This window comes from Pseudoalteromonas sp. CNAT2-18.1, from assembly GCF_022347865.1.
GTDB classification, from domain to species: domain Bacteria; phylum Pseudomonadota; class Gammaproteobacteria; order Enterobacterales; family Alteromonadaceae; genus Pseudoalteromonas; species Pseudoalteromonas ruthenica.
The window spans coordinates 1-56,826 of sequence record NZ_JAKRFR010000009.1 but is presented as its reverse complement, the minus strand read 5'-3'; the positions used below and the strand labels follow the sequence as shown (position 1 = coordinate 56,826).

The 56,826-nt window shown below is 47.6% G+C and carries 60 protein-coding genes and 1 rRNA gene (1 of these 61 only partly in view); 39 read left to right on the top strand and 22 right to left on the bottom strand.

The features are described from left to right. The 10 genes from MHM94_RS17545 to MHM94_RS17500 form a co-directional block, all read right to left on the bottom strand. Positions 1–931, bottom strand: the 5' portion of a protein-coding gene (locus MHM94_RS17545; protein ID WP_235420078.1) for a sensor domain-containing diguanylate cyclase. The gene continues 857 nt to the left of window position 1, outside the view; 931 of the gene's 1,788 nt are visible here — the first part of the coding sequence; it begins with the start codon at positions 929–931; its stop codon lies off the left edge, out of view. A gap of 2 nt (positions 932–933) precedes the next feature. Then, a complete protein-coding gene (locus tag MHM94_RS17540) occupies positions 934–1,707 on the bottom strand; it encodes a TatD family hydrolase (RefSeq protein WP_022943901.1) in 774 nt (257 codons plus the stop codon). Between the two features lie 9 nt (positions 1,708–1,716). Beyond that, entirely contained in the window at positions 1,717–2,268 is a 552-nt protein-coding gene (locus MHM94_RS17535; RefSeq protein ID WP_045980264.1) for a hypothetical protein, read from the bottom strand. Further along, positions 2,265–3,005 carry a twin-arginine translocase subunit TatC gene (tatC, locus tag MHM94_RS17530; RefSeq protein WP_022943903.1) on the bottom strand — a complete coding sequence of 247 codons (741 nt, stop codon included), beginning with the start codon at positions 3,003–3,005 and terminating at the stop codon, positions 2,265–2,267. The genes MHM94_RS17535 and tatC overlap by 4 nt, the downstream gene beginning before the upstream one ends. Continuing rightward, positions 2,998–3,318 carry a Sec-independent protein translocase protein TatB gene (tatB, locus tag MHM94_RS17525; RefSeq protein ID WP_022943904.1) on the bottom strand — a complete coding sequence of 107 codons (321 nt, stop codon included), beginning with the start codon at positions 3,316–3,318 and terminating at the stop codon, positions 2,998–3,000. The genes tatC and tatB overlap by 8 nt, the downstream gene beginning before the upstream one ends. Positions 3,319–3,324: 6 nt before the next feature. Then, complete coding sequence (tatA, locus tag MHM94_RS17520; RefSeq protein ID WP_138510096.1) at positions 3,325–3,567, bottom strand: Sec-independent protein translocase subunit TatA; 243 nt, start codon at positions 3,565–3,567, stop codon at positions 3,325–3,327. A gap of 70 nt (positions 3,568–3,637) precedes the next feature. After that, complete coding sequence (ubiB, locus tag MHM94_RS17515; RefSeq protein ID WP_053911687.1) at positions 3,638–5,236, bottom strand: ubiquinone biosynthesis regulatory protein kinase UbiB; 1,599 nt, start codon at positions 5,234–5,236, stop codon at positions 3,638–3,640. An 11-nt stretch (positions 5,237–5,247) separates the two neighbouring features. After that, entirely contained in the window at positions 5,248–5,871 is a 624-nt protein-coding gene (locus MHM94_RS17510) for an SCP2 sterol-binding domain-containing protein (protein ID WP_053911686.1), read from the bottom strand. Positions 5,872–5,880: 9 nt separating this feature from the next. After that, positions 5,881–6,636, bottom strand: coding sequence for a bifunctional demethylmenaquinone methyltransferase/2-methoxy-6-polyprenyl-1,4-benzoquinol methylase UbiE (gene ubiE, locus MHM94_RS17505; protein ID WP_022943908.1), 756 nt, complete (start codon positions 6,634–6,636; stop codon positions 5,881–5,883). A 90-nt stretch (positions 6,637–6,726) separates the two neighbouring features. Beyond that, positions 6,727–7,677 carry a diguanylate cyclase gene (locus MHM94_RS17500; protein ID WP_130145027.1) on the bottom strand — a complete coding sequence of 317 codons (951 nt, stop codon included), beginning with the start codon at positions 7,675–7,677 and terminating at the stop codon, positions 6,727–6,729. A gap of 232 nt (positions 7,678–7,909) precedes the next feature. Between MHM94_RS17500 and MHM94_RS17495 the strand changes: the two genes are divergently transcribed. From MHM94_RS17495 to MHM94_RS17480, 4 genes are all read left to right on the top strand, one after another. Continuing rightward, positions 7,910–9,697, top strand: a complete 1,788-nt coding sequence (locus MHM94_RS17495) for a DUF885 domain-containing protein (protein ID WP_235420077.1) — start codon at positions 7,910–7,912, stop codon at positions 9,695–9,697. A gap of 45 nt (positions 9,698–9,742) precedes the next feature. Then, positions 9,743–10,798: a potassium channel family protein gene (locus MHM94_RS17490; protein ID WP_138547900.1), complete on the top strand. Its 1,056-nt coding sequence runs from the start codon at positions 9,743–9,745 to the stop codon at positions 10,796–10,798. A 403-nt stretch (positions 10,799–11,201) separates the two neighbouring features. After that, on the top strand, positions 11,202–11,714 hold the full coding sequence (locus MHM94_RS17485; protein ID WP_138547901.1) for an RNA polymerase sigma factor: 513 nt from the start codon (positions 11,202–11,204) through the stop codon (positions 11,712–11,714). An 11-nt stretch (positions 11,715–11,725) separates the two neighbouring features. Next, positions 11,726–12,106 (top strand): DUF6768 family protein, encoded by a 381-nt coding sequence (locus MHM94_RS17480; RefSeq protein ID WP_235420076.1) that lies wholly within the window; start codon positions 11,726–11,728, stop codon positions 12,104–12,106. A gap of 79 nt (positions 12,107–12,185) precedes the next feature. Here the strand turns inward: MHM94_RS17480 and MHM94_RS17475 are convergent, their stop codons facing one another. Continuing rightward, the gene (locus MHM94_RS17475; protein ID WP_235420075.1) at positions 12,186–14,219 is read right to left on the bottom strand and encodes a glycoside hydrolase family 97 protein; all 2,034 of its coding nucleotides are present in this window, start codon (positions 14,217–14,219) and stop codon (positions 12,186–12,188) included. Positions 14,220–14,404: 185 nt separating this feature from the next. Next, positions 14,405–15,265 carry a polyamine aminopropyltransferase gene (speE, locus tag MHM94_RS17470; RefSeq protein ID WP_151172289.1) on the bottom strand — a complete coding sequence of 287 codons (861 nt, stop codon included), beginning with the start codon at positions 15,263–15,265 and terminating at the stop codon, positions 14,405–14,407. A 160-nt stretch (positions 15,266–15,425) separates the two neighbouring features. On the opposite strand from speE, the gene speA reads away from it, so the two are divergent. The 4 genes from speA to MHM94_RS17450 all read left to right on the top strand — a co-directional run bounded on the left by speA (position 15,426) and on the right by MHM94_RS17450 (position 20,409). Beyond that, entirely contained in the window at positions 15,426–17,306 is a 1,881-nt protein-coding gene (speA, locus tag MHM94_RS17465) for a biosynthetic arginine decarboxylase (protein ID WP_045980273.1), read from the top strand. Between the two features lie 96 nt (positions 17,307–17,402). Continuing rightward, positions 17,403–18,296: an acyltransferase gene (locus MHM94_RS17460; protein ID WP_268838368.1), complete on the top strand. Its 894-nt coding sequence runs from the start codon at positions 17,403–17,405 to the stop codon at positions 18,294–18,296. A gap of 2 nt (positions 18,297–18,298) precedes the next feature. Continuing rightward, entirely contained in the window at positions 18,299–19,219 is a 921-nt protein-coding gene (locus tag MHM94_RS17455) for an acyltransferase (RefSeq protein WP_235420073.1), read from the top strand. Beyond that, entirely contained in the window at positions 19,216–20,409 is a 1,194-nt protein-coding gene (locus tag MHM94_RS17450; RefSeq protein WP_022943920.1) for a mechanosensitive ion channel domain-containing protein, read from the top strand. Before MHM94_RS17455 ends, MHM94_RS17450 begins: the two co-directional genes overlap by 4 nt. Before the next feature lie 7 nt (positions 20,410–20,416). Here the strand turns inward: MHM94_RS17450 and chrA are convergent, their stop codons facing one another. After that, entirely contained in the window at positions 20,417–21,556 is a 1,140-nt protein-coding gene (gene chrA, locus MHM94_RS17445) for a chromate efflux transporter (RefSeq protein ID WP_235420072.1), read from the bottom strand. Between the two features lie 33 nt (positions 21,557–21,589). Here chrA and MHM94_RS17440 point away from each other — a divergent pair, with 33 nt between their 5' ends. Together MHM94_RS17440 and MHM94_RS17435 are read left to right on the top strand one after the other, a co-directional pair. Further along, a complete protein-coding gene (locus tag MHM94_RS17440; RefSeq protein ID WP_082342272.1) occupies positions 21,590–22,414 on the top strand; it encodes a transporter substrate-binding domain-containing protein in 825 nt (274 codons plus the stop codon). Positions 22,415–22,497: 83 nt separating this feature from the next. Next, positions 22,498–23,130 carry an OmpA family protein gene (locus tag MHM94_RS17435; protein WP_235420089.1) on the top strand — a complete coding sequence of 211 codons (633 nt, stop codon included), beginning with the start codon at positions 22,498–22,500 and terminating at the stop codon, positions 23,128–23,130. On the opposite strand, the gene MHM94_RS17430 is transcribed toward MHM94_RS17435, so the two are convergent. Then, positions 23,120–24,907 (bottom strand): ABC transporter transmembrane domain-containing protein, encoded by a 1,788-nt coding sequence (locus MHM94_RS17430; protein WP_235420071.1) that lies wholly within the window; start codon positions 24,905–24,907, stop codon positions 23,120–23,122. The genes MHM94_RS17435 and MHM94_RS17430 overlap by 11 nt on opposite strands. 139 nt (positions 24,908–25,046) lie before the next feature. Here MHM94_RS17430 and MHM94_RS17425 point away from each other — a divergent pair, with 139 nt between their 5' ends. After that, on the top strand, positions 25,047–25,451 hold the full coding sequence (locus MHM94_RS17425) for a DUF3224 domain-containing protein (RefSeq protein ID WP_235420070.1): 405 nt from the start codon (positions 25,047–25,049) through the stop codon (positions 25,449–25,451). Beyond that, complete coding sequence (locus tag MHM94_RS17420; RefSeq protein WP_022943927.1) at positions 25,444–25,989, top strand: PH domain-containing protein; 546 nt, start codon at positions 25,444–25,446, stop codon at positions 25,987–25,989. The genes MHM94_RS17425 and MHM94_RS17420 overlap by 8 nt, the downstream gene beginning before the upstream one ends. Here the strand turns inward: MHM94_RS17420 and MHM94_RS17415 are convergent. From MHM94_RS17415 to MHM94_RS17405, 3 genes are read right to left on the bottom strand one after another with little or no spacing between them, the layout of a single operon-like run. Next, positions 25,986–27,764 (bottom strand): alkaline phosphatase D family protein, encoded by a 1,779-nt coding sequence (locus MHM94_RS17415; protein WP_130145053.1) that lies wholly within the window; start codon positions 27,762–27,764, stop codon positions 25,986–25,988. The genes MHM94_RS17420 and MHM94_RS17415 overlap by 4 nt on opposite strands. A gap of 58 nt (positions 27,765–27,822) precedes the next feature. Then, positions 27,823–28,167, bottom strand: coding sequence for a rhodanese-like domain-containing protein (locus MHM94_RS17410; RefSeq protein ID WP_138510120.1), 345 nt, complete (start codon positions 28,165–28,167; stop codon positions 27,823–27,825). Between the two features lies 1 nt (position 28,168). Next, the gene (locus tag MHM94_RS17405; RefSeq protein WP_022943930.1) at positions 28,169–28,357 is read right to left on the bottom strand and encodes a DUF2892 domain-containing protein; all 189 of its coding nucleotides are present in this window, start codon (positions 28,355–28,357) and stop codon (positions 28,169–28,171) included. 136 nt (positions 28,358–28,493) lie between these two features. On the opposite strand from MHM94_RS17405, the gene MHM94_RS17400 reads away from it, so the two are divergent. The 3 genes from MHM94_RS17400 to MHM94_RS17390 are packed head-to-tail and all read left to right on the top strand — an operon-like array spanning position 28,494 to position 33,108. Further along, the gene (locus tag MHM94_RS17400; protein ID WP_022943931.1) at positions 28,494–28,790 is read left to right on the top strand and encodes a metalloregulator ArsR/SmtB family transcription factor; all 297 of its coding nucleotides are present in this window, start codon (positions 28,494–28,496) and stop codon (positions 28,788–28,790) included. A 3-nt stretch (positions 28,791–28,793) separates the two neighbouring features. Beyond that, entirely contained in the window at positions 28,794–32,063 is a 3,270-nt protein-coding gene (locus MHM94_RS17395; RefSeq protein WP_235420069.1) for an efflux RND transporter permease subunit, read from the top strand. After that, complete coding sequence (locus MHM94_RS17390; protein ID WP_235420068.1) at positions 32,053–33,108, top strand: efflux RND transporter periplasmic adaptor subunit; 1,056 nt, start codon at positions 32,053–32,055, stop codon at positions 33,106–33,108. The genes MHM94_RS17395 and MHM94_RS17390 overlap by 11 nt, the downstream gene beginning before the upstream one ends. Here MHM94_RS17390 and MHM94_RS17385 read toward each other — a convergent pair. Then, the gene (locus tag MHM94_RS17385; protein ID WP_138547912.1) at positions 33,103–33,780 is read right to left on the bottom strand and encodes a nitroreductase family protein; all 678 of its coding nucleotides are present in this window, start codon (positions 33,778–33,780) and stop codon (positions 33,103–33,105) included. The genes MHM94_RS17390 and MHM94_RS17385 overlap by 6 nt on opposite strands. Positions 33,781–33,942: 162 nt before the next feature. Here MHM94_RS17385 and MHM94_RS17380 point away from each other — a divergent pair, with 162 nt between their 5' ends. Further along, positions 33,943–34,827: an ABC transporter ATP-binding protein gene (locus tag MHM94_RS17380; protein WP_022943935.1), complete on the top strand. Its 885-nt coding sequence runs from the start codon at positions 33,943–33,945 to the stop codon at positions 34,825–34,827. Between the two features lie 8 nt (positions 34,828–34,835). Beyond that, the gene (locus tag MHM94_RS17375) at positions 34,836–38,420 is read left to right on the top strand and encodes a M1 family aminopeptidase (protein ID WP_235420067.1); all 3,585 of its coding nucleotides are present in this window, start codon (positions 34,836–34,838) and stop codon (positions 38,418–38,420) included. Here MHM94_RS17375 and MHM94_RS17370 read toward each other — a convergent pair. Beyond that, positions 38,415–39,224, bottom strand: coding sequence for an endonuclease/exonuclease/phosphatase family protein (locus MHM94_RS17370; RefSeq protein WP_235420066.1), 810 nt, complete (start codon positions 39,222–39,224; stop codon positions 38,415–38,417). The genes MHM94_RS17375 and MHM94_RS17370 overlap by 6 nt on opposite strands. A gap of 71 nt (positions 39,225–39,295) precedes the next feature. On the opposite strand from MHM94_RS17370, the gene MHM94_RS17365 reads away from it, so the two are divergent. Together MHM94_RS17365 and MHM94_RS17360 are read left to right on the top strand one after the other, a co-directional pair. Next, on the top strand, positions 39,296–40,183 hold the full coding sequence (locus tag MHM94_RS17365; protein WP_235420065.1) for an aldo/keto reductase: 888 nt from the start codon (positions 39,296–39,298) through the stop codon (positions 40,181–40,183). Then, complete coding sequence (locus MHM94_RS17360; RefSeq protein WP_235420064.1) at positions 40,131–40,895, top strand: transporter substrate-binding domain-containing protein; 765 nt, start codon at positions 40,131–40,133, stop codon at positions 40,893–40,895. The genes MHM94_RS17365 and MHM94_RS17360 overlap by 53 nt, the downstream gene beginning before the upstream one ends. Positions 40,896–40,942: 47 nt before the next feature. On the opposite strand, the gene MHM94_RS17355 is transcribed toward MHM94_RS17360, so the two are convergent. From MHM94_RS17355 to MHM94_RS17345, 3 genes are all read right to left on the bottom strand, one after another. After that, the gene (locus MHM94_RS17355; protein WP_082079365.1) at positions 40,943–41,629 is read right to left on the bottom strand and encodes a TorF family putative porin; all 687 of its coding nucleotides are present in this window, start codon (positions 41,627–41,629) and stop codon (positions 40,943–40,945) included. Positions 41,630–41,917: 288 nt separating this feature from the next. Then, on the bottom strand, positions 41,918–43,075 hold the full coding sequence (locus tag MHM94_RS17350) for a hypothetical protein (protein WP_045980287.1): 1,158 nt from the start codon (positions 43,073–43,075) through the stop codon (positions 41,918–41,920). 117 nt (positions 43,076–43,192) lie between these two features. Further along, positions 43,193–43,717, bottom strand: coding sequence for a GNAT family N-acetyltransferase (locus tag MHM94_RS17345; RefSeq protein WP_235420063.1), 525 nt, complete (start codon positions 43,715–43,717; stop codon positions 43,193–43,195). A gap of 86 nt (positions 43,718–43,803) precedes the next feature. Between MHM94_RS17345 and MHM94_RS17340 the strand changes: the two genes are divergently transcribed. The 20 genes from MHM94_RS17340 to MHM94_RS17245 form a co-directional block, all read left to right on the top strand. Next, positions 43,804–45,228: a PLP-dependent aminotransferase family protein gene (locus tag MHM94_RS17340; protein ID WP_235420062.1), complete on the top strand. Its 1,425-nt coding sequence runs from the start codon at positions 43,804–43,806 to the stop codon at positions 45,226–45,228. 68 nt (positions 45,229–45,296) lie between these two features. Next, complete coding sequence (locus MHM94_RS17335; protein WP_235420061.1) at positions 45,297–47,234, top strand: AsmA family protein; 1,938 nt, start codon at positions 45,297–45,299, stop codon at positions 47,232–47,234. Between the two features lie 318 nt (positions 47,235–47,552). Continuing rightward, complete coding sequence (rplN, locus tag MHM94_RS17330) at positions 47,553–47,921, top strand: 50S ribosomal protein L14 (protein WP_022943945.1); 369 nt, start codon at positions 47,553–47,555, stop codon at positions 47,919–47,921. 10 nt (positions 47,922–47,931) lie between these two features. Next, entirely contained in the window at positions 47,932–48,246 is a 315-nt protein-coding gene (gene rplX, locus MHM94_RS17325) for a 50S ribosomal protein L24 (RefSeq protein WP_022943946.1), read from the top strand. Between the two features lie 15 nt (positions 48,247–48,261). Then, a complete protein-coding gene (gene rplE / locus MHM94_RS17320; protein ID WP_045980290.1) occupies positions 48,262–48,801 on the top strand; it encodes a 50S ribosomal protein L5 in 540 nt (179 codons plus the stop codon). 10 nt (positions 48,802–48,811) lie between these two features. Continuing rightward, entirely contained in the window at positions 48,812–49,117 is a 306-nt protein-coding gene (rpsN, locus tag MHM94_RS17315) for a 30S ribosomal protein S14 (protein WP_022943948.1), read from the top strand. A gap of 21 nt (positions 49,118–49,138) precedes the next feature. Continuing rightward, on the top strand, positions 49,139–49,531 hold the full coding sequence (rpsH, locus tag MHM94_RS17310; protein ID WP_022943949.1) for a 30S ribosomal protein S8: 393 nt from the start codon (positions 49,139–49,141) through the stop codon (positions 49,529–49,531). Positions 49,532–49,543: 12 nt separating this feature from the next. Next, a complete protein-coding gene (gene rplF / locus MHM94_RS17305) occupies positions 49,544–50,077 on the top strand; it encodes a 50S ribosomal protein L6 (RefSeq protein WP_022943950.1) in 534 nt (177 codons plus the stop codon). 9 nt (positions 50,078–50,086) lie between these two features. Beyond that, positions 50,087–50,440, top strand: a complete 354-nt coding sequence (gene rplR, locus MHM94_RS17300; RefSeq protein WP_022943951.1) for a 50S ribosomal protein L18 — start codon at positions 50,087–50,089, stop codon at positions 50,438–50,440. A 9-nt stretch (positions 50,441–50,449) separates the two neighbouring features. Further along, a complete protein-coding gene (rpsE, locus tag MHM94_RS17295) occupies positions 50,450–50,956 on the top strand; it encodes a 30S ribosomal protein S5 (protein ID WP_022943952.1) in 507 nt (168 codons plus the stop codon). 6 nt (positions 50,957–50,962) lie between these two features. Further along, positions 50,963–51,142, top strand: a complete 180-nt coding sequence (gene rpmD, locus MHM94_RS17290; protein WP_081604373.1) for a 50S ribosomal protein L30 — start codon at positions 50,963–50,965, stop codon at positions 51,140–51,142. Positions 51,143–51,147: 5 nt separating this feature from the next. After that, complete coding sequence (rplO, locus tag MHM94_RS17285; RefSeq protein ID WP_022943953.1) at positions 51,148–51,582, top strand: 50S ribosomal protein L15; 435 nt, start codon at positions 51,148–51,150, stop codon at positions 51,580–51,582. An 11-nt stretch (positions 51,583–51,593) separates the two neighbouring features. Continuing rightward, entirely contained in the window at positions 51,594–52,922 is a 1,329-nt protein-coding gene (gene secY, locus MHM94_RS17280; RefSeq protein WP_022943954.1) for a preprotein translocase subunit SecY, read from the top strand. 22 nt (positions 52,923–52,944) lie between these two features. Further along, a complete protein-coding gene (rpmJ, locus tag MHM94_RS17275) occupies positions 52,945–53,058 on the top strand; it encodes a 50S ribosomal protein L36 (protein ID WP_002959476.1) in 114 nt (37 codons plus the stop codon). Between the two features lie 130 nt (positions 53,059–53,188). Next, a complete protein-coding gene (gene rpsM, locus MHM94_RS17270; protein ID WP_022943955.1) occupies positions 53,189–53,545 on the top strand; it encodes a 30S ribosomal protein S13 in 357 nt (118 codons plus the stop codon). Between the two features lie 13 nt (positions 53,546–53,558). After that, positions 53,559–53,945 (top strand): 30S ribosomal protein S11, encoded by a 387-nt coding sequence (rpsK, locus tag MHM94_RS17265; RefSeq protein ID WP_022943956.1) that lies wholly within the window; start codon positions 53,559–53,561, stop codon positions 53,943–53,945. Positions 53,946–53,966: 21 nt separating this feature from the next. Then, entirely contained in the window at positions 53,967–54,587 is a 621-nt protein-coding gene (gene rpsD, locus MHM94_RS17260; protein WP_022943957.1) for a 30S ribosomal protein S4, read from the top strand. A gap of 24 nt (positions 54,588–54,611) precedes the next feature. Beyond that, complete coding sequence (gene rpoA / locus MHM94_RS17255) at positions 54,612–55,598, top strand: DNA-directed RNA polymerase subunit alpha (protein ID WP_022943958.1); 987 nt, start codon at positions 54,612–54,614, stop codon at positions 55,596–55,598. A gap of 40 nt (positions 55,599–55,638) precedes the next feature. Next, on the top strand, positions 55,639–56,040 hold the full coding sequence (gene rplQ, locus MHM94_RS17250; RefSeq protein ID WP_022943959.1) for a 50S ribosomal protein L17: 402 nt from the start codon (positions 55,639–55,641) through the stop codon (positions 56,038–56,040). Positions 56,041–56,709: 669 nt separating this feature from the next. Beyond that, positions 56,710–56,826, top strand: a 16S ribosomal RNA gene (locus tag MHM94_RS17245); the annotation flags it as partial.

Below are 56,826 nucleotides of genomic sequence, written 5' to 3'. Positions count from 1 at the left end.
TACTGAGTACCCATAACTGTTGTTGTTGCTTACGATACCCCTGCCAAGCACTATAGACCGCGCCGAATAAACAAAATAAGGTACTCGCAACAACTACGATCGGGTCGGCAATAGCGGCAGGTAATAGGTTTGGAAGTAGGCCGATAACCACAGTAATGAGCATGACAGTAATCGACGTTTTACGTTTTATTGGCGCTATCAGTGTTTGATTCAAAGCAACTAAGAGGCTTGGTGCAGCTATCAGTAGTAGGGGCAGCACCGCCGTTTGTAGCCAAGGTGTATCGGGGTGCAAATAGCGATAGCCATAGCCAAATACGTAAATACCTATCAGTGCCAAAGCACTAATGTATGCCGTGGCCAATAAAAAGCGGGCTTGTCGTGACAGAATAAAAAAGAATAAGGTGGTCAATATCAGCGTTGCCGCGAGGCCCATCACCGCCCCGAATAGGCTATTGAAGCTGCTTTTGTATTCAAAGTAGCTCTTCAGAGTATGCACCTGAACCGGCATTCTAAAGCCGTCACTGGCGATCACTTCGATGTAGACCCAGTGCTCCCCAGGGCTACGGGTATCAATATAAAAGGACAGTGATTCATCTTTAAAAAGTCGATCTGCACCATCAACTTGACTACCTATAGTACGCGTATTGATTAGCTTATTATCACGTAAATGAAACGCTTTGAGGCTATCTATTAATGGGTTATCGATGGCAATAATATATACGCTGGGTGGGTGTTGGTGAGAGCTTAAATTCACCCGCAGCCAGCCATAACGCACTTTGTTGCCCAAGTTGATAAACGGCTTATTAAGGGGTTGCCAATGGGGTGAATTTTGCGCTGTTGCTAAGGAGTCTGCTTCGGTATTGATACTCATGCTTGAGGCGAGCGCTGAGCACGACCACAGCAGCATCATCGCCCAAGCAAGCACACGCATAACTAACGCAGCTCCACATTAAACAATTGGCTAAAATTATGTTTGGTCTGCGCGATGATCTCTGCCTCAGTGCATGCGTAGCGTTGAGCTAAGTGGGTGACTACGTAGCCAAGGTGATGGGGTTCACAGCGCCGTGACTTTGGTTTTGGCCGTATTGTCCGAGGCAAGAGGTAAGGAGCGTCAGTCTCAACTAGTAATCGCTCCCTAGGAATATGCGCCAAGGCTTCATTGAGCGCTTGCGAGCGACGTTCATCACATACCCAGCCTGTGATCCCTAAATACAGGCCCAACTCAAGATAGTGCTGAGCCTGTTCAGCATTGCCGGTAAAGCAGTGCAAAATTCCACGCGGTTGGTACTCTCGCAGCAGTGCTAGCATATCCGCACTAGCATCACGTTCATGTAAATACACGGGCAGCGCTAATTCATTTGCCAAAGCTAGCTGGCGAGCAAAAATCTCGCGCTGTACAGGTCGCGGTGAGAAGTCGCGGTTGTAGTCGAGGCCGCATTCACCAATAGCCAGTACTTCACTTTGACTGGCTAGCTGGGCGATAACTTGCTCGAACTCGGCGCTTGCATCTTTTGCATTGTGGGGATGAATACCGGCGGTGCAAAACAACTGATGGCGACGTGCCAGCTCAACTGCATGCTGGCTATCGCGCTCGTCACAACCAATCACTACCATATTGGTGATACCTGCGTCGCGCGCACGAGCAACCACAGCGTCAGTATCTGCTGCAAATTGGCTGCTTGTGAGATTGACTCCGATATCTATCATGGCAGCTACTTAATCAACGCGTTTAACACGGATAGACTTATTTGCACCTTGTTTTTTCAGTAGGAAAGAGTTGAACATGCCACGGCTAATAATCACTGTATCATTGCTATTCAAACGAAAATGTTCGGTGCCAATTTGGCGCCATTTTTGACCGTTGTCGAGAGTCAGGATAAGCTCGCCATAAGGGGCTTCATCAACTTGGCTCACACGCGCGCGAAGCTCGTTATTATCGTCTTTTTGTTCTTTTTCTTTTTTATGCTCTAGGCCAAAGTCTGCTTTATTGGCTTTGCTATGTTTTGCTGGCGCACCGGCAACACTTGCGGCTTGCGCTTTTTTATTACTTTGCGGTGCAGCGTTGGTGTTTTTCACTTCGCCTTTAGGCATAGCATCAATAGGTTTGCCGGCCATGATGTTGTCGTAGCACAGCAGGCGACGAAAATCATTTTCAATAAAGCTACAGGCCTTTAGCGCTTGAATATTCACGCCGTCATTGGCTATGGCTGCGGGAGAAAGTGTTCCCACCCAAGCGGTGAGCACGGCGGATACTAAATATTTTTTCATTGTTTTTCTTCCTGTGGTGATTTAGCGCTATAAAAGGCGGCCAAAATCAGGCCGAGCTCAAATAATAACAGCATCGGTAAGGCGAGCAAGGTCTGTGATAACACATCGGGGGGCGTTAGAAACATCGCGACCACAAAAGCCCCAACCACGATATAAGGGCGCTTTTGCTTTAAACTCGCGGTGGTCGTGGCCCCACTCCAACAAAGCAGCATGATGGCTACCGGAATTTCAAAGGCAATACCAAATGCGAAAAATAGCTTTAATGCAAACCCTAAATAGCTGCTGATGTCTGGCGTCAGCGTCATAACCTCAGGGCCAATACCGGTAAAGAAGCTGAGTACGATGGGTAGGACAACGAAGTAACAAAAAGCGATACCACCGTAAAAAAGTAAGACGCTTGAAAGCAAGATAGGGATCAGCATGCGCTTTTCGTGTTGATACAGTCCCGGCGCAATAAAAGACCATACTTGATGCAAGATAAAGGGGATGGCAGCAAATATGGCAACAAAAAGTGTAAGCTTAAAAGGCGTAAAAAACGGTGCGGTAACATCGGTGGCGATCATCTGGCTGTTTGCTGGCAAATGTGCAAGCAGAGGCGCTGCAACAAAGGCGTAAATGTCGTTGGCAAAATACACGAGCGCAACAAACACCAACAATACGCAAAGCAATGAGCGCATCAAGCGATTACGTAATTCGACCAAGTGGGCAATAAAGCCGCTCTGTTGGGGTTCACTCATCTTTGTTACTGCTGTCTTTTTTTGGTGCGTTGTCATAACTGCGAGTGACTGATTGCGCCGCTTTATGCAGCTCTGCCACCGAGTCTTTTACATCGTCAGGAAGGTTTTCCATATTTTGCTGCTCAGCCTTTTTAAGGTTCTGATGTAGCTCATGTACACGCAGTTCCTCGTTGACCTGTGCAGAAATATTGTTGGCCATGCCTTTGGCTGTTTTTACCCAGCGGCTTACCGTTCGAATGGCCACAGGTAAGCGTTCGGGGCCAAGGACAATAAGACCTACTACGAACACCACCAATAATTCCCACATGCCCATGGGTGGCTACACCTTATCTTTGTCTTTTTGACTAGGGTTTTCTTCAGCCTGTTGTTTCGATTCAGAAATTTTAGCGTCATCTGATTTTGCATCGGGCTTATTATCGTCATCCGATACCGCTTTTTTAAAGCCTTTTACAGCATTACCCAAATCACCGCCTATATTACGCAGCTTTTTAGTGCCAAAAAGTAGCACGATGATCGCCAATACGATCAACAACTGCCAAATACTAATACCGCCAAAACCCATAACTGTCTCCGAAATGTCCTACTAAACTGTGGCGAAGTATACCGCGCACAAAGATGATGTCATAGTGCTGTTAGCCTTTACGCCAAGCAGCAAACAGCGCTGCAAACCCGGCGACGGCACTGACTGCTGAAAATACAGGATGTTGCGCCAGCGCGACTAAACAAGCAACGATCAGTCCTGTGCAGCCAGCTAACGCTAAAATAATCGCTTTGTGATTGGTTGCTGGTGGCGCAGGAGGATGCTGTTGACGCCTCAAATTATGGTAGATCAGATCCGGTAGCTCAGGAAACTTCTCTGCCCAAAATGGTAAGTTGGCGTACATTTGTTTGGCGACCGCCCAAGGCCCTACTTGCTGTTTAACCCAGTCTTCTAAGAAGGGTTTGGCGGTTTTCCACAGATCTAGCTGAGGGTAAAGCTGTCGCCCTAGCCCTTCGACATAAAGCAGTGTTTTTTGCAGTAGTACGAGCTGTGGCTGCACTTCCATATTAAAACGTCGAGCGGTATTGAATAAATTAACCAATACATGACCAAACGAAATTTCCGCTAGCGGCTTGTTAAATATGGGCTCGCAAACAGTGCGAATAGCAAATTCAAACTCTTCAATACTGGTATCGGCAGGGACCCAGCCAGAATCCACATGCAGCTCAGCAACCTTACGATAATCACGATTGAAAAAGGCGATAAAGTTTTCCGCTAAATAGCGTTTGTCTTCTTTATTTAAGGTACCAACAATGCCACAGTCGATGCCGATATATTGCGGGTTATGAGGGTTATCAAAGGAAACAAAAATATTGCCAGGGTGCATATCCGCATGGAAGAAGCTATCGCGAAAAACTTGGGTAAAAAAGACCTCAACGCCACGTTCTGCCAATAACTTCATATTGGTACCTTGCTTTAATAAGGCATCGGTGTCGGATACGGGAATGCCATATATACGTTCCATAACCAGCACATTGGTGCGGCTAAAGTCGCTATACACAAAGGGGATATAAAGTGATTCCGAGTCTTCAAAATTACGTCGTAGCTGAATCGCATTGGCGCCTTCGCGCATCAGATCGAGTTCATCGAGAAGGGTTTTCTTATACTCCTTAACAACCTCCACCGGACGTAAACGGCGGCCTTCTTTAAGCAGTTTGGCGACAACTCGGGCGCATTGCTGCATCAGCGCTAAATCGGCATCTATTTGCTTTTTGATGTTAGGACGAATGACTTTAACGACCACATCTTGGTGGTCACCGTCGTTGTCAATGAGAGTGGCCGTATGCACCTGCGCAATTGATGCGGAAGCCAAGGGAGTCACATCAAACTCACTGAACACGTCGCTGATATCATTAACTTCCAGTGCTTGCTCGATAATGGCTTTGGCCTGATCACCTGCAAAAGGAGGAACTTGGTCTTGTAGCAGAGCCAGCTCACTAGCGATTTCCGGTGGTAGCAAGTCACGACGGGTAGAGAGCATTTGCCCAAACTTAATCCACACCGGCCCTAATGTTTGTAGCGCTAAACGTAAACGCACGCCTGCGGGTTTATCCTTATGGCGATTACGTAACCAAAAAATACTGCGTCGAGCCAATTTGGCAAACCAAGGAAGCTTCTGCTGTGGCAGCAGTTCATCGATGCCATACTGCAATAAGGTTTTAGTGATGAAATACAGTCTTGCCGCAGACAAAGGGCACCTCTTTACTGTGTTTGCTGAACGTGCGTCAACAACGCATCTATACGTTGTTCAAGATGCTGGACGTCGGATTTTAGCTGGCGACTCTGGCGCGTGAATTGTTCTAATTCTAGCGGGTGAATACTCACTTTAAGTTCATCCTGCAAGAGCGTGAGCACGATATGGTCGAGTTTAGTGAGGCTCTGTTGAGCTTGCGCTTTACCTTTACTGAGAGTTTGCCATAGCAACTGTGCTGGCGCATCACCTATATATTTAGACCAGTGCTCGGGCCAATCAATATCTAAATCGTTAAAGGCTTGGCTGTAGGCTTGGGCCAGATGAATATCGCCTTCAAGGTCGAGCTTATCTTGGCGGATAAGCTGGGTGAGCAAAGAGGGATCCTTTAGCTTCATTAATGTATCAGTATCAGCGCTAATAAAGCATTGGTGTTGCTCGGGTGCTTCATTATGGGCTTGCAGCATTAGCCCTGCATCACCATAGTGAACACTTACATACTGCTGCCAGTCACGAATGTGCAGTACCAGCACTTGAGTGTTTATCTGTTGCAGCCTTTGCTGCAACTGCGGATCAAGCAGTATCAGTCGGTTAGCCAGCTTTTCAGCGCTGGCTACAGCAAAGTGAGAGAGCATATTTGCCTCTTAAAATTTAAAGCCACGGTGGAGGGCAACAATGCCCCCGGTCATATTTTGATAACTGGTTTGCTCAAAGCCCACTTCTTTCATCATGGCTTCCAAGGTGTCTTGGTCCGGGTGCATACGGATTGATTCTGCTAGATACTTGTATGACTCACTGTCATTGAGTACCGCTTTACCGACCTGCGGTAAAATGTTGAATGAGTACATATCATACAGCTTAGTAAGCACTTCATGTTCAGGCTTGGAAAACTCAAGAATCAGCAATCGTCCACCGGGTTTTAATACGCGAAACATCGAAGCGAGGGCTTTGCTCTGATCAGTCACATTACGTAAACCAAACGCAATGGTGATCACATCTATGCTGTTATCGGGAAATGGCAGCGCTTCGGCGTTCATTTGTACATATTCAATGTTGCTGACTAGGCCTCGGTCGCGCAGTTTATCGCGACCCACTTTAAGCATTGAGTCATTGATGTCGCCGAGAATCACCTTGCCAGTCTCTCCCACTAGTTGGCTAAACTTAGCGGTTAAATCGCCTGTACCACCGGCCAAATCTAGTATGGTTTGCCCTTTGCGGGCTCCTGAACTGGCAATGGTAACCCGTTTCCACAAGCGGTGGATGCCAAAAGAGAGCAAGTCATTCATTAAATCGTATTTGGCAGCAACAGAGTGGAAAACATCCGCTACGTGGTTAACTTTGTCGCTTGTAGCAACCGTTTTATAGCCAAAGTGGGTGGTTTTTTGCTCAGCTTCTTTCATCTAATTTAAGCCCAGAGGGAGAGTTTGTCATAGTGTACTTGAGGCCCTGTAACAGCTCAAGGATTAAGCCGTTTTTAGCAAGCGCAGAAGCTAATGAGTGGATGAGACGAGGGCGCTAAAGTTAGGTTCTTGCTGGCGATGTATGGTTTGGCATTGAAACGCCACACCAGGGAGCTGTTTACCACTGCGTGAACTTACAAAGCGAAGCTTACTGATGCCGGCTTGTACTTTTTCGGCAATGAGGTCCACGGTTTGTGCCTCGACGTCGGCCATCATAATGGTAAATTGCTCATTCTGGGTGCGCCCGCAAAAACCACTTTCTTTGACATATTTGTCTATTTTGGTGGCTACTTTTTCGAGCATTAAATTACCAATGCTGTCGCCGTAGTCATGACAAAACTGTTGATAGTTTTCGACATCAATACGGATCAAAGAGATTTGATGCTGCTTCTTGGCCCAATACTGAAATTTTTTATCGAGATAATGACGGTGATAAAGGCCGGTGAGTGGGTCGAGATGGTGTTTGTCTTTAAGGCGTTTTAGTTGCGATTTAGTACTAAGGTATTGCTGCTTTATTTGTTCCAGTAGTTGCTTAAACTTTTGCATTTGCCCTTTTAACACTAGGGTATGCTCGGCTAACTTACGCAGCTGGTGTCGGCTTTTATCAACATCATGTTCATCTAAAGCGCGAGCACAACGATCAATTTCGAGGTGGTAATGGTCGATGTGTTTTTGATTGCTTTTGCTATTGCGCTCTAGATTACCTATCAATTCGCTAATACGTTCAACCATAGCGGTCTGCTTTTGATGATCCGGTGTGAGATGTTGTATATACAACTCTTCCATTAACACTGAATCAATGATGCGGCCTTCGGTTACAGCAGCTTGTAAGGCCTCACTCAGTGCACTTTCGCCTTCACTCACATGCTGGTACAGCACATGGTAATTTAAAGGTGTTGGCGGCAGCGCATGCAGTTCGAGCAAATGACAGACTTGGGTCATTTTCTCTTGCGCGTTGGCCATGGAGTCATGGAACATCATAATCACAATCACCAGGTTGAAATGGAGGTGCAGCCAATCCTAGCTTGCTTATACATCCCTTGGCGGTATTAAAAAGCAAATTGTTCTCTTTTGGAATACTCTGGTTACATAATTGCGACCAAGCGCCCACTTTATGCGCAGAACCGACATTTGGACGCTGGTCGCAAGCGGTTGGCTCGCGCGCTGTGGTAGGCTAGAGTATGGCGAAATGCACAATCAATGAGAATAAAGCATGAACCTAGGAACACATATTAAGCAACTGGCATTGGCCTGTGCGATTCCCCTTGCTTTGGGTGGCTGCGCAAGCTCAGCACACAAGACCAATACCAATAATCAGTTCACCACATTGGCTGAGCAGGTTGTCAGTTATCGAGAAAGCGTCAACCCGTATAAGCAAGAGGTTGACGGGTATTTGCTCCCCAATTTATCGCCTGAATTCTTAAAGCAGCAATACCAAGATAAAACAGCATTATTGAATAAGCTTAAAGCTATCGATAAAAGCACGCTCAGTGAAGAGAATCAGATCAATCTGCAAATTTTGACTGCGCAGGTGCAAAACAGTGTCGATGAGTATGTGTTCAATGCGCACTATATGCCCCTTACCTCCGAATACGGTTTTCACTCATCCTTGTCATTTATGGTGCAGCGTGGAGATTACAGTTCTGCTCAAGGGTTTGAAACCTACTTAGCGCGCCTGCGCCAAGTGCCTCGGTTCTTTGAGCAAAACATCTATTGGATGAAAAAAGGGCTCGAAACAGGGTTAACGCAACCTAAAGCCGTGCTTGCCGGCTATGAGGAATCGATAAGCGCGTATTTGGTCGATGATGTCACCGAGTCTACATTTTATGCCCCTTTCAAGCGTAACACCGCAGGGGTGAGTGATGAGGCCTTTGCTGAGCTGCAAGCGCAAGCTAAGCGCGTTATCGGTGAGCAGGTATTGCCAGCATACCAAGGCTATTACGATTTCTTTACGCAAACCTATCAGCCAGGTGCACGTGAATCGATAGGGATTTCTGAAGTGCCAAATGGCAAAGCGTATTATGCTAATCGAGCGCGTCATTACACCACCACGCAGATGACTGCGAAAGAAATTCATGAACTCGGTCTGCAAGAAGTGGCTCGTATTCGCGGCGAAATGCAGGCGATTATTGATGATTTAGGATTCGAAGGCAGTTTTGCTGAGTTTATTGAATTTTTACGTACCGACCCACAATTTTACGCTAAGACACCGGAAGAGCTATTGAAAGAAGCCTCATTCATCGCCAAAAAAATGGATGCGCAGCTGCCTAAACTATTCAAGCAGTTACCACGCAAACCTTACGGTGTCGCTCCGGTGCCAGCGAGTATTGCGCCAAAATACACCACAGGTCGTTATGTGGGGGCAAGCAAAGATGATGAGCCTGGTTACTACTGGGTTAATACCTATGCACTGGATAAACGGCCATTATATGTTTTAGAAGCTTTGACCCTACACGAAGCCGTACCGGGTCACCATCTACAAATTGCCCTCAATGCTGAGCTTGATTACCTACCTAGCTATCGACGCGACGCCTATTTATCGGCCTTTGGCGAAGGTTGGGGGCTGTACAGTGAGTATTTAGGCTTAGAAGCGGGCTTCTATCAAGATCCATACAGTAATTTTGGTCGTCTCACTTATGAAATGTGGCGTGCAGCGCGTTTAGTTGTTGACACAGGCATGCACATGTTCGGTTGGAGTCGTGATAAAGCGCTGAACTTTATGCGTGATAATACCGCGCTGTCGCTGCATAATGTGAAAACCGAGACTGATCGCTATATCTCATGGCCGGCCCAGGCGCTGTCATACAAAATTGGTGAGCTCACCATTAAGCGCTTGCGCGCTAAAGCGGAAAACGCTTTAGGCCATGATTTTGACGTGCGCGAGTTCCACTATCAGGTCTTGCGCCATGGCTCAATTCCTCTTAATGTACTGGAACAACAAATAGATAACTATATCGACGAGGCACTTGCTAACAACCAAAACGGTGCCAAAGCGAAGTAAGGGAAGGGCGCAACTGCGCCCATAAGTATACTAATAAGGCGAGCTATGCCGATTATTTTAAAGCGTGTGCTACTGACGATACGCAATCATATTGACCAACTTAGTTGGCAGGTTGTTGTGTTTGTCACTTTGGCACATATGGCACTCACTTGGGTGCTATTGTCAATTGCTGGGGAGCATGCGCTTACCTCTGCGAATACCTTTTTTTATTATTATGTCGTGACTACCTCAACGGTGGGTTACGGCGACTTTAGTCCGACTACAGAGATGGGCCGCTTATTGGTGGCTTTGGTTCAGATCCCCTTCGGTTTGGCCTTGTTCGGCATGTTGCTGGGTAAAGCAGGGCAGTCCATCACACATTTAATAAGGCGCGCTATGACAGGTGAAAAAGACGTGACTCATTTTGCTAATCACATCATTATTTTTGGTTGGCACCCAGTGCGCACCAGAAAAATGGTGCGCTATATTCTTGCTGATGAAAAGCGGGTAAAGCGTGAAATTGTACTCGCGGTAACCGATGATATGGAGCATCCGTTTTTCTCCGAGCCCGATGTCAGCTTTGTTAAGCTCAGTAGTTACACCGATGAAGAGCAACTTAAACGCGTAGGCATTGCCACAGCAGATAAAATAATTGTTGAGGGAGCCGATGATAACCAAAGCTTCACTACGGCGCTAAAGATTAGCAAGCTGGTAAAGGAAAGTGCCCATATTTGTGCTTATTTTGACGATGAAAGCAAGGCACAGATGCTAGGTGAGCATTGTGCTAATGTGGAGTGCAGCTCTAACCGCACAGCGGAAGTCTTAGTGCGCTCTATGGAGGACCCAGGGGCAAGTCGGGTGCAACAGGAAATTATGTCTAGCCTGCATGGGGATACCCACTTTTCTATGATGATCCCCAATGATGTCGGCCAGTTTACCTACAACGATATTTTTACGGTATTTAAACACCAATACGACGCCACTATTTTAGGGATTGCTCATAATCGCAGCGCCTTAGATATGGATTTAAATCCGCCGTTGGATTATGCCATCCAAGGTGGCGATATCATTCACTACATTGCCCCTGAACGGGTGTTGGCATCTGAGGTTAAATGGCCTTAACTATTGCTTGTACTCATAGCAGTTCTTGCTGTTGTACAAGTAAATAGCTTGCCAGTATTGGACTGCGGGCCCAGCCCCATGGGCTCGCGGTTGACGCTCTTTCCCCTAATGCGCTGAGCTGTATCGCTTGCTGTGAGAAGGGGTGTATTTTCATCGCGGTGATAAAGCTCACTGCAACTCGCACTTTCGCTAAATAAAATGACGTCTACGGAGAAGGATATTAGCCCTGCACCCCATGCTTTGTTAGCTGAGTGGGCCGACATGGCTGATGTGCGTGCTTACTATTGGCTTTTGCGCTACACGTTTATATGAGCGATAGCGGCAATCAAGCGTTATTTATTTTCAATATACGTGAACCTTTGTAAGCCATAGCGCGTCTTGCTAATAAACACCTGGAAAGGCTATGAAACAATCTTATACGGCATTGCTGGTCTTAGCGGCGCAGGGCGGTGATAAGCAGGCGTTTAACGAATTATGCGAGCTACACTATCAAGCGAGTTATCGTTTTGCTTACAAGCTGTGCCAATCTCCCCAAGATGCTGGTGATATTACTCAGGAAGTATGGAGTAAGGTAGCCAAAGATATACGTTCGTTGCTGGAGCCCGGAGCATTTAAAGCTTGGTTATTTCGTGCTATTTACCGGCGCTTTATTGATGTAATACGGCGTCAGTACAAAGAGCAGGGTATAGCCGAAGCACCGTTAGTGGCGGCGCAACCTATAAGTTTGGAGCAAAGCCTAGATATGTTGAGTCTGATAGCCAGACTGCCTTGGGGGGAGCGTCATACAGTGTATTTGTTTTACCTTGAAGAGCTAGCCATTAGCGACATTGCAGTGGTGTTGGATATTCCTCAAGGCACAGTGAAGTCACGCTTGCACAAGGCCAGAAAAAGATTAAGCCAATGGGCACAGCAATAGGAGAGAGCATTATGAGTGTAGAGCAACAAATTAAAGCGAGTTTACACAGTGAGCAAGCGCAGTTAGATCAGATTTTATCTCGTGAACAGGGCTTATTTAATCGCCTTGGGCACATCTATAGCGGCTCTATGCGCCGCTGGGTTTGGCTTTCGACGCTGCTTGCACTACTCGCGACGGCGGCTTTTATTTATGTTGGTTACCGATTCTACATGGCCACCGTTATCAACGAGCAGGTATTTTGGGGAGTGTGGTTTATCGCTGGGCTGTTGGTACAAATAGCCATCAAATTGTGGCTATTTATGGAAATGAACCGCACTTCAATATTACGAGAAATAAAGCGCAGCGAGTTAAACTTGCAGAGCGCGGGCGCGGCGTCGCGACAATCAAGCTAATCACTATGCATGCGTCGGCAGGGCATGTGTGAACGGTTTAGGTAATGCAGGCCGACTGGGCGTCGGCCTGTGAGTGCGGTTAGTCTAGTGCTTTAAAGCGAATGGCGGTGCCGCCGCTTGGCGCCAAGCGCAGGGTTAAGCTATCTTGGCTGCTCACGTTTTCGGTGTGAATGTCCATGCTGTAGGGGTTGTTGACCCACTCGGCATCTTCACCATCGGCATATATCTGCGCTTCAAAGCGCTTTCCTGGCTCAAGGAAGTCAAGTTTAATGGTGATGTCTCGAGCTTGCTCATCGGTGATAGCACCGAGGTACCAATCCTTGCCAGAGTAGTTATCCCGTTGACGCTCTTTACGAGCAAAAACCACATATTCACCCATTTCGCCAGCAATGGCTTGGCTCTTTTCCCAGTCGGTCGGTACATCTTGGATAAATTGAAATGCTGCTGGTTTGGCGAGATAGTTCCGTGGCAAATCGGCGGCCATTTGAATCGGGCTGTATAACACCACATACAGTGCTAACTGCTTTGCCAGCGTTGTTTGCGGGCGATTAGTGTCAGCCCCTAAGCCGTTGAAGCCCATATCGAAAATGCCCGGTGTAAAATCCATAGGTCCGGCGAGCATACGCGTATAAGCCAGCATCGGCGTGTGCGCGGGGGGGTTGGGCGGCGTTCCCCAGGCATTAAACTCTTGGCCTCGGGCTCCTTCGCGAGTGATCCAGTTTGGGTAGGTACGGCGCAAGCCGGTTGCTTTAATTGGCTCATGGGTATTGATACTGAGCTGATACTCGGCGGCAAGTTTAATATTGTGGAGATATTCATTGACCATAAATTGGCCGTCATGCCACTCATAGCGAGCAATGCCTTGTTCATCAAGGCGCTTGATATTGCCACCATCGGCAACATAACCGGTTTTGATCTGGCTAACACCATGGCGCTGATAGAGGGCGAAGGCGGCGTCCATTTGTTGGCGATAGTTACTGACATTGCCGGAGGTTTCATGGTGACCAATCAATTTTACGCCACGCTTTTCGCCGTATTTGGCAATGGCCTCAATGTCAAAATCATCGTAGCTCTCGGTAAAGCTGAATAAGTCACCGTTATAGAACCAATCACCATCCCAGCCTTGGTTCCAGCCCTCAACCAACACTCCGTCAAAGCCATATTCACTGGCGAAGTCCATATATTTGCGGGTGTTTTCGGTGGTAGCTCCGTGCTTGTCGCCACTGCCCCAGGTGTTTTCATTGATGTGCATACCCCACCAAATACCAACATATTTACCGGGTTTAACCCAAGATACATCACCGAGTTTATTGGGTTCATTGAGGTTTAAAATCAGGTGTGAGTTGAGTAGCCCAGTGGCTTTATCTGCAATTTGGATGGTCCGCCAAGGAGTGGTGAAACCATTTTTTGTTTTCACCGCGATACCATCAGACCAAGGAGTTAAATCGGCCTTGAACGTGCCTGGTCGACGCTGGTTTAAAGTCATGCCCGCATAGTCGACCAGTGCTGCCTCGTGAATACTGATGTGAACACCGTTTTGCATTTTTACGGTAAAGGGGGTGTGTACATGGGCGGCTTCAGCAGTGTTAGTGCGGTTGTAAACATATTCATAGCGATTCCAGCCTCGAGCTGGGATCCACAGCGCTTCATTGTCTTGGCCAGCAAGGGCAAATTCGGTGAGCTCATCGGTAATACGGTAATCGGGGCGCTCTTTACCGGTAAGCTCGTAGCGAAATCCAAGGCCGTCATTAAACACTTTTACGCGCACGGTATAAGACTGCTCAGCTGCCTCTGGGTCGCTAAAAGTAACCGCCAACTCATTATGATGATCGCGAATTAAACGTTGCTCACCCCAGGGTTGTTGCCAGGTGGTGTCGGCACTGTGGCGTTCGCTGTGGCTAATAGTTAAGTCATCACCTAGCGGGGCGGCATGGGCAAAATAAAAACCCAGTTTAGATGGGTTAATCACCGCTTTGCCAGCGTAACTCACATGATAATGTGGCGCCCCTTCGTCGCTTAATGTAAGCGTGATTTTGCCATCGGGAGAGCTAACATCGACTGTTTTTGCCAACGCCAAAGGTGAGGCCAGTAGTAAGGGAAGTAATAATCGCATCAACCTATCCTGCTTGTTATACCCGAGGCTAAAGCGATGGCTGTCACGTGTGCTGGCAAACGCAGGCCTACAGGTACTTGTATTGGAAGCATTAAGAGTAAGGGGGTTAGCGATGAAATACACGACTCTGCATACGTATTCACATATTACATAGCGAGAGTCAGGGCGAATAGTCGCCCATCTGATTAGCCTTGCTGATTGAAGGCCTTGGTCATAAAAGGTGGCTCCGCGAGCGCACCTTGGTGTACGCCCGGCGTGTAATATAAGGTGTTGAGGGCGTCAGGGTCACAGGCTCTAAAGCCGTCAAAACCCAGGCCTTTGCGTGCTAAGGTGACTGACCACAGCCCCGATGGGTAAATCGGCTGTGGAAAAGGCAAGGTTTGCAACGCGCCAAAACCAACCTGCTTGATAGCCGCTCGCATTTCCAGGAGCAATGGCATATGCATAAGCGGGCTTTCACTTTGTTGCACCAGTACACCGCCTGGACGTAATGCTGCGAGGCAACTTTGATAAAAAGCATGATTAAACAAGCCTTCGCCGGGGCCTACAGGGTCAGTGCCATCGACAATAATGACATCAATCGACTCGGCTTGCGCATCGCGCATGTATTTGATGCCATCATCAAAGAGCAAGGTGGCACGGGGGTCATCATTGGCACTGCACAACTCAGGGAAATATTTCAGCGACATCTCTGTGACAACTTGGTCAATGTCGATTTGCGTGACAGTTTCAACACTCTCATGTTTTAGCACTTCGCGCAGGGTTCCGCAGTCGCCACCGCCGATAATCACTACGTTTTTTGGGTTCGGGTGGCTAAATAGCGCTGGGTGGGCGATCATTTCATGATAAAAGAAGTTTTCTCGGCTACTGACCATAGTGCAGCCGTCGATCACCATCAGGTTACCAAAATCGGTGGTTTCATACATTGCCACGTGTTGAAACGGAGACTGTTGCTGTTCAAGCAGCTTATTAATACGCAGTGAGAATGCGCTACCGTCACGGTCGCTTACCTCGGTAAACCAGTGGTTTTTATCTAAACTTGTCATGTGCTCAATAATCGCCAGTAAAGTGGAGGGACAATTTTGCCAGTGAGCGTCATAATGCTCAATGAAATTTTAGCCCAATCCGTACGATTTTCTATTCGCTAGGAACACTTTAAGGTATTACACTAGCGGCAAATTCACAGGTCAATATTGAGAGTGCTTTATGCAATGGGGTTACCAGGCTGCTCAGGCCGTATATAACGTAAGTCACTGGAGCGACGGTTACTTTGATATTAATCCGCAGGGCGAGCTCGTGGCGTATCCCGATGGCGATCATAGTCGCCCAGGTTTGCCTTTAAATAAGCTGGTGGAAAGCTTTAAAGAGCAAGGTCTGACGTTACCGGTATTAGTGCGCTTCACCGATATTCTGCAACACCGAGCTTCACGGCTTATCGGTGCCTTTGCCAAGGCGAATGAGGCGAAGCAGTATCAAGGCGGCTATACCTGTGTTTATCCAATTAAAGTGAATCAACAGCGCTCGGTGGTGCATAAGTTATTGGCCCATGATAGCAACCAAGTCGGTTTAGAGGCGGGCTCTAAGCCAGAGTTAATGGCGATATTGGGACTGGCACAAAAAAATATCACCATAGTGTGTAATGGCTATAAAGATAGTGAGTTTTTGCGTCTCGCATTAATTGGTCAAGCCATGGGCCACAAGGTTAATATTGTTATCGAAAAGCTCTCTGAATTGGATGCCTTACTCAAAGAAATGGCGGCCATGAACCTTGAAGCAGCAATAGGTATACGTATTCGCCTCAACTCTGTGGGTAAGGGCAAGTGGCAAAATACCGGCGGCGAAAAAGGCAAGTTTGGCCTGACCGCCTCGCAGGTACTGCAAGCGGTCGAACTGCTACGCCAACAAAGCAAGTTACATTTGCTGGAGCTCGTGCATTTTCATATTGGCTCACAGGTTGCCAATATTCGCGACATTCAACGCGCGCTCAAAGAGTGTGCACGCCACTACGCGCAACTATCGCAAATGGGCGTGCCGCTACAAACCGTTGATGTTGGCGGTGGCTTAGGGGTGGACTACGAAGGTTCGGGGTCGCGCAGCAGCTGCTCTATGAACTACACCGTGGAAGAATACGCGCGCAATGTGGTGGCCGCATTTAGTGAGGTAAGCGACAGCCATGATTTAGCACATCCACATATCATTACCGAGTCAGGACGAGCGCTGACGGCTCATCATGCCGTGCTGATTACCGATGTGGTGGATGTGGAGCGCATCCCAAATAACGATGTAGCCATCGACCAGTACCAAAATTTGCCTTCTGTAGTGATAGAAATGCGGCACACTTGTGAAGCGGTGAGCAGTCGTATGGCCTTGGAGAGCTATCACGATGCCATGCACTTATTTAGTGAGGCTCATAGCCAGTATGTTCATGGCATGCTGGGCATTATGCAGTGGTCGTTAGTGGAGCAGCTCTACTTCCGCACCTTACATAAAGTACGTGATTGCTTACGGGATTCGGTGCGTGCCCATCGCGAGGTATTGGATGACCTTAACGAAAAGCTCGCTGATAAGCTATTTGTGAATTTCTCGCTGTTTCAATCCCTGCCTGACGTGTGGGGTATTGGCCAATTATTCCCGGTACTACCCATAGAAAACTTAGATAAGCCATTGGAGCAGCGTGTGATTATCCAAGACATCACTTGTGATTCCGATGGTCAAATTCGTGATTATGTTGACGGGGCGGGGATTGAAACGAGCCTGCCGATACCGCGTTATGAATTCGGCCAACAGTATCATGTCGCTATGTTTATGGTGGGTGCGTATCAAGAGATTCTTGGCGATCTCCATAACCTTTTCGGTGATACCGACTCGGTGCATGTGCACAGTGATAATGGCGAGTTTAAATTAAGTCATAAACTCAAGGGCGACAGTGTTCAGGACGTATTAAAATTTGTGCATTACGATAGCGATGACTTAGCAGCAGTCTATCACCAGCGTATCAACGCGCTTGATATCGATAGTGACATCAAAAAGGCGTATATTGAACAGCTACAACAAGGTCTGAGCGGATACACCTATTTCGAAGATTAACTTTGTTGTTAGTAACACCAACAGATCGGTTTTCTGTTGTCGATAAAAAGCGCTATTATTAGCGCTTGTTTTTTATACCTATATAGGAAAGTCGTTTTGCGCGCTGTAGTAGCTGTAGTTAGGCAAGTTTTAAGTGTTAGTTTGTACACGATTAACACCCTGTTTTGGTTTTTCCCCATTGTGCTTTGCGGGTTACTGAAATTATTGCCAATCAAGCCTTGGCAAAAGTTAATGAGTGCGGCGGCAAAAGCCATGGCAGGGTTATGGGTGGGTGGTAACTCATTGAATCAAAAATTGCTCACTCCCTATAAGATGACAGTGAGTGGCCTTGATAAGCTACGCAAAAAAGATTGGTATCTCGTGATTGCCAACCATCAAAGTTGGGTCGATATTTTGGTGATGCAGCGCATCTTTCGAGGCCGCATACCATTTTTGAATTTCTTTTTGAAAAAAGAGCTACTGTACGTGCCTTTTTTAGGCCTAGCCTGGTGGGCGTTAGATTTTCCCTTTATGAAACGCACCAGCAAGTCGCAATTAAAGAAAAACCCTAAACTGCGTGGTAAAGACATCGAAACCACACGCAAAGCCTGTGAAAAGTTTAAAGAAATGCCGGTGTCTATTGTCAACTTCGTAGAGGGAACGCGCTATACCGAGGACAAGCATCAGCGCCAACGCAGTCCGTTTAAGCATTTACTGAAGCCTAAAGCGGGTGGTGTCGCGTTTGTGCTGCAAGCGATGGGAGAACAGATCAGTAAGATAGTGAATGTGACCATTCATTACCCCGGTGGCATCCCCACATTTTTGGACTTGGCTGCAGGCAAAGTGAAAGAGGTTGCTGTGCATGTTGAGGTACTCCCGCTTGATAAAAAGTTGGTGGGTGACTACAGCAATGACAATGAATTTCGGGTATCTTTTCAGCAGCACCTTAATGATATGTGGCATGAAAAAGACCGTGTATTTGACGATTTAGCAAAGCATAACAGGAGTTAACTATGCTCAAGCGATTTCTACCCAATTGGTTAGCAGGGATTTTAGCTGGCTGTGTGTTGCTAGTGAATACACTGGTGTGGGGAGTAATCGTATTCCTCTTAGGCTTAGTGAAGTTAGTGTTGCCTCTGCATGTAGTAACCGTATTATTACATAGCGCCTACAATGGCTGGCGTGGTGGTAATCGTTTAGGGTTAAAGATCGGCTGTGAGAACTTTGATGTGTCGTTCAACGGTGAAGTGCAAAAAGGCGCTTGGTATTTACTGATATCTAATCACCTTAGCTGGCTTGATATCGTTGTACTTAGTGCGGTGAATGAGCTACCCGCACCGAAGTTCTTCCTCAAAGATGAGTTAAAATATGTGCCACTGATTGGCAGCGGTGCATGGGCTATGGGTATGCCCTTTATGAAGCGTGCGAGCAAAGAGCAAATAGCCAAGAACCCAAAGCTCAAAGGTATGGACGTAGAGCGAACCAAACGCAGTTGCCATAACTTTAAACAGTATCCATCGTGTATCGTTAATTTTGTCGAGGGTTCACGTTTCACTGCCAGTAAACATCAACGCCAAGAGAGTCCATTTCGCCATTTGCTAAAGCCCAAGGCTGGCGGTATCGCCTTTGCACTGCAAGTGCTAGGGGAGCAATTTGACGGTCTCTTAGATGCAACGTTGCACTACCAATCACAGGGCAGCCATATCTGTCGCGATTTTTTAACTGGCCGACTTACTCATATTGAACTCTCAGTAGAGGTGCGAGAAATTGCGCCACAACTAGTGGGGGATTATCAGCAAGACAAAGCCTTTCGCGTTGAGTTTCAAAAACACCTCAATGTTATGTGGCATCAGAAAGATGCGTTGATTGCTCACAATCATGCACCTGTCACTGAGGTGTGTCCTGACGTTGCGAACTCATCAGGTGAACTATGAATGAGAGCCAGTTACAAACCCTGATCGAGCCTTGGTTTGAGGGCATGGAGCAAGCCAGTTTATTCAGTGCGATTACCGCCACAGGTTTGGGGATGCTGGCTATTCTGTTGCTGTATTTTTTCCTGCGCAGCTTGATGTTGCCAGGTGTACAGTCGCTGGCCGCCAAGTTATCACCAGAGCGCATTACTATGCTGGCGCCGTTGCTACAAAAGCTGAATCGTCGCGTCGCCGGTATTATTTGCTGTGTGGTGTTTTTAGCCTTTTTCCAGAACGTTTTTCCAAGCACCGAGCTGGTTGGTGGCGTTGTACGGACCTTAGCGCAAATAGCGCTTATTGTGTATGGCGGCTTTATCGTCAGTAGTGTCGTCAGTGTTGGTGGTGCTATCTATAATCAGTTTGAGTTTGCCCGAGAAGTCCCGATTCAAGGTCTTATCCAGCTGGTAAAGCTGGTGACTTTTATAATCTGCGCCATCTTAATCTTCTCATTACTGCTGGAGAAGTCTCCCACCTATATTATCTCTGGTTTTGGTGCTATTGCAGCGGTCACTATGCTGGTGTTTAAAGACACGATCTTGGGCTTCGTTGCCAGTATTCAAATTGCCGCTAATCGCTTGGTTACTTACGGAGATTGGATTCAGGTTGATAACTACGGCGCTGACGGTGAAGTGATCGATCTTGGCCTGAACACCGTTAAAGTGCGCAATTGGGATAACACTATCACCACCATTCCAACTTATATGCTGGTGGCCGGCTCATTTAAGAATTGGCGCGGTATGCAAGAGTCTGGTGGTCGCCGGATAAAGCGCTCGCTGAATATCGATATGAACAGTATTCGCCTCGCCGACGAGGCATTGCAGCAACGTATCAGCGACAGCATTAATATTGATGATTATGTCAAAGCCAGTAACTTGCCGGAGCAGGTCACTAACCTCGGGTTATTTCGCCGCTATGCCGAAGGCTACTTGAAGCAGCATGAGCGCATCAACAATGAGCTGACCTTAATGGTGCGCGAGATGCAGCCACTAAACCACGGCCTGCCTATTGAATTTTACTGCTTTAGTGCCGATAAACGCTGGATCTCTTATGAGCACTTGCAGGCTGAGATTATGGATCATTTGCTCGCGATGCTGCCTGTGTTCGAATTACGCCCATATCAGAGTATTACTGGGCAAATGAGTAGCCCTAACTAATCGGTGATTAGGGCAACTTTGCCAGCAGTAGCCCTAGCGCTGCAAAACTGGCGATTACCATAAGTATTGGCGGCTTATACTGGCGCAACACCCACAGCCCGATAATGGCAACAAGACCATACCACCATTGGCTTACGCCTGCGGGGATGATCGGGTTGTATAAAGCGGCAGCAATAAAGCCCACCACTGCAGCATTAATGGCTTTGCTTACCCCAGCAACGAGTGGGTTGCTCAATAACGACTGCCAGTGGCGATGAAAGCCGATAACCAACAAAAAACCAGGCGTAAAAATGGCTAAGGTGGCTAAGGTAGCACCTAGCAAAGGCGCGTGCGGTGTCATGATAGCACCAAGGTACGTAGCAAAGGTAAACATCGGCCCAGGAATGGCCTGGGCGGCTGCATAGCCGGATAAAAATGCATCGCTGTCAACATCCGTTAGAATAGTGTCTAACAGCGGTAACACCACATGGCCGCCGCCAAATACCAAAGATCCCGCTTGATAAAACTGTCCAGCCAGTTGCCAATAGCCAGAAGCAGCGCTAAAGGTAAGTAAAAACAGCACTGAAAAGAGCAGTAAAGCCGGCCAGTTAAGTCGTGTAGGCGACTCGGACTCGGCGCACTCCATCGGTTTTAATAACCAAGCACCGGTTACGCCAGCTACGGCTAAAATGGCCAGTTGCGTGTAAAGGGAAGGAACAAAAATAAGTGCCAAGGCACTGAGCAATGCTAACGCTTTTGTTTGCCAGTTAGGGCAAAAGCTTTTAGTCATCGTTATCAGTGCATCAGTAACAATGACGACTGCGAAAAGTTTTAGGCCAATGATCAACCCAGACAGCCCCCAGCCTAATTGCTGCGCGCCAACAGCCAATAACACCATAATCAACATAGAGGGCAAGGTGAAGCCAACAAAAGCAACGATGCCACCAAGCACGCCCGCATGGTGTAAGCCAATTGCGAAGCCTACCTGCGAACTGCCGGGACCTGGTAATAGCTGGCTGAGCGAGATCAAGTGCCCGTACTGCTGCTGTGATAACCATTGCTTGTTTTCAACGAAGTGGCGTTGAAAGTAACCTAAATGTGCTGCTGGGCCACCAAAGCTAGTGCAGCCGAGGAGGAAAAACTGGTAAAATAACGATAAAAGTTTCATCGCTAAACTATACTTCGATTAGTTGTCATTAATATGACAGTACAGGCACAGCGGTGTTGGTTGCAAGGGGCACAGGTGGTAGTAAGAGCACGCGTCTTTTTTTTGCTGATAGTTACGTTGGTATATTCGCTTTGTGCCAGTGCTCGCACGGTTGTTAGTGTGGCCGTCGATCATGCGCCGCCGTATAGCAATACCGAATCGAGCGCACCTAAAGGGCTGATTATTGATATCCTGCGCCCGATAGCACAAGAGCTAAACTTCGATATCAACGTAATTGCATGCCCGTTTTCTCGCTGTGTTTACTTACTCACTCATAATGAAGTCGATATAATGGGCGGGCTAATACGCACCCCAGCCCGTGAACAACAACTGCAGTTTGTCACGCCAGCTTACATGGCATTGCACTCATCATTTAGCTTCTATTCGCTAAAGACACCCAGCTTTAATATCGAGCACTACAACGACTTGTATGGGAAACGTATTGCGGTGATGCGCGGAGCGGCGCACTTTGCGCGCTTTGACAATGATGAAAAGCTGATAAAAGTACCAGTGACGTCAGAGCAAATCGCTTTAGATATGTTACTTAAAGACCGCGTAGACCTGTTTATTGGCGTTGAAGCGACGGCAGAACATGCCATGGGCGTACTGCAACGTCCGGCACATCAACTTATGAAGCACCCATATAGGTACCAAGACGCCATTTATGGTCATATGGCGTTTGCATCGCGTTTTGCTGGCAGCACACTGGCTGAGAAAATTAATCAGCAGTACCAGAAAATGCTTAACAGTGGCGAGTTAAGTGCGTTGGTCAAACCTTATGCGCTACCTCCAGTGATGCCTCAAAACGGAATTAATTAGCACGGTTTTAACCTCTAGTTCATTAATCTTTGCTAGTATCACCCGCATACTCAACTATTTAGGAATTCACAATGGTTAAACGTATGACTCGTTTTTCTACAGTGGCTACAGCAGTAGCGGTAACAGTGGTGTTGTCAGGTTGCCAAGCAACCAATACGCAAAAAGGTGCAGGTATCGGTGCCGGCATTGGCGCCGTACTAGGTAAAGCGACGGGCGATCATGACGACAAGCGTATTTTTATCGGCGCCGCCATTGGCGCCTTAGCGGGTGCTGCGGTGGGTGACTACATGGATAAGCAGGAGCAGGCTTTTCGAGATGAATTAGCGGGCTCGGGCGTGGAAGTGGTACGCGAGGGCGATAACATCCGTTTAGTGATGCCTTCAAATATTACCTTTGCCACCGATCAATCTTATATCTCTAGTGGTTTCCACCGTACTTTAGACGCAATTGCCAGTGTTATGAACAAGTACGAGAAAACCTACCTGAGCGTTCAAGGTCATACCGACAGCACCGGCGCCAGTGATTATAACCAACGTTTATCTGAGCAGCGTGCTCAGAGCGTTAAAAATTACTTGGTGAACAAGCAAATTTTAGCGGCGCGTGTGAGCACTCAAGGCTTTGGCGAAAGTCGCCCTGTTGCGGATAATTCCACGTCTAACGGTCGCGCCTTGAACCGTCGTGTAGAAATCCAAATCGTGCCTAACGTTAAGAACTAGATAACTGCGAAGGCTGATTAAATTGCAACTCGCATAGGCGCTGATACAGCGCCGATTGTTGCAATAATGTCGGGTGGTCACCAACGGCCACCACTTTACCTTGGTCCATGACCACGATGCGATCCGCATGCATCACCGTACTTAAACGATGGGCAATAATTAGCGTTGTGCGGGATTGCATGAGTCGGGTCAGCGCGGCTTGCACATGAAACTCACTTTCGGCGTCTAAAGCGCTGGTCGCTTCGTCTAAAAGTAAAATATTAGGGTCTTTTAAAATCGCACGAGCAATGGCAATGCGCTGTTTTTGCCCTCCCGATAGGCGCACCCCCCGCTCCCCTAAAAAGCTACTGTAGCCATCAGGTAAGTCGTTTATAAATTCATGTGCATAGGCTTGTTTCGCGGCAGCGATAACTTGGGCTTGTGTGGCGTCTTCGCGCGCATATGCGATATTGTGGTAAACATCGGCGCTAAACAGCACAGGATGCTGGGCCACCATGGCCATTTCGTCACGAAGCGCGTGTAAAGACAAAGTGCTAAGTTCTTTGTTGTGCAACTTAATTTGGCCACTGCTCACGTCATAGAAACGCTGTAACAACTCAAACAAGGTGCTTTTCCCCGCCCCCGAAGGGCCGACAATTGCAATGGTCTCGCCAGCGTTAATGGTTAGGTTAAATCCATCAAGGGCGGGTTTATCTGGTCGCGAGGGGTAGCAAAAACTCACCTCATTAAAAGCTAAGATGGCCGTTTCGCTTTGCTTGTTGCCAAAGCGGGCCGGATTCGTTGGGTCGATTATATCGCTGCGTACTTGCAGTAGTTCTACTAGGCGCTTAGCGGCCCCTGCTGCGCGTTGCAGTTCGCCATATATTTCCGCCACTGTGCCTACCGACATCGCCACCACCACAGCATAAAAAACAAAGGCTGCCAGCTCACCGCCTGTCATAGCGCCATTGAGAACATCCACGCCGCCGCTGTAGAGCATAAAACTGATCCCCGAGAAGGTGATAAAAATCACGAGGGCTATCAGGATGGCGCGCTGAAGTATTCGTCGTTTGGCGACTGAGAAAGCTTTATCTACCTCACCATTAAAAGCGTTTTGCTCCATCGCTTGGCGGTTAAAACTGTGAACAGTTTTGATGTTTTGCATGACCTCGCCAGCATAGGTGCTGATATCAGCGATAGCGTCTTGGGAGCTACTTGCTAACGTGCGTACGCGGCGGCCGAATAACTTCATAGGTAAGAGCACCAGCGGTACACACAGTAGTACGATCAACGTCAGCTTCACATTAGTGATAAACAACATAATGATGCCGCCGACGAGCATCAACGCACTGCGCAGTGCCATGGATAAAGACGAGCCGACGATGCTTTGCAGTAAGGTGGTATCGGTGGTTAGGCGCGACATAATTTCGCCGCTGCGATTCTCTTCAAAGTAACTTGGGTGCAGGGAGACAATACGCGCGAACACCGCCTTGCGAATATCGTTACTAACGCGCTCACCTAGCCACGACATCATGTAAAAGCGGCAGAAAATTCCCACCGCCATGATCGCGATTAGGGCAATAAGCACCATCACAGATTGTCGTAGCTGAGTAATTGAACCAGCAATAAAGCCGTCATCAATCACTTGCTTGAGCCCCTGTCCCAACGAGAGGTTAATACCTGCGGTCAGTAGTAGCGCTGCGAGGGCGGCGATAACCACCCACTTATAAGGCCACACAAATTTAAAAATAGGGCAGAGGTAGCGCAAAGCGCTTTTTTCGTTACCGGCTGTGTTCATATGCGTACTTTGCTGCGGATTAAGTGCTCAGTGTATCAAACCTGTGCACTGGCGCCATGGTTGCTATGATACCAATGTTGCGTTGTTGGTGGTTTTTCTATACAACTAGAGTACAAGGACTAACCAACAGGAAGCCACCATGCAAGCAACAGGAACTTTTACCGTTAAATTAAACCCGCAACAAAGTTATGCCACTGGGGTAGACGGTATTGATTTAGGAAGAATGTCGATAGATAAAACCTTTAGTGGTGAGCTCCACGGTATTAGTCAGGGTGAAATGCTCAGTGCCCGAACGCCAGTGCAAGGCTCCGCTGGTTATGTCGCCTTAGAGCAGGTCACTGGGACACTGGCTGACAAAAAAGGCAGCTTCGTACTCCAGCACTTCGGTACCATGAACCAAGGCAAAGATACATTGTTCCTTGAGGTGGTGCCGGATTCAGGTAGCGGCGAATTGCGAGGCTTGAGCGGGAAAATGACCATCAATATGGACAATGGCGCTCACCATTACGTATTTGACTACCAGCTAGGTAGTACTAATGAGTAGTGAAACGATTTTACACAGCGCGCAATTTAACCCCAAAGTGAAACAATACTGGTTGGTCTTGTGGTTATTGGTTGCCACTGTGACCTTGTTTGGTATTGTTTTTATCCCCGTTATTGCCATTGTTGTGTGGCTCGTATCAGGGCGTATGTTGGCGGCCATGTCGGCAACCTTGAGTGAAAAAAAGCTGTTTGTTAAACGCGGTATTTTGGTGCGCACTGAAAAAACCATTCCCCTTGATAAAATTACCGATGTGGGGTTAACGCAAGGGCCATTGATGCGACTGTTTGGTATTCATCAATTGAGCTTTGAAACAGCGGGCCAGTCGGGTACCGGTGCGTTAGTGTCACTCATCGGAGTGGTGGATGCACAGCAGTTCCGTGAGGCCATTTTGGCACAAAAAGAGCGTTTAGCTGAGCACCAACAAACACAATCAGAGTCTATGTCACAACCTAGCGACCAAGCGCTGTTGGCACGCTTGGTCGAAGTTGTAGAACGGATTGATACGCGACTCAAGCATCTCGAGCAGCGTTCAGATTAACTTATCAGCTGACGACTACCGGCATTCACCGATAACTGCTTTGAACGTGTTGAAAGCACTTGGTAATTGCTGTCTTTTACCGTGTTGATGTAATGCCACTGCGCCTGTGCCTGCTCGGCGGTGAACGTCACCGTAAGATAACCCCGATCCACTAAGTTATTGTAGGTAAGGTCGTCAATCAGCAAGGTGATGACCTGCTCTATTTGTGCTACTGCCTGCGGATCCTGAGTGTTCAGGGATAAATAACTTTCAAGTCCAGGGGAAGAAACCGAAGCGGTGGCAAATTCAACGCCAGCCGCTTGGTTAGCAGCAATGGGATTAGTGGCGTCGGTTCGCAATTGACCTGCCCAACCATTATGGGTATCGCCAGCAAGTACAACTAAATCCTTTTGCGCAGCTACGGCGCTGGCGAGCAACATCTCGCGCTCATAAGCGTAACCGTCCCAGGCATCAAGGTTGTAGGGTACTTTGGTTTCTACCCGGGCGCGCTCGTTGGCACTGACAGTGGGATCCCCAGCTAGTATGCGTGTTTTTATTTGCGCCAACTCAGCGAACAATGCATTGGCTTGGGTGAGCAGGGCGCTTGTATCTTCGCCACTAGCCAAGGCTACTTGCAGGCTCCCGAGCAGCTGTAATACTTCCACCGGCATATGCATCTTCGTCATCAGTACCTGCTGTGCGAGTACTTGCCATTGGCAGTCAGAGGTCATAATGCCATCTTGTAGCCAAGTTAATTGCTCGCTACCTAAAAGAGCCCGTGATGAGGAGCTAATAGCACTGGCAAACTGCGCTTGTCCTGGGGCGCTAGCAAGATCAAAATCAGCAAAGCTAAGTTGCTCATCGCGGGCCAGTACGCGGGTATCCAGCATGTACAAAGACACTAGGTTAGCAAAATCAAAACGACGATAAATACGCTCTTTGTCGGCCACATTACGTATGGGCATCCATTCGAAGTAAGCTTGTAAGGCATAAAGCTTACGTTGAGTGAAATCCCCTTCGTCCTCACTATGATTTTGGGCACCATCACGCCAGGTATCATTGGTTATTTCATGGTCGTCCCACACCACAATAAATGGACAATGGCTGTGCGCTGCTTGCAGGTCGGTATCTGTGCGGTAGTGTGCATAACGTTTACGGTAATCTTCAAGCGATAACATTTCTGTGCTGTTATCTTGCGGTAGTAGGCGCCCAAGGGCCGCTGCATCGGCAGTGGCATAACCGTCATTACCGTACTCATAGAGGTAATCGCCAAGGTGTAATACCGCGTCTAAGTCGGGTTGTTTGGCAACCTCGCCATATACATGAAAATAGCCAGCAGGGTAATTTGCGCATGAAAGCACGGCGAACTTAACTTGCTCGATATTGCCTGTTGGCAGCGTTTTCCCCTTACCTGTAGGAGAGGTTTTGCCATATGCCTTGAAGCGGTAATAGTACTGAGTATTCGCATCGAGACCTTGTAAGTCCACTTTCAGTGTAAAATCACTGTCGGCACTTACCTGCGCCTCGCCATCATGGCTGATGTTGATAAATTCGGGATCGGTCGCCGCCTGCCATTGCACTTTGAGGCTGCTAACTGGCTGTTGCGGTGTTACTCGAGTCCAAATAATGAGGGCATCGCTGAGTGGGTCGCCGCTGGCGACACCGTGATCAAAGCTCACATCGACGCTATCGTCATCGTCACTATCGAATACACAGCCACTGAGGCCGAGCGATAAAACGGCAGCACCAAACCCGGCTGCCGATGCCTTTAAAAAACTTCTCCGCGTTAACGTCATTACTCTGTACCCATTAACCTAAAAATACAGAGCATATCGGAGTCATGTTACTGTTAGGTTAAAACACCTGACAAATATGATCGGCCTTACAGGTTATGACGGTGACATTTTTGTAGCCAACGCGCGTGAGCTGCTCGGCACTTAGTGTCGCCCGCGCACTGCTGGCACAGTGTAAGTAGATAGGGCGGTTGGCGTCTTTTTCAATTTCCATCAGCTTCATTTCCAGTAGCCCCCGAGGAATATTAATAGCGCCAGTGGCGGCTTTGGTTGCATGCTCGGCGGGTTCGCGTACATCAATCAATAAGCCATGATTATCACTTAGCTCCGCTTTCGCTTGCTCGGCGCTAATGCGGCGTTGATTAGGGGTGATGGTTTTTAGTAAATCTGGGATTGGGGTCAGCATATTATTCCTCCATGCCTAGCTTTTTTAATATATACATCATAGGACACCAACCGCTAAATGCTGATTGGATAAGATTAAGGGCAATAAATACAGTAAAAAATAGCCAGTTAGAGTCGACGAAATGCGCCAGCAGTAAGGATATCAGGACCATAACGCCAGCAATCAGTCGCAGCGCAGCAGATATATTCATAGCAATACACCTTGTTAGAGATGAGAGACTATATTCAGTATATTAGTAAAATCTAAATTAGCAACAATTAATATTAGACAAGGCTAATATTCCTTTCTATACTTCTGCCATTCTCAGTTCACAACAAGAGCGACACGTGGATTTCAGTAAAATAGCCGACAGCGCTGAGCAGGCACAAAGCCTGCTGAAGATTCTGGCAAATAAAAACCGTCTAATGATCCTATGCAGTTTGCAGCAGGGTGAACTCAGCGTATCCCAGCTCAATGATGCAGTGCCGTTAAGTCAGTCGGCATTATCACAGCACCTCGCTGTATTGCGTAACGAAAACATGGTGACCACGCGGCGTGAGAGTCAGACCATTTACTACCAGTTGTGTGATGATAACGCTAAGGCCATTTTGCAGACTTTATACACGCTATTTTGTCAGGAGTAGGCTGTGAACGCCTTGGATAAAACAGTAAAAGCGAGTTTGAACGGCCCTTTTGCGTTGGTGGTTTTCATTGTGGCCTTGGTGCTTGGTGCCTTAGCCTTAAGCTATACCCCGCGTGAGGAAGAGCCACAGATCACCGTGCCTATGCTTGATATCACGGTGGCCGTGCCCGGAATTGAGGCGCCACAAGTCGAACGGCTGGTGACCATCAAACTAGAGAAGCTGCTGGCGCAAATTCCAGGGGTTGAACACATCTATTCCACCACGGCTAATGAGCAATTAGTGACCACACTGCGTTTCGAGGTAGGTCATTCCCGCGAGCAAGCTTTGATAGACACTTATGCAAAATTATATGCCTATCAAGACACCATGCCTCAGGTGGTTAAGCAGTGGCAGATTAAGCCCATATCGGTCGATGATGTGGCCATTGTGATGTTGGGCTTATATAGCGAGGCACCGCAGCTCTATAACGATTATGACCTCACCCGCATGGCGCAGGAGTTAGCCACCAATTTACAACGCTTGGCGGATACGAGCGAGGTAAAGGTGGTCGCTGGGCGTAAACGCAGCGCCTATGTTTATCTCGATATCAGCGCGCTCAATGCCCATCAAACCACGGTACAAGATGTTCTCTATGCGCTGGAGGTATCAAATCAGTTGCATGAAGTGGGTCGAGTCAACGATGCTCAAGGCCCATGGCGGGTGCATGTTCAAGCCGGTGATGCATTACGTGATCAAGCGCAGCTCAGTGAGTTAGTGGTTAATGTTGTCAATGGTCAGGCAGTGCGCTTAGATAGCGTCGCCGAGATCACCGTTGGCCCCAGTGAGCCCAGTCATTACCAGTGGTTACAGCACGGCGATCACCAGCAACTGCCCTTAGTGACCTTAAGCGTGGCAAAGCAAGGGGGTAGTAATGCGGTAGCGGTTGCCGATGCGGTGCATCGAGAAATGGCGCGGTTGCAACAACAGCTGTTGCCGCCAGAAGTCAAAGTGGTGACGCTACGCGACTATGGCCAAACAGCGAATGACAAAGTCAATAACCTCGGCGCCAGCCTGGCTTTTGCCATTATTACCGTGGTGCTCTTTATTGGCGTGTTTCTAGGGTGGCGTCCAGCGATCGTGATTGCCTTGGCCTTGCCTATTTGCTATGGCCTCACCCTCACCTTAGATTGGGCATTTGGTTACACCATTAACCGCGTCACCTTGTTCGCGCTCATTTTAGCCTTGGGGCTATTAGTCGATGACCCAATCACCGGCATAGACAATATCAGTCGCTACCTTAATCGCTCTGGTGATCGAAAAGATAACATCGTCGCTGCCATCAGCGAAATTCGCACGCCGCTGTTGATGTCAACATTGACCATTATGGTGGCCTTCTTTCCACTTGCCTTTATTACCGGAATGATGGGTCCCTATATGGCGCCCATGGCGTTTAACGTGCCAATCAGTGTCGCGCTATCGACGCTGGTGGCATTTTTCGTAACGCCATGGCTAGCTATGCGTATCCTCAAGCCAGAGCAAGGTCTGGCGCTCAGGGAGCCAAGCAAAGCGATGCAGAAATACACGCAATTGCTGGGTTATATCCTTAGCCAACCACGCAGAGCCAAATGGGTTCTGTATACGGTTTTAGCGTTATTTGTATTCAGTGCCAGCTTACCAGTGATGCGTGCCGTACCGCTGAAGTTACTGCCCTATGATAATAAAAGTGAGGTGCAGGTGCTCATTGACATGCCCGAAGGGACGGCATTGGAGCATACAGCGGCGGTAACCCGGCAGGTTCAGCACAAGGTGTGGCAGCTCAAAGAGGTCAAGGCCATTGCCGCGTACGTCGGCCAGCCTTCGAGTATGGACTTTAATGGTATGGTGCGAGGTTATTACCGCCGCGTTGGCGAGCATCAGGGGGAGTTACGGGTATTACTACACGATAAATCGCAACGCCAGCATCAGTCCCATGCCGTGGTGTTACGGCTGCGTGATAAGCTGGCCGAATTTAATCAAGATGGGATCACTATTAAATTGATTGAGGTGCCGCCCGGACCTCCGGTGCTGAGCACTTTGGTCGCCGAGGTCTATGCCAAACCGTTTATTGATGCGCAACAGCATCGTGAGGCCGCACGCCAAGTGATGGCGCGGCTGCGCCAAGAGCCCCATGTTGTTGAAGTTGACAGCTCCATGGCCGCCGCGCAAACACAGCTGCGCTTTGTTACCAACACTAGCAAAGCGGCACTGTCGGCGGTAGCCAGCGCCGATATCGCTACGGCGCTAAGGGTGGCATTAAAAGGTCAGCAGGTCGGTCAACTTTATGTTGATGATGAAATCAACCCGCTGCCTATCGAGGTGACGCTGCCATATCGCCACCGTACGCAAACACATGTTGGCGCCCTGCAGGTGAAAGGTCAGCGCAATATTAGCCAAAGTAGCTCGGAGCTTGGTTTATCTAGCGCTCCTCAGCCTATGGTGGCGCTGTCCGAGTTGGGCGAGTTTTACTCATTAGCGCGACCCCAGCCCATTGTGCGCAAAGACTTACAACGGGTTATCTATGTCATGGCTGAACTCAATGGCCGTACCCCGGCGGAAGTGATTGCCGATGTCAGTGCCGATAAGGACGTGGCAGAATTACAAAGCACCCCTTGGCAGCAGCGTACTTTTGTTGATTCGGGTGGCACTCAAGCATGGCACCTTGGCGAGGGGATTGATGTATCTTTTAGCGGCGAAGGGGAGTGGCGCATCACCATTGATGTGTTTCGCGATATGGGCATTGCCTTTGCCTTTGCCTTGGCGGCCATTTTAGTGTTGTTGCGGGTGCAAACAAAATCCATGAGCTTGGCATTAATTATTATGTCGGCCATTCCGCTTACCATTATTGGGATTATGCCCGGCTTTTGGTTACTGAATCAATTGGGTGAGCGCGCTATTGCCGGCGCGCCGGAGCCGGTGTTATTTACCGCCACGGCGATGATTGGCATGATTGCCCTGGCCGGTATCGTCATACGTAATTCACTGATCCTCGTGGAGTTTATTGAACAATCACGACGCCAAGGTGAAGCCATTAAAACGGCGCTTATTAACGCTGTGCAGGTACGTATGCGACCAGTGCTGTTAACCGCTGGGACCACCCTGCTGGGCAATATAATGATCATTTTTGATCCCGTCTTTAGCGGTCTCGCAATCGCGATTATTTTCGGCATTCTCGCCTCAACCCTATTCACTTTGCTGGTCGTGCCTTTGGTGTATTACCTGGTCTTTGCAAAAGAGGAAGCAAACAATGCGAACTAAGTTAACAGCGGCGCTCGTCATAGCTATTTTAGCCGCCGTAATAGTGTGGTTTTCTGGAGTGCTTACTCAGCATATTGCGCCAGGAGTTAAAACCGATGAACAATCATACCGAGGCGCCACCCATCAGGTTGAGCTTAGTGCCATAAATGTGGCAGAAGTGGTGCCAGGGCAGGTTATTGCCAAGCAAAATACCCAAGTTTCAGCACGGGTATTAGCACAGATTGAGCGCTTTTTAGTGCGTGCAGGCGACACCGTAAAGCAAGGACAAGTGGTGATTGAGCTTGATAAACAGGCGCTACAAAGCCAAGTGCAGCAAGCCCAAGCGCAAGTAAATGCGTTGCAAGCGTCATTGACGCAGGCCAGTAAACAGCTTCGCCGTGCTAATGAGCTATTTGCAAAGGGGTTGATTTCGCAAAACGATATTGATGTAGCTACCGCCAACCATGACAACCTCAAAGCCAGTGTTGAGCAGGCCCAACAAGCGTTGCAACAAGCGCAGATTGCCTTACAGTACGCCACCATTAAAGCACCTATTGCTGGGCGCGTGGTCGAGCGTTTTGCTGAGCCGGGCGATACTGCCAGCCCAGGGCAGGCGCTACTGGCCATTTACAACCCGCAGCAACTACAGCTTGAGTTTGCGGTGCGTGAAGGCCAGGCATTAACCTTGGATATTGGCACACAGCGACGAGTTTCAATCGCCGCGTTAGCGCTACACGCAGACGTGCCGTTGGTGGAGGTGGTCCCCGCAGCGGACAGTGGTTCGCGCTCACTGTTGATGCGCTTTGCGGCGCCACAAAGTGCGAAGCTGCTGCCAGGCTTGTATGCGCAGCTGGAGCTGCCAGCGTCTTCACGCCAAGGAGTGCTGGTGGCCCGCGAGTGGGTGCACCAACATGGTCAGCTGGACATGGTCATGGTGGTAAAGCAAGGACAATTGCAGCGCCGTTATGTTCGTTTGGGGCAAATTGTGGATGATCAGGTCGAGGTGCTTTCAGGGCTGAGCCCCGGTGAGATAATAGCCACCGAAGCGCAGCCCGCAGCGCTATAAAAATGTTGCTATCTCAGTCAGCGATTTTTTCTGTAAAGCGTGGTTAGGCACCGTGGCATCGTCACTTGGGTAGCCAACCACGATAAGCATATAGGGACGTTCATTGTCCTTGTTACGGCCGCAAATTTCGCTCAGGAAGCTCATCGGCTTGGGAGTGTGCGTGAGGGTGGCTAGCCCGGCGCGATGTAAGCCTTGAATTAAAAAGCCTGTGGCGAGCCCAACAGACTCGTGAACATAATAATTGGGTTGCTGCTCATCGGTGTGTAAACCGCCTTTTTTCTGGCTAAATACCGCGATTAACCAAGGCGCATGTTGTAAATATGGCTTTTGCGCATCGGTGCCCAAAGGTTTGAGTGCATCTAGCCATTGCTGCCCAGCCCGGCCCTCATAAAACGAGCGCTCTAACTGCTCTGCTTGCTCGCGAATTTGCTTTTTTACGGCTTCGGAATTGATAGCGACAAAGTGCCAGGGTTGGTGGTTAGCTCCACTCGGCGCTGTGCCTGCCGCCTGAATGCAGGTTTCGATAATGCGCTTATCAACCGCACGGTCGCTAAAACTACGAATACTGTGGCGACGTTTGGCTGTGTCTAAAAACTCCTGCGCACGCGTCAGCATTTGCGCGGCAGGGTACTCAATAAAGTCGGTTAACGGAGTATGTTGGTGGGGCTGCATAGTGTACTCGCTCAATGGTGTTGGTGAATTTAGCCTAGGTCCGAATGGTATTTCTGTCTACATCATATTTACTTACATATTAACGTCGCGTTCATCTTTGTACCCGCTTTGCCCTGTGGTATAACCCTAGGCACTAATAATAAATATAAAAAGGAATACCCCGTGCTTTCGATTCAAGGCCTTACCAAAACATATGGCAATGGCGTGCAAGCGCTCAAAGGAGTGAATTTAACAATCCCTAAAGGCATGTTTGGGCTCCTTGGGCCGAATGGTGCCGGAAAATCATCATTGATGCGCACCATTGCAACCTTACAAACAGCGGATAGCGGCACCATCGAATTTGATGGACTGGATGTATTTAAACAGCCGCAGGAAGTGCGCCGCCGCCTGGGTTATCTGCCACAAGATTTTGGCGTCTATCCCCGAGTTAGTGCAGCAGATTTGCTAGATCATATGGCGATATTAAAAGGTTTAGACAACGCCAAAGAGCGTAAAGAAGTGGTCGATGGCCTACTTGCGCACACCAATTTGTATGAGCATAAACTGAAAGCAGTGAGTGGTTTTTCAGGAGGCATGCGCCAACGCTTTGGCATTGCTCAAGCGCTGCTTGGCGACCCTGACCTACTGATAGTCGATGAGCCGACTGCGGGCTTAGACCCTGAAGAGCGGAATCGCTTTCACAATCTATTAGTTAGTTTGGGTGAGCAAAAAGTGGTGATCTTATCAACTCACATTGTTGATGATGTCAGTGAGTTATGCCCTAACATGGCGGTGCTAGCGGGTGGCGAAATTCTCCTGCAAGGCAACCCTATCGATTTGACCCATCAGCTTAATGGCCAGATTTGGCGAAAAGAAGTGGCCAATCAACAGCAGGCGTTAGAGCTTGAGCAGCATCTACCGGTGATTTCTAAACGCTTGTTTGCTGGCAATACTATTTTACATGTATTTGCCGATGCGCCGCCGGAAGGATTTGAGGCCGTGCCCAGTAACTTAGAAGACGTGTATTTCTCGACTTTATACCAGCAACGTGCAGCGGCACAGGCGTAGGAGGGCATATGTTACTTAAAATGCTCACCTTTGAGCTGCGCTATTTTTTGCGCCAGCCATCTTTTTACGTTTGTAGTTTATTGTTTTTCCTACTTTCGTTTGCCATGACCATGAGCGATAACCTCCCGTTGTGGGGTTCTAACGTGCATCTCAACGGCCCGTTTGTGAATGCGTTTGTGCAAGTTGTGGCGTTGAATTTCGTGCTTTTTGCGGTGGTGAACTTTGTCGCTTCATCCAGCTTACGCAACGATACTGAAAACATGCTAGAGCTGGTGTACACCAAGCCCTTTAATAAGCAGGCTTACACCTTGGGTCACTTTTTAGGCTCTTTTGTGGTGACTGCGGTGGTAATGCTGTTTGTACCTTTAGGTGTGTTTGCGGGGAGCGCTTTTGGCGTCATGCTTGGTTGGTCGCCAGCCGAGCTGCTGGGCGAGCAGCATTTATCTCACTACCTGCAGCCTTATCTGGTTCTCGCTTTGCCCACCTTGTTTGTGATTGCGGTGTTTTGTCATGTAGCGGCGCTGCGTTTTCGTACCATGATGGCTGTATATATTGCCGCCGTGATTCTATTTCTCACTTATTCGACTCTTTCGGTGTATTTTGAAGAGCCGTCGGTACGGGTATGGGCGGCATTATTAGACCCCTTTGGTTATGGTGCATTTGCAGATGTAACGCGTTATTGGACCACGGTTGAGAAGAATGAACTGTTATTACCTTTTTCCAGCTACCTGCTGTATAACCGCGTGCTATGGCTCGCTGTCGCAGGAGTCGTGTTTGCGCTGCTAGGACTCAAAAGTGGTTATCAAAGCCAAGGTAAAGATAAAAAGCGCCCAGGTGTATCGCAATCAATGCGTAAGCGCGCGCAACAAGCATTAGCCAACAATATCTCGGTGCGAGTACAGAGCATTAATACCCGCAGTCAGTTTATGATGCGCACCCGTTTTGAGTTTGCTCAGGTATTAATGAGCCCAGCGTTTTTGATTTTAGCGACCATCACGCTGTTTATGCTGATTGCTCCGCTACTCGCACCAGGGGTCAGCTATGGCGTATCCAACTGGCCGCTGACACAAACTATGGTTCCGCTTATTCAAGGGGCCATGGGCGTGTTGATGGTCATTGTGTTGGTGTACTACTCTGCTGAAGTGGTATGGCGCGAACGCAACTCAAAGTTTGGCGATATTATCGATTCTTACCCAGCACATAACTTAGTGTTTTGGGGCTCGAAGTTAACCGCTGTGACCGCTGTATTAGTGATGTTATATGTAGTGGGGATGGCGCTCACTATTAGTTATCAGCTGATCAAAGGCCACTTTAATATCGAACTGGGTCAATACTTATTCCGCTTGGGTTACTTAACCTTAGTGCCTTTATTTATGACCACAGTGTTGGCCTTCTTCTTCCAAGTGATCAGCCCCAATAAATATGTGGGCATGGTACTGTTTATTGTCTATTACGCCGTAAGCTTGATCCTTAACAACTATGGCTTTAGTCATAACATGTATGACTTTGCCGGCTCCCCAGCCGCGCCTTATTCTGATTTGAATACTTACGGTCACTTTCTTAATGCAGTGCATTGGTACAATGTGTATTGGTTAGGTATGACCTTAGCTTTGGCAGCATTAGGCTACGGCTTATGGCACCGAGGTCCGCAACAAAGCCTATTGGCGCGTATACGACTGCTCAGTTATAACTTAGGCAGTAAAGGACAAGTATTGGCAGCCTGTGGGTTGGTGATGTTTGTCGCCAGTGGCGCGTGGATATACCATAACACGCGAGTACTGAACGAATTTCACACCAAAGATGATATTCAAGCTCTGCAGGTGCAATACGAAAAGCAATTGGGCCAATATAAAGAAGCGCCTGTGCCTATGTTAACTAAGGTGGATATTGCCGCTGATATCTATCCGCAGCGCCGACGTATTGAAGCACAAGCCGATATCACGTTCACCAACCCAACTGAGCAAGTGATTGAACGTTTCTTGGTGAGTAAACCGCAGTACAGTGAACAATGGCAGGTGCAACTAGAAGGCGGTGCCTTAGGTGAAAAGATTGATGACTTAAACACTTGGTGGTTTGAGTTCGAAAAACCTTTGCAGCCAGGGGAGGTGCGTCAAGGCACTTTAACTGTGGTACGTGCCCACCAAGGCTTTAAAGATAGCGGCTTTGATACCAGCTTGGTTGAAAATGGCACCTTTATTAATAACGCGGAACTATTACCGGTATTTGGCTATCGCCTTGATTACCAGTTATGGGATCGTAACGAGCGTCGCAAGCGTGATTTACCCGAGCTTGAGCGTGCCAATGACCTCGAGGATAGTCGCTATTATGGGCAAAATTTCTTTGGTGCCAACGTCGGTTTTATTGATTTCAGCGCCACGCTGAGCACTGATATTGACCAATTTGCTATCGCCCCAGGTTATTTGCAAAGTGAACAAGTAGATGAAGAACGCGGACGCCGGACTTATCGCTATGAGATGGATGCGCCTATGGTGGACTTCTACAATATTATGTCGGCCCGCTTAGAGGTGAAGAAAGAGCGTTACAAAGGCATCAATATTGAAGTTTATTATCATCGTGACCACCCGTGGAATGTCGATACGATGATCCAGTCTACTAAGGACTCGATCGATTATTTCACCAAAGAGTTTGGTCCTTACCAGCATAAACAGCTACGAATCCTCGAGTTCCCAGGTTACCGTGGCTTTGCGCAGAGCTTCGCAAACACCGTTCCTTATTCTGAACGTATTGGCTTCATCACCGATTTGCGAGACCCCGATGATATTAACCTGCCTTATTATGTAACCGCTCACGAGGTTGCGCACCAGTGGTGGGGGCATCAAGTTGGTGCCGCCAATGTGCAGGGGTCGGCGGTCATATCTGAAACCTTATCTCAGTACAGTGCACTGCAAGTGATGGCGGAAAAATATGGCGAGCAGAAGCTGCGTAAGTTCCTCAAATATGAGTTAGATCGCTATTTACAGGGCCGCACTATGGAAAGTTATCGCGAGATGCCGTTATATCGCTCTGAAAATCAGCAATATTTGCACTATCGTAAAGGCTCGGTGGTGATGATGGCGGTTGCTGATAGGTTAGGCGATAAGCGCACCAACACGGCATTGCGGCACTTTTTACAGGAGTTTAAGTACCAAACGAACCCTTACCCCACAACTCTTGACCTGTTGCGTCACCTCAAAGCGCAAGCGAATGAGCAAGAACAGGCCTTTATTGATGATCAGTTTAAACGCATCACTTTGTATGAGCTAGCGCTAGAAGATGTAGTCGTGAGTGAAACAAATGAGCAAAGCGGTAAGTTTAAAGTGACCTTGAGCATTGATGCCAAAAAAGTATATGCCAATGGTGAGGGGGTCGAGACAGAAGAGCCCATGCAGCAGCTGGTGGATATCGGCTTGTTCCACTTTGACCCTGAACAGTTAAGTGCCAACGATTCAGTGATTTACTTACAAAAGCATGAGCTGGTCTCAGGCGCCAATACACTAGAGCTGTACGTTGATGAGCGGCCAAGTTTTGCAGGTGTCGACCCACTCATTAAATTAGTCGATCGTGATAGCGCTAATAACGTGAAAAAGCTATAAACTTAACGATACCAATATCGGGTTATGATCTGAGCTCTCGCGTGCCAACGCTTGAGCTCTTTTTATTTTTACCCCTCGGGTCCACACTTGATCCAGAGCGTAGCCAAAAAAACGCGTGCGCTGGTCAGGGGATAAGGTCACCGGTGCTAACTGCAAAGGAGTTAATAGCTGCTGTACTAATTGTTGACGGGAGTGGCTCCAGGTATTGAAATCGCCAGCAAAAATAACAGGCCCGTTATGCTGAGCAATGAGCAGGGTTAAGGTTTTTAGTTGGCGTTGATAGTCTTCGGTGCCCCAGGTAAAGTTGATACCGTGGAGGTTCACCACAAGTAAACTGCCCCCCTGCGCTAGCGCATAACGGCTTATACTTGATGCCTTCGGTGTTCGCAGCCAGGGTTCGCGTTGGTAAAAGCGACAATAGAGCTGCGGCTGAAAATCACTGAGCAATAAGGTACCGGTTTGTTTTGACCACCCTCGGAAGCCGGGGGAAAAGCGTGCATAAGGCTTGATAGCAAAGAGTTGTTGGTCGCGAAACGCCTCCTGTAAAAGCACAAATTCAACGCCCTGAGACAGCGCTCTTAAATCCGGTAGCAGCTGTTCATGTTGTGCTTTATAAATATTCCAACTGAGGACTTCAATACGCTGTGGTAGGACGTCAGTGTGCGTGATGATTGGTTTTCTGAGTTGCTGCGCGCATTGCCGTGGCGTTGAGACAATGCCCTGGATGTCTTCACTGGCAGCTGGTAACACCCACTGTTGCCAAAGTAGAAATGCGCTGTAAAACACCAAATATAAACTGATCACGACAATGATGTACCTTGAAGGGCTGCCAATGGGCTGTGCTATAGTGGCAAAAAAATATCAGGTTGCAAAGTATGGCACACAGAACAATTTCGCCTTTAGTGTTAGGGTTTTGGCGCATGCTCGATTGGCAGCGCAGCGCCCAACAAAACCTCGCGTTTGTAGAACAATGTATTGAGCAGGGCATTGTCGATACAGATCATGCTGACATTTATGGTCAATATCGCTGTGAAGCGGCGTTCGGAGAGTTATTAAAGCTCAAACCCAGCGTACGTGAACAAATTCGTATCATCACCAAGTGCGGCATTGCGCTGCAGCAGGGTAAGCGCGCTGTGCCCGGGCATGTTAATCACTATAACTCCAGCCGTGAGCATATTATTGCCAGTGCTGAAAAGTCACTGCAGCATTTTCACACCGATCGTTTAGATTGCTTGCTGATCCACCGCCCAGACTACTTAATGCAGGCAGATGAAGTGGCTGAAGCATTCAATACCTTGAGAGCGCGTGGTGATGTATTGCACTTCGGCGTTTCTAACTTTACCACCAGTCAGTTTGAGTTATTGCAGTCGCGGTTGGATTTCCCGTTGCAAACCAATCAAATTGAGTTCTCTCCCTATCAGATGAGTGCGTTAGATGAGGGTACTTTAGATCAGTGTCAACGTTGGCGCATAAACCCGATGTGTTGGTCGCCGCTGGCGGGTGGCGAGATATTTACGAGTATGACTGAAAAGGCGCAAAGATTACGGCAAACACTAGAGCAAATCGCACAGGAAATCGGGGCAAGCGGCCTAGATCAAGTGGTATATGCGTGGTTGTTGAAGCACCCAAGCAAGCCTGCTGTGGTGTTAGGTACGGGGAATATTGAGCGTATTCGCAGTGCAATTGGCGCTCAGCTGCTAGAATTAAGCCATGAGCAATGGTATCGAATATGGCAGGCATCTAAAGGCCATGCAGTACCTTAAATATCACATCTGGGTGTGGCTAATTGCAATGAGTCTTAGCTTTAGCCTTGTTGCGCAGCCCCAGCTACAGCTTTATACCGAGCACTGGCCGCCCTACAACTACCTTAATGAGCAGGGTCAGGTGGTTGGCCGGGCAACGCAAGCTGTGCGTGGGGCTTTAGAAGCCGCCAATATTGATGCTGATATTCACCTTACTACTTGGGCGCGAGCCTATAATTTAGCTAAAACTCGCGCTAACCACGGTATATTCGCAATTTATAAAACCGCACAGCGGCACCAGTTGTTTCACTGGTTTTGTCCCATCAGTGCGCCCACTCCTATGTTTATCTACAAGCGCAGTGATGATCAGCGCATAAAAGTGCATTCATTGGCTGATGTTAAGCAGTATACGCTCGCAGTGAGTCGAGATGGCTGGACTCATCAGCATTTGCGGCAACAGGGGTTTAGTGATGAGCGGCACTTAGATGTGGCGGCTAGTATTGAGGTCAGCATGACTAAATTTCTAGCTGGAAGGTTAGATTTAATTTTAAATACAGAAGCTGCGATGACCTTAGCGTTGCGCCAAAGGGAGTTATCGGCCAATACAGTAATTAAGGTGTGGGAGTTACAGCAAAGTCAACGAACGCCATTATGCTTGGCAGTGAATAAACACTCTGATCCTCAATTAGTGCAAGCTCTGAAGCAGGTTTTTGATGAGAAAAATAAAAGATAAAGGGCCTGACGGCCCCTGGTTTGCAGCAACAATAAGTCGGTAAATACCTACAAATCAAAGTCCATACTGTAGGACACGTAGGCTTTTAAATCGTCATCGGCATCAAGATCAGTTTGCAACAGGCCAAGTGTGAACCCGGCTTTACTGATGCTAACGCCATAATCTAAGTAACTATCATCTTCACCATACCACTCCCGAACGGTGTCACCACTTGAGTGGCCTAGGTGGAATGCGAGCTCGGTGTCGGTGAAAACTGGAAAGCTGGCATTGAGCTCTAAATAAAGCATATCTTCTTCACTGGTTGCATCGTCTTCGGCATTAAGTAGGTAGCTCGCTCCTGCGCTCAGCCATTGCCAGCTTAGTGAACCATAAACCTCACCAAAGCCAATGTCGTCAGCGGCATCAGGGTAGGCATAATAGATATAGCCAACGTCATAACCGATTTCTCCCGCTGTGCCGCCAAACCCAGCGTACAAATCCATTTCATAACTAGTACTTGCGGCTTCGCCGAAATCAATATTGGATAGCCAAGTTCCCATATAGAAGCCACTGTCCGTAGCATAATCTAAGCCGCCCGATACTGCGGCTTGATCATCACTTTGTGTGATCCCTCGCCAATAATAGTTTGAACTAGCCGCCACATTCGCAGTTAGACTGTTCTTAGCATGGCCTGTCATAGGCAACAGGGCGAGACAGAGTAGCCCCGAGACTTGCCAGCGTGTTGTTTTTATCATTGTTTCATTCCCGTTTTCGCGCTGTGTTGGCATAAACAGGGCAAAGGCCATGCCAGAGTATGAAATAAATTAATAATTAAATATTTTTCAACAGCTTGGTATTGATTTTTGGAAATAGCCAGATTTCACAAAGTGATCTGTTGCACGACCCTGGTGCATATTTTATGCGGATGCACCGAGATAATTCACACCATCGTGACTCGTTATGCGCTGGTACTGTTGCTGCAAACCAGGGGGAGGAGCTTGATAAGCTGGAGCGCCGAGCGGCGCTCTGTATGGGATGAGGGGTTAACCGAAAATGGTGCGCATCAAGGTGAGGGTATCATTGATGCTGCGGCCTTTCTCAACTTCGGCGATGATAGAGTCGCGCTTGGCGCGAATATGCTCTGGGATATCATCTTCGGCTAAAGCTCTATCTACCAGCGTTGCTGCAGACTCTTTGCTGCGCCTAGGTGCTTTGCTGGAAGATGAACGCTTCGGCTTATGGAGCAGCTTGTAGTAGTTTGATTGCTGCGCACTATCCTCGGCGAAATAGAAAAATAAGCATGGTAAGAGTGCTTTGTTGGCACACAAGCGTTGCTCTAGGTCATTGTCGCCGCTGGCCATAGTGTACCAGGGTAGGCGAGTTATAGTGCATACCAGCTCCTGCCAATATCGTTCGAAGTCGCGGTTACTCAATTTGGCAACACCTAGCGCAGCGCACAAAGTATCTAATTTAGCTTGGCTGGCAGGAGTGAATACATCGGGTCGGCGCATGGCTAACAGGCGCGTTGCCGGAGCAAGTGTAGGCTTTTCATCGGCATCGATGAAGATGCTTTGATAGGCTGTAACAAAGGCACTGTAATGCTCGCGCGTTACCTCTCCTTGTAGTGGAATGTGCGCCAAAGCCTGATCAAAAAGAGCTGGGAAATCAGCCAGCAATTGGTGAAATGCTTTATTGCTTCTCGTTGCAGCAAAGAGCTCGACATCAAAGCGGTAGACTGCTGGGTCATGGCTGTTGAGGTGTTTACCCGCGACTACAAGGCGGTCCTCTTTACTGAGTTCAGCTAACGACTGTTCCCGTAACCTGTCGATGTAGTCACATAAGGCTAAGTGTTCATCTAATAAAACGCGTGATTGCTGCTGTTGCAGGTATTCACATAGCACTGGCCAGGGAGTAATACGCAAGGCCTTCAGTTGCAAAAAGCTAATGGCTTCAGTAAGCAGTGTGTGTAGCTTCTTTACGCAAGGGAGCTGCTGAGGCTCTAGTAACTCGTAGTTTAGGCGGTTATTGAGTGCGTCAAGTAACTCATAACACCAACCTAAGAACTCGTCTGGGTGGTTTTCAACCTTCACCGCCATTAGATTTAGGCTGATATCGGTCGCCTGTTTTAAAATATTTTGATAAATCTGACTTTCTTGTTCACCCAGCGCCATTTTTGATGGGGATATAAGCAACTTCTTCATGCTTGGTACTACAACTCCACTTGATACAACACAGCCCACTTTGAGCGGGGCTGTGCATCATACTGACATTGTGTGTTGATGCAATATTGACTTTGCTGTTTTAAGTAGCTTGGAGGCTTATCTACTATAGGGAGCACACAGATAATCATAGCGTTGTAGGTTGAGCCCCCATTGACGATATGAATCCGTGTGCGTAAACCCAAGTTTTTGCAAAATGCGTACAGAGCCCGTGTTGGCACTATCTACTTCGGCATAAATTCCCGGTAATGCGAGGGTGGTTAGCCCATATGTCATGACGCTTTGTGCCGCCTCATAGCCAAGACCCTGTTGCCAATACTGAGGAAGCATGCGGTAGCCTAAATCAGCAAGCTGTTGTTGTGGGTTGAACTTAAAACCACAAAATCCAATTAACTTGTTGTGTTGCTTGTGTATCAAGGCATAACGAGCGTAACCATAACGTTTGTATTCGTGTAACCAAACGTCTTTGATGAGGCGCCGAGCCTGTTCGCTGGTGCTTATCTGAGCGGGGTCTCCGGTATACCGAGTGACTTCGGTGTTGGCATTAAATGCGCGCACTGCTTCGGCATCAGCAAGCCGGAAATGACGCATCTGCAGCCTTGGTGTGTCTATTAATAGGATCATGTTAGCTCCTTTTCGTTTGACAACCAGTGTAATGGCACGTAAAAAAGCAAAACAGACACAATAAAAATGAAAAATAAGCAATACAGATGCCCAGTTTTATCTATCAGCGAGAGGCCGAGGTACTAGCTAAGTCAATTAATAATGGCCAATTAAAACAGGGTGATAGGCTTCTTTCTGTCCGGGATTTCGCTCGTGAAAGAAAAGTTGGGATATCGACAGCTGCTAAAATTTATGAACATTTGCAAAGACAACAACTCATTGAGGCCCGGCCGCGCAGTGGTTATTACGTTTGTGCTCGTCAACAAAGCACTGCGCAACAAAACTTTGGTGATAAATTAATCCCAAGTGAGCTGATTTCCATGCCGTTACACAAAGCGGTGCAATACAGTTTTAACGACGCAGATATAGTGCCGCTATCCTGCACTGGGCCAAGTACGGTATTAGACAACGAAGCGCTACTCACGCGGGCGCAAAAGCGTGTGCGCAGGCAGCGTCCATTTAAATTACTCCAAGACAATCGCGAAGCCGGTATTGATTCGCTGCGCCAAGAAATTGCGACACATTATGCGTTGAGTCAGCAGCTTATAAATCCAGCCGAGGTCGTCATTACCCATGGACGCAGTTCGGCACTTACTTTGGCGTTAAAGGGGTTAGGGTTGAGTGAGCATAAGGTGGCAGTTGAGTCTCCAAGCTCATTTTTTATATTGGCGCATTTGCACCACAGCGCTCAAGCTTATGTGGGTGTCCCTATACAGCCCGACTTCGAAACCGAATTGGCATTATTGGAGCAGGCTCGACAAGAGCATGACATTCGCGCTTATATTTTTAACCCTAATTATCAAGATCCGACAGGGCGCCTGCTGAGCGAACAACAAAAACGTGCATTGTTGGCTTGGGCGCAGCGCCATGATGTTGCGTTAATCGAATATGACCGTGGTGAGCTTAGTTTTAGTGAGTTTCGACCTCCGTCAATTGCGAGCCTCTTAGATGAAGATAGCTCTCTAGCGGTGATCAGCATATGTGACTACAGTGATACACTGTCCTTTGCTCTAACCTTGGGGTATATGCTCTGCCGTAATTGCGCTGCTGATATTATTTTGACTAAATCGGTGCTTAGTGAGGCGAGCGACATCGCGAGCCAAGAGCTGGTTACTCATCTGTATCGCAGTGGTGACTATCGCCGTTTAATCCGACGTTTACGAGCGCAACTATTAAGGCAATACCAGCAGGTTGATGAAATTTTCAATCACTTTGGCGTTGCGCATTTGTACCAAGACATCGGTGGTGGGCCAAGTTTATGGTTTGAGCTTCCTCAAGGGGGCTGCAGTGATGAGCTATGGCAACGGTTGATTACTCGGCGTATCGCCATTGCGCCTGGCGAACTCTTTATGCCACAAATCGATTATGCGCGTTTTTTTCGTATGACCTTCGCCCTACCTTGGGAGAAAACCATGGCGCAAGCAGTGCATACACTGGCTCAGCAACTATCATCCTATATTCATGAACTTTAACTACAATTACACAGATAACTACTTTAGGTTATGCTAAACACATTTGCTTTAATGGAACGAGGTTCACCATGAAGACCCTAGCCAAGGTTTTGGGCGTAATCATAGTCGTAATTATCGGCTTACTCATCGCCATTCCTTTCTTTATTCCTGTCGATGCCATCTTCAATAAAGTGTCAGAGCAGGTACAAAACACCACTGGGCGCACACTGACGATTGCCGGCGATAAAGACTTAGCGATTTTCCCTTCACTGCGATTAGAGCTTAATGATGTTAGCTTTAGCAATATGGAAGGGGGATCGCGAGCCAATATGGCGACGATGAAACAATTGGATGTGCATATCCCCTGGAGCACCTTATTCTCTGGCGAAGTGAAGCTGGATAAGTTTGTTATCCGTGAGCCGGATGTGTTGCTGGAAACAAATGCCCAAGGACAAGGTAATTGGCAGCTCTTTGATAAGGTCGCAACTGAGCAATCGCAACAAAGCACTGAGCAAGGCCAAGTCAAGCTGCCAGACAACTTTGATATTGAGCTTGGAGAAGTGGCTATTTATGGTGGTCAGTTCACCTATCTGGACGGGCAAACTGGAAGTAAACAACAAATTAGCGACTTGGAATTAGCGATATTACTTAAATCGTTACGCCAACCTTTAGAACTAGAAGGGGGCATAACGTACATGGGTGAGCGGTTTAACCTTGATATAGAATTGGATAACCCAATCAAAGCCATCGAAGGTCGACCATTTACACTTACGCAAAACTTAACATCTACGCTTGTTGATATGGAATTTAAAGGCAACATTGCTGAGCAGGGTGGAAATATTAGCGGCACCTTGATGTTGCAAGGGGATTCGGTGAAGCGCATTGCCAAGTGGCAAGGCGTTGAGCTCAATGCCAAAGACAACGCGTTTAATGATTTCCGTTTAGAGGGCAGTATGCAGCTGCAAGGGCAGGCTTTTACTATTAATAAGCTCGTGGCGACGTTAGATCAGCTTGCCATTGAAGGTATGAGTACGATTCACCTTGGCGAGCGTTTAGCGCTTACTGCCAATGTAGATTTGGGCATGCTAGATTTAAACCCTTACTTACCGGAGCCTGCCGCGAATACCGAGCAACCAAGTAACGATGATTCTCAGGCTCAACCCTTAGAGTGGGATGATACGCCGATAGACCTTTCTGCCCTGAATGCCCTTGATGCCGATATTGTGGTTCGCTCAAGTGGCTTAAAAGCGCGTGATATTACACTCGGTGAGAACCAATTCAGTATTAAGCTTGATAATGCCGTAGCCACTCTCAGTATGGATAAATTCGCTGCCTATGAAGGCCAGGGAACCGGCAAAGTAACGCTGAACGCAGCGCGACAGCCTTACCACATCGATACTCAGTTTGACCTCAGTGGTATAAATGCTGAGCCTCTTCTTAGCGATGCGGTGAAGTTTGATAAGTTAATGGGTAAAGGGGCGCTCAATTGGCAACTGACTACCGAAGGGCAAAGCCAACAAGGCTTCGTTGATGCGCTGGCTGGCAAATTAGCATTCAGTTTTGCCGATGGTGCTGTTAAAGGAGCGAATATTGCTGAATTGGTGCGAAAGGCGAAGGAACTCGTTAAGGGAAATACATCCGCACTTTCACAAGGCCTTAATACTGGCTTTGATAAGTCACAGCAGACAGACTTTACCGCTTTGACGGGGAGTATGAACTTTACCAAAGGCGTTGGCGTCAACTCAGATTTATCGTTGCTAAGTCCGCTCATTCGTATTACTGGTGAAGGTCAAGTGGATCTCCCCGCGACCAAGGTAAACTACCGCTTAGTAACGGGGATTGTGGATTCAATCGAAGGTCAAGGCACCACCGATGACAGTACCGGTTTCAAAATTCCGGTTCGTATAAAAGGTCCTTTCCATGACGTGGCGGTTAACTTGGACGTTGGTGAGGCAGCCAAAGAGGAAGTGAAAGAAAAAGCCAAAGAAAAAGTAAAAGACAAACTCAAAGGCTTGTTTGGCGGCTAATCCCCCCCATATATACATGCAGCATCAAGGCACTTTTGTGCCTTGATGCTTTTATAAGCAATTGATGGTGCGAAAAATAGCCTGTTTTCGATAATTTTCTGTTCTCACCTTAGGGCTCTCAGAGCCTTTATTAACCGAGCTAAGTAAAGAAATTAATTAAAAATTAGCCTACCTTTTGCCCGCCATTACTGATACAATTGCCCGCCCTCAGCACACAAGTAACCGAAAAGTTGCCTGTTAATTGAGCGGATAATTTATTTAATGCCTTAATTTCTAACGGAATTATGGCGAGTTGTAACTACACCGGAGCACATTAAGATGATCCAAATGCAAACTCAGCTGGACGTTGCAGATAACAGCGGCGCCCGCAAAGTGCAGTGTATTAAAGTCCTTGGCGGTTCACACCGTCGTTACGCATCGGTTGGTGACATCATTAAAGTTGCTGTTAAGGAAGCGATTCCTCGCGGCAAAGTTAAAAAAGGTGATGTTAAAAACGCGGTTGTTGTGCGTACCAAAAAAGGCGTTCGTCGTCCAGACGGCTCTTTGATCCGTTTCGATAGCAATGCGGCTGTTATTTTAAACGATAGCAACCAGCCAATCGGAACCCGTATCTTCGGCCCTGTGACTCGTGAACTTCGTACTGAAAAGTTCATGAAGATCGTTTCACTAGCACCAGAAGTACTATAAGGAGTCGATCATGGCAGCAAAAATCCGTCGTGATGACGAAGTAATCGTACTGGCCGGTAAAGACAAAGGTAAGCGCGGTAAAGTGCTTTCAGTTGTTACTGAAACTGGTCGAGTATTTGTTGAAGGCGTAAACCTTATCAAGAAGCACCAAAAGCCTGTTCCTCAGTTGAACCAAGCTGGCGGTATTGTTGAGAAAGAAGCGTCTATCGACGTATCAAACGTTGCGATCTACAACTCGGAAACGGGTAAAGCAGATCGTGTAGGTTTCAAGATTGAAGACGGTAAGAAATTACGTATCTTCAAATCTACTGGTAAAACTATTTAATAGTTGGAGTAGACGATGGCGAAACTGCATGAAGTATATAAAGACAAAGTAGTCGCTGAACTTCAAAAGAAGTTTGGTTTCAGCTCTGTCATGCAAGTCCCTCAGATCGAAAAGATCACATTAAACATGGGTGTGGGCGAAGCCCTAGCTGACAAGAAAATTCTAGAAAACGCTGTTGCTGATCTAGAAGCAATCTCTGGTCAGAAGCCTCTTATCACGAAAGCACGCAAATCAGTTGCTGGCTTTAAGATCCGTGAAGGCTACCCAATTGGTTGTAAAGTAACCCTACGTGGCGAGCGTATGTGGGACTTTTTTGAGCGTTTGGTTTCAATCGCTATCCCGCGTATTCGCGATTTCCGTGGTGTAAGCGCTAAGTCTTTCGACGGTCGCGGCAACTACAGCATGGGCGTACGTGAACAAATCATCTTCCCAGAAATCGATTATGATCGTGTAGACCGTGTACGTGGTCTAGACATCACTATCACTACTTCTGCGCAGAATGATGAGGAAGGCCGTGCGTTGTTAGAAGCGTTTAACTTCCCATTCAAGAAATAAGGGTAGGGTTATGGCAAAGAATTCAATGAAAGCGCGCGAAGCAAAGCGCACTAAACTAGTTGCCCAATACGCTGAAAAGCGTGCGGCACTAAAAGCTATCATCAGCGATGTTAATTCATCAGATGAAGAGCGTTGGGACGCGGTTCTGAAGCTTCAGACTCTTCCGCGTGATTCAAGCCCTGCACGTCAACGTAATCGTTGTAACATCACGGGCCGCCCACATGGTTACCTTCGCAAGTTCGGCCTAAGCCGTATCAAAGTTCGCGAAGCAGCTATGCGCGGTGAAATTCCTGGCCTTAAAAAGGCTAGTTGGTAATAGAATCACGGGAGTAAGACAATGAGCTTGCAAGATCCTATTGCGGATTTGTTCACACGTATCCGTAACGGCCAGACTGCGAAGAAGGTTTCTATCTCAATGCCATCTTCAAAGCTGAAAATAGCAGTTGCTAAAGTACTAACTGATGAAGGTTATGTTTCTGGTTACTCAGTAACAGAAGGCGCTAAACCTGAACTAAACATCGAGCTTAAGTACTTCGAAGGCAAAGCTGTAATCGAAAACATCCAGCGTGTTAGCCGCCCTGGTCTACGTATCTATAAGAAACGTGACGCATTACCTAAGGTAATGGGTGGTCTAGGTATCGCTATCGTATCAACTTCTAAAGGCCTGATGACTGACCGTGCTGCGCGTAGCGCTGGCGTGGGCGGTGAAATCATTGGCTTTGTAGCGTAATCGGAGGGGACTATGTCGCGTATAGCAAAGGCACCTATTAATGTTCCAGCCGGTGTAGAAATCACGCTTAAAGGCCAGGACATCACAGTTAAAGGTAAGAATGGTGAACTTAGCCGTGCTATCAACGAAGCGGTTGAAGTTTCATTCGAAGACAATGTAATCACCACTAAACCTGTAGAAGGCGTTGCTAACGCTTGGGCTCAAGCTGGTACTGCACGTGCACTTATCAACAACATGATTGTTGGTGTGAACGACGGTTACGAGAAGAAGCTACAGCTAGTTGGTGTTGGTTACCGTGCTGCGGTGAAAGGTAAAGTACTAGATTTAACGCTAGGCTTCTCACACCCAGTCAACTTCGAGATCCCAGAGGGCATCACGATTGAAGCTCCGAGCCAAACTGAGATCGTTGTTAAGGGCGCAGACAAGCAGCTAGTTGGTCAAACTGCTGCAAACATTCGCGCATACCGTGAGCCAGAGCCTTATAAAGGTAAAGGTGTTCGCTATGCTGACGAATACGTGCGTCGTAAAGAGGCTAAGAAGAAGTAAGGTAGGACGATGGATAAGAGAACAGCACGTCTACGTCGCGCTAAGCGCTCACGTAGAAATTTTATTGAACAGGGCAAAATCCGCCTTGTTATCCACCGCACGCCACGTCACATCTATGCTCAGGTTATTAGTGCTGAGGGTAGTGTACTGGCTGCTGCTTCTACTGTTGAGAAAGCAATTGCTGAAACAGTTAAAGGCACTGGCAACATCGAAGCTGCTCAAGCAGTGGGTAAAGCAGTTGCAGAACGTGCGGCTGAAAAAGGCGTTAACGAAAGTATCGCTTTTGACCGCAGTGGCTTTAAATATCACGGCCGTGTGAAGGCGCTTGCGGATGCAGCGCGTGAAGCCGGTCTGCAATTCTAGGAGTAGACAATGGCTAACGTAGAAGCAAAGCAACAACAGCCTGATTTGGCTGAAAAGCTAATCGCGGTAAACCGTGTGTCTAAGGTGGTTAAAGGTGGTCGTATCTTTAGCTTCACTGCACTTACAGTAGTAGGTGACGGCGCAGGTAAAGTAGGTTTTGGTTATGGTAAAGCACGTGAAGTTCCAGCTGCTATTCAAAAAGCAATGGAAAAAGCACGTCGTAACATGATCAAGGTAGAGCTTAAAGGCAATACACTTCAGCACCCTATCAAGGGTCGTCACGCTGGTTCTAAAGTGTACATGCAACCAGCATCTGAAGGTACTGGTATCATCGCCGGTGGTGCGATGCGTGCAGTACTAGAAGTAGCTGGTGTACAAAACGTATTGTCAAAAGCCTACGGTTCGACTAACCCGATCAACGTTGTTCGCGCAACTATCTCAGCACTAGAGAACATGAAGTCTCCAGAAGCAGTTGCTGCGAAGCGTGGTCTTAGCGTTGAAGAAATTTTGGGGTAAGACACCATGGCAAATACAGTAAAAGTAACTCAAGTACGTAGTTCAATCGGCCGCTTGCCGAAGCATAGAGCTACATTACGTGGCCTTGGTTTACGTCGTATCAACCACACTGTAGAGCTAGAAGATACGCCTTCAGTACGTGGTATGATCAACCAAGTTTCTTACATGGTTAAGGTTGAGGGGTAATTCGAATGAATTTGAATACACTTTCACCTGCTGCAGGTGCAAAATCAGCCGGCAAACGTGTGGGCCGTGGTATCGGTTCTGGCCTAGGTAAAACTGGTGGCCGTGGTCACAAAGGTCAAAAATCACGTTCTGGTGGTAAAGTACGCGTTGGTTTCGAAGGCGGTCAAATGCCTATGCAACGTCGTCTACCTAAGTTTGGTTTCACTTCACGCAAGTCTCTTGCGACTAAAGAAGTGAATCTATTCGAAATCGCTAAAGTTGAAGGCGATGTGGTAGATCTAAACGCGTTACAAGCAGCTGGTCTGGTTAAGAAGAACATCCAGTTCGTTAAAGTAGTTAAATCTGGTGAAGTTTCTCGCGCCGTCACTGTTAAAGGTCTTAAAGTGACCAAAGGTGCACGCGAAGCGATTGAAGCTGCCGGAGGCAAGGTAGAAGAGTAAGGAAGTACTTTATGGCTAAACCAGGTCACGATATGCAAAGTGCACAAAGCGGGCTTGCGGAGTTGAAGCGTCGTTTACTATTTGTACTCGGTGCTATCATTATTTACCGTTTAGGTTCATTCGTGCCGATCCCTGGGATTGACGCCGCTGTACTTGCCGAATTCTTCGAGCAACAGAAGGGCACCATTGTTGAAATGTTCAACATGTTCAGCGGTGGTGCGCTTGAGCGTGCTTCGGTACTTGCACTGGGTATTATGCCCTATATTTCGGCCTCAATTATCATGCAGCTACTAACGCATATACATCCTGCGATGGTAGAGCTGAAAAAAGAGGGTGAACAGGGGCGTAAGAAAATCAGTCAGTACACGCGTTATGGTACGCTCGTGCTTGCTACGTTCCAATCAATCGGTATTGCTACTGGCTTACCGAACATGATGGACGGGTTAGTTGTTAACCCCGGCTTTGGTTTCTACTTCACTGCTGTAGTGAGCTTAGTAACCGGCTGTATGTTCTTAATGTGGTTGGGCGAACAAATTACAGAGCGTGGTATCGGTAACGGTATCTCAGTTCTGATTTTTGTTGGTATCGTAGCTAACCTGCCGTCTGCTATTGGTTCGACAGCCGAAATGGCGCGCCAAGGTGAATTGAACATTTTGGTACTGGTATTGATTGCGGTAATCGTGTTTGCCGTTACTTACTTGGTGGTTTTCTTTGAACGTGGTCAACGTCGTATTGTTGTTAACTACGCAAAGCGCCAACAAGGTCGTCAGGTGTACGCTGCTCAAAGCACACACTTGCCGTTGAAAGTAAATATGGCTGGGGTTATTCCACCAATCTTTGCTAGTAGTATCATTCTGTTCCCTGGTACAATTGCAAGCTGGTTCGGCCAGGGTGAAGGTCCTGTAGCTGACGTGTTACAAGCCATTTCCACAGCATTGACTCCGGGTCAACCGCTGTACGCAATGGTCTTGGCTGCTGCTATTATCTTTTTCTGCTTTTTCTACACTGCGTTGGTTTTCAACCCGCGTGAAACTGCAGACAACCTGAAAAAATCTGGAGCTTTCATTCCAGGTATTCGTCCAGGTGAGCAGACATCGAAATACATTGATAAAGTAATGACACGCCTGACATTGGCAGGTGCCTTGTACATTACCTTTATCTGTCTAGTGCCCGAGTTTATGACCATGGCATGGCAAACGCCATTCTACTTCGGCGGTACATCAATCTTGATTATCGTTGTTGTGATCATGGACTTTATGGCACAAGTACAGACCCATCTGATGTCACATCAGTATGATTCTGTGCTGAAAAAAGCAAACCTTAAAGGCTATGGCCGATAAGGTCGGTTTACGGAGTTGAGTAATGAAAGTACGTGCTTCCGTTAAGAAAATCTGCCGTAACTGCAAAGTAATCAAACGTGCCGGCGTTGTACGTGTGATTTGCAGTGAGCCTAAGCACAAGCAAAGGCAAGGCTAATTAAACAAGTCATGCAGGCTGAGTGGTATGCTCGGCCTGTGTTTTTCATTGTAGTTTGGTCATCACTTGAGTATCCTAACGGGCTTTTCGAGAAGATGATTACCAAATTTAAACTATAGGAGATGTGTTAGTGGCCCGTATAGCTGGCATTAACGTTCCTGATCATAAACATGCGGTTATTGGTTTAACCTCAATTTATGGTGTAGGTAAAACCCGCGCTAAGGCGATCTTGGCAGCGGTAGGTATCGCAGAAGATACTAAAATCGGTGAACTAAATGACGAAACTCTTGACACGCTTCGTGAAGAAGTTGGCAAGTACACTGTAGAAGGTGATCTTCGTCGTGAAGTTACTTTGAACATCAAGCGTCTTATGGACCTTGGTTGCTTCCGTGGTTTACGTCACCGTCGTTCGCTACCACTACGTGGTCAGCGTACTAAGACTAACGCGCGTACTCGTAAGGGTCCTCGCAAGCCTATCAAGAAATAAGGTGGGGTAAATTATGGCTAAAGCACCAATTCGTCGTAAGAAGGTCAAAAAGCAAGTTGCTGATGGCATGGCTCACGTTCATGCGTCTTTCAACAACACTATTGTTACGATTACAGACCGTCAAGGTAATGCACTTTCTTGGGCAACTGCCGGTGGTTCAGGTTTCCGTGGTTCACGTAAATCTACACCATTCGCTGCTCAGGTAGCTGCAGAGCGTGCAGGTACTGCTGCACAAGAATACGGTTTGAAGAACTTAGAAGTATTCATTAAAGGTCCAGGTCCAGGCCGTGAGTCTGCTGTACGTGCATTGAATGCTGCTGGTTTCCGTATCACAAACATCACTGACGTGACGCCAATTCCACACAATGGTTGTCGTCCACCGAAGAAACGTCGCGTATAACAATAGGTTAGGAGAAAGAACATGGCAAGATATTTGGGCCCTAAGCTCAAGCTAAGTCGTCGTGAAGGTACTGACCTGTTCCTTAAGAGCGGCGTACGAGCTATCGACTCTAAGTGTAAACTTGAGACAGCACCTGGTCAGCACGGCGCCCGTAAGGGTCGTTTATCTGACTACGGTCTACAGCTACGTGAAAAGCAAAAGGTTCGTCGTATGTACGGCATCCTTGAAAAGCAATTCCGTAACTACTACAAAGAAGCTGCTCGCCTTAAAGGCAATACAGGTGAAAACCTACTTCAGCTTCTAGAGCAACGTCTAGACAATGTTGTATATCGCATGGGTTTTGCAAGCACACGTGCTGAAGCGCGTCAGCTAGTAAGTCACAAAGCGATTATGGTTAATGGTCGTGTTGTAAACATTCCTTCTTTCAACGTTACTCCTGAAGATCAGGTAGAAATTCGTGAGAAGTCGAAGAAGCAAGCACGTATCGTTGGAGCTCTAGAATTGGCTGAGCAACGTGAGAAGCCAACTTGGGTTGAAGTTGACGGTAAGAAAATGGAAGGTACTTTTAAGCGCCTACCTGAGCGTTCTGATCTGTCTGCGGACATTAACGAACAACTAATCGTCGAACTTTACTCGAAGTAAAGTTAAGAGTTAAGAGAGGATAAAATGCAGGGTTCTGTAACCGAATTCCTAAAACCAAGGTTAGTCGATATCGACGCTATCAACCCAACTCGTTCAAAAGTGGTACTAGAGCCGCTTGAGCGTGGTTTTGGTCACACTCTAGGAAACGCTCTACGTCGTATTCTGTTGTCATCTATGCCTGGATGCGCAGTTACTGAGGTAGAAATTGATGGCGTTTTACATGAGTACAGCGCGAAAGAAGGCGTACAAGAAGACATCATTGAAATCCTGTTAAACCTTAAAGGTCTAGCAGTTAATATCGAAGGCAAAGATGAAGTTTTTCTGACCCTGACTAAATCTGGTGTAGGCCCTGTGACTGCGGCAGATATCCAGCACGATGGTGATGTAACAATCAGCAATCCTGATCACGTAATTTGTCATTTAACAACTGACAATAGCGAGATCAGCATGCGCATCCGTGTTGAGCGTGGTCGTGGTTATGTACCAGCTTCTAGCCGCGTATCCTCTGAAGACGATGAGCGCCCAATCGGCCGTTTGTTGCTTGATGCATCATTCAGCCCAGTTGAGCGTATTGCGTACTCGGTCGAATCAGCACGTGTTGAACAACGTACTGACTTAGACAAGTTAATCATTGATATGGAAACAAACGGCACTTTAGATCCTGAAGAAGCGATCCGCCGTGCGTCGACCATTCTTGCTGAGCAATTAGAAGCATTCGTAGACTTACGCGATGTTTCTGAGCCAGAAGAGAAGGAAGAGAAGCCAGAATTCGATCCTATTCTGCTTCGTCCAGTTGATGATCTTGAGCTAACAGTTCGTTCAGCAAACTGCTTGAAAGCCGAGCAAATTCAATATATCGGTGATTTAGTACAGCGTACCGAAGTTGAGCTTCTGAAAACACCTAACTTAGGTAAGAAGTCTCTAACTGAGATCAAAGACGTGCTTGCATCACGTGGTCTGTCTCTAGGCATGCGCTTAGAAAACTGGCCGCCAGCAAGCTTAGCTGAGTAATCTAAATCACTATATTTAGTTTAGTTAGAAGGATAGGGTCATGCGCCATCGTAAGAGTGGTCGTCAATTAAACCGTAACAGCAGCCATCGCAAAGCGATGTTCAGCAATATGGCTGGTTCTTTGGTGAAGCACGAAATCATCAAAACAACATTGCCTAAAGCGAAAGAGCTGCGCCGTGTAATTGAACCTTTAATCACACTGGCTAAGACTGATAGCGTTGCAAATCGCCGTTTAGCATTTGCTCGCACGCGTGATAAAGAAGTTGTTGGTAAGTTGTTTAGCGAGATTGGTCCTCGCTACGAAGGCCGTCCTGGTGGTTACACTCGTATTTTGAAGTGTGGCTTCCGTGCAGGCGACAACGCACCAATGGCTTACATTGAACTAGTAGATCGCCCAGTTGCGAGCGAAGACGTTCAAGAAGACGCACAGTCTGCAGAGTAAGTCGTAAAAGACACAAAAAGCCGAGCTTATGCTCGGCTTTTTCTTTTTATGGCCAAAATTAAATTTCAGCTCTTCTATATATAGCTATTTAGCTAAACCCTTCTCTATATAAAACATCTTAAATGTAGCAATTTAGATCTTAAATAGATCTATAACTGTTAAATACAGTAGTTTTAGTTTTATTTTTGTTCAAACGATCCGTTTTTTGCAGTTTTCTTTAAAAAAGGGGTTGCGTGGAAATCGAATCTCCCTATAATGCGCATCCACCGACACGGCGGACTGCTTACAAACAAGCACTTCAACGAGTTGGGTGAGTCAAGTAAAACTGAGTTTTAAAAGACGCATTGAAAAATGCAAACTTCTTAAAATAAAGTGTTGACAATAAAGTGGGGTTGAGTAGAATGCACAGCCCTGAACGGGAGCAAAGCTTCCGAGGCAAAAGCCTAAAACGTTCTTTAAAAATATGAAGCAATCATCTGTGTGGGCACTCGTACAGATTGAGTTCTAACAGCCGATTCTAGTTCGCTAGATGACGCAAACAAATTTAGAGTCTCAATTGAGCTGAGTGACCAACGGAATAAATTTAATTTATTCAGCACAGTCAATTCGATATCGATAGATATCAAAATCAGTATTCATTGAGCTGAATCTTCGGATTCAAAAAACTTTTAATTGAAGAGTTTGATCATGGCTCAGATTGAACGCTGGCGGCAGGCCTAACACATGCAAGTCGAGCGGAAACGAAGAGGTGCTTGCACCTCTGGCGTCGAGCGGCGGACGGGTGAG

Bases quoted from the DNA above. Each gene is read 5' to 3' on its own strand.
- MHM94_RS17540 (WP_022943901.1), bottom strand. From the start codon at position 1,707: ATGATAGATATCGGAGTCAATCTCACAAGCAGCCAATTTGCAGCAGAT.
- MHM94_RS17535 (WP_045980264.1), bottom strand. From the start codon at position 2,268: ATGAAAAAATATTTAGTATCCGCCGTGCTCACCGCTTGGGTGGGAACA.
- tatC (WP_022943903.1), bottom strand. From the start codon at position 3,005: ATGAGTGAACCCCAACAGAGCGGCTTTATTGCCCACTTGGTCGAATTA.
- tatB (WP_022943904.1), bottom strand. From the start codon at position 3,318: ATGGGCATGTGGGAATTATTGGTGGTGTTCGTAGTAGGTCTTATTGTC.
- tatA (WP_138510096.1), bottom strand. From the start codon at position 3,567: ATGGGTTTTGGCGGTATTAGTATTTGGCAGTTGTTGATCGTATTGGCG.
- MHM94_RS17510 (WP_053911686.1), bottom strand. From the start codon at position 5,871: ATGCTCTCTCACTTTGCTGTAGCCAGCGCTGAAAAGCTGGCTAACCGA.
- ubiE (WP_022943908.1), bottom strand. From the start codon at position 6,636: ATGAAAGAAGCTGAGCAAAAAACCACCCACTTTGGCTATAAAACGGTT.
- MHM94_RS17500 (WP_130145027.1), bottom strand. From the start codon at position 7,677: ATGATGTTCCATGACTCCATGGCCAACGCGCAAGAGAAAATGACCCAA.
- MHM94_RS17495 (WP_235420077.1), top strand. From the start codon at position 7,910: ATGAACCTAGGAACACATATTAAGCAACTGGCATTGGCCTGTGCGATT.
- MHM94_RS17490 (WP_138547900.1), top strand. From the start codon at position 9,743: ATGCCGATTATTTTAAAGCGTGTGCTACTGACGATACGCAATCATATT.
- MHM94_RS17485 (WP_138547901.1), top strand. From the start codon at position 11,202: ATGAAACAATCTTATACGGCATTGCTGGTCTTAGCGGCGCAGGGCGGT.
- MHM94_RS17480 (WP_235420076.1), top strand. From the start codon at position 11,726: ATGAGTGTAGAGCAACAAATTAAAGCGAGTTTACACAGTGAGCAAGCG.
- MHM94_RS17475 (WP_235420075.1), bottom strand. From the start codon at position 14,219: ATGCGATTATTACTTCCCTTACTACTGGCCTCACCTTTGGCGTTGGCA.
- speE (WP_151172289.1), bottom strand. From the start codon at position 15,265: ATGACAAGTTTAGATAAAAACCACTGGTTTACCGAGGTAAGCGACCGT.
- speA (WP_045980273.1), top strand. From the start codon at position 15,426: ATGCAATGGGGTTACCAGGCTGCTCAGGCCGTATATAACGTAAGTCAC.
- MHM94_RS17455 (WP_235420073.1), top strand. From the start codon at position 18,299: ATGCTCAAGCGATTTCTACCCAATTGGTTAGCAGGGATTTTAGCTGGC.
- MHM94_RS17450 (WP_022943920.1), top strand. From the start codon at position 19,216: ATGAATGAGAGCCAGTTACAAACCCTGATCGAGCCTTGGTTTGAGGGC.
- chrA (WP_235420072.1), bottom strand. From the start codon at position 21,556: ATGAAACTTTTATCGTTATTTTACCAGTTTTTCCTCCTCGGCTGCACT.
- MHM94_RS17440 (WP_082342272.1), top strand. From the start codon at position 21,590: ATGACAGTACAGGCACAGCGGTGTTGGTTGCAAGGGGCACAGGTGGTA.
- MHM94_RS17435 (WP_235420089.1), top strand. From the start codon at position 22,498: ATGACTCGTTTTTCTACAGTGGCTACAGCAGTAGCGGTAACAGTGGTG.
- MHM94_RS17430 (WP_235420071.1), bottom strand. From the start codon at position 24,907: ATGAACACAGCCGGTAACGAAAAAAGCGCTTTGCGCTACCTCTGCCCT.
- MHM94_RS17425 (WP_235420070.1), top strand. From the start codon at position 25,047: ATGCAAGCAACAGGAACTTTTACCGTTAAATTAAACCCGCAACAAAGT.
- MHM94_RS17420 (WP_022943927.1), top strand. From the start codon at position 25,444: ATGAGTAGTGAAACGATTTTACACAGCGCGCAATTTAACCCCAAAGTG.
- MHM94_RS17415 (WP_130145053.1), bottom strand. From the start codon at position 27,764: ATGACGTTAACGCGGAGAAGTTTTTTAAAGGCATCGGCAGCCGGGTTT.
- MHM94_RS17410 (WP_138510120.1), bottom strand. From the start codon at position 28,167: ATGCTGACCCCAATCCCAGATTTACTAAAAACCATCACCCCTAATCAA.
- MHM94_RS17405 (WP_022943930.1), bottom strand. From the start codon at position 28,357: ATGAATATATCTGCTGCGCTGCGACTGATTGCTGGCGTTATGGTCCTG.
- MHM94_RS17390 (WP_235420068.1), top strand. From the start codon at position 32,053: ATGCGAACTAAGTTAACAGCGGCGCTCGTCATAGCTATTTTAGCCGCC.
- MHM94_RS17385 (WP_138547912.1), bottom strand. From the start codon at position 33,780: ATGCAGCCCCACCAACATACTCCGTTAACCGACTTTATTGAGTACCCT.
- MHM94_RS17375 (WP_235420067.1), top strand. From the start codon at position 34,836: ATGTTACTTAAAATGCTCACCTTTGAGCTGCGCTATTTTTTGCGCCAG.
- MHM94_RS17365 (WP_235420065.1), top strand. From the start codon at position 39,296: ATGGCACACAGAACAATTTCGCCTTTAGTGTTAGGGTTTTGGCGCATG.
- MHM94_RS17360 (WP_235420064.1), top strand. From the start codon at position 40,131: ATGAGCAATGGTATCGAATATGGCAGGCATCTAAAGGCCATGCAGTAC.
- MHM94_RS17355 (WP_082079365.1), bottom strand. From the start codon at position 41,629: ATGATAAAAACAACACGCTGGCAAGTCTCGGGGCTACTCTGTCTCGCC.
- MHM94_RS17350 (WP_045980287.1), bottom strand. From the start codon at position 43,075: ATGAAGAAGTTGCTTATATCCCCATCAAAAATGGCGCTGGGTGAACAA.
- MHM94_RS17345 (WP_235420063.1), bottom strand. From the start codon at position 43,717: ATGATCCTATTAATAGACACACCAAGGCTGCAGATGCGTCATTTCCGG.
- MHM94_RS17340 (WP_235420062.1), top strand. From the start codon at position 43,804: ATGCCCAGTTTTATCTATCAGCGAGAGGCCGAGGTACTAGCTAAGTCA.
- MHM94_RS17335 (WP_235420061.1), top strand. From the start codon at position 45,297: ATGAAGACCCTAGCCAAGGTTTTGGGCGTAATCATAGTCGTAATTATC.
- rplN (WP_022943945.1), top strand. From the start codon at position 47,553: ATGATCCAAATGCAAACTCAGCTGGACGTTGCAGATAACAGCGGCGCC.
- rplX (WP_022943946.1), top strand. From the start codon at position 47,932: ATGGCAGCAAAAATCCGTCGTGATGACGAAGTAATCGTACTGGCCGGT.
- rplE (WP_045980290.1), top strand. From the start codon at position 48,262: ATGGCGAAACTGCATGAAGTATATAAAGACAAAGTAGTCGCTGAACTT.
- rpsN (WP_022943948.1), top strand. From the start codon at position 48,812: ATGGCAAAGAATTCAATGAAAGCGCGCGAAGCAAAGCGCACTAAACTA.
- rpsH (WP_022943949.1), top strand. From the start codon at position 49,139: ATGAGCTTGCAAGATCCTATTGCGGATTTGTTCACACGTATCCGTAAC.
- rplF (WP_022943950.1), top strand. From the start codon at position 49,544: ATGTCGCGTATAGCAAAGGCACCTATTAATGTTCCAGCCGGTGTAGAA.
- rplR (WP_022943951.1), top strand. From the start codon at position 50,087: ATGGATAAGAGAACAGCACGTCTACGTCGCGCTAAGCGCTCACGTAGA.
- rpsE (WP_022943952.1), top strand. From the start codon at position 50,450: ATGGCTAACGTAGAAGCAAAGCAACAACAGCCTGATTTGGCTGAAAAG.
- rpmD (WP_081604373.1), top strand. From the start codon at position 50,963: ATGGCAAATACAGTAAAAGTAACTCAAGTACGTAGTTCAATCGGCCGC.
- rplO (WP_022943953.1), top strand. From the start codon at position 51,148: ATGAATTTGAATACACTTTCACCTGCTGCAGGTGCAAAATCAGCCGGC.
- secY (WP_022943954.1), top strand. From the start codon at position 51,594: ATGGCTAAACCAGGTCACGATATGCAAAGTGCACAAAGCGGGCTTGCG.
- rpmJ (WP_002959476.1), top strand. From the start codon at position 52,945: ATGAAAGTACGTGCTTCCGTTAAGAAAATCTGCCGTAACTGCAAAGTA.
- rpsK (WP_022943956.1), top strand. From the start codon at position 53,559: ATGGCTAAAGCACCAATTCGTCGTAAGAAGGTCAAAAAGCAAGTTGCT.
- rpsD (WP_022943957.1), top strand. From the start codon at position 53,967: ATGGCAAGATATTTGGGCCCTAAGCTCAAGCTAAGTCGTCGTGAAGGT.
- rpoA (WP_022943958.1), top strand. From the start codon at position 54,612: ATGCAGGGTTCTGTAACCGAATTCCTAAAACCAAGGTTAGTCGATATC.
- rplQ (WP_022943959.1), top strand. From the start codon at position 55,639: ATGCGCCATCGTAAGAGTGGTCGTCAATTAAACCGTAACAGCAGCCAT.